The organism is Aldersonia kunmingensis (genome assembly GCF_001646865.1).
GTDB classification, from domain to species: domain Bacteria; phylum Actinomycetota; class Actinomycetes; order Mycobacteriales; family Mycobacteriaceae; genus Aldersonia; species Aldersonia kunmingensis.
In genome coordinates, this window is the sequence record NZ_LRRB01000112.1 from 1 (window position 1) to 43,303 (window position 43,303).

Genomic DNA, 43,303 nt, shown 5'->3' on the forward strand with positions numbered 1-43,303 from the left:
GCTGCTGGTGCTCTGGTTTGCGGTGATGCCGGCACCTGTGGTCAGGGCGAGGTCACGGCCGCAGTTGACACCGACGGTGTAGTTGAGGTTGTAGTCGATGTTCCGGTTGACGGCACTACGAACCCACGATCCCGTCATGGTCACCAACGTGGCGTTCGTGACGTTGGTGGTGACGGTGTTACCGGTGACTCGCGCCGAACCCGCGACGTAGGTCAGGCAGGCCGGGTGGTAGTCCTTGAAGGCGGTGATGGTCGGAGCCAGGCCACCGTTCCAACGAATGTTGTTGGTGACGGTGATCGTCTCGCCTGGGGCGGGCGTGCCATTGCTGATGGTCCGGTTGAACGTCCAGTCGCCGGAGTTCGTCGACTGACTCACGGGCGCAGCCGACGCCGCTCCCACGCCGAACGATGCGGCGAAACCCGCCGCGATCGCTGCCGTGCTCGCGCCGGCTAGTAGCCGACGCACTTTCTTGTTCTGCACTCTCTCGAACCTCTCATGTGGAACGCGCCTCCCCCCCAAGCGGTCACTTGTTCAAAATGGTCATGCTTCGGAAGTTGCACAGTACGGTATCGATCGACCCGGGCATGATTCGGGTCACAGTGCGGGGTCGGCTGTGACCGCACCGACGGTTTTGCTGGGCAGATTCGGACCCAGGGGGAGGTGTAGACGGCTCGATCGTCTTCCTCGGCTGCGGTCCCGCCTGCATCACTCCGGCGGCGAGGATCGAGGGTGAGGCGGAGTCCCTCGAGCTGCCACCCGGCGGTGTTCGACGCACTGGTGTCCGGCATGCCGGGCCGGCGGTTCGGGCATCGGGTAGTGGCCGTCGGTGCGGTTGCGCGGGGTGTGGACGCAACGGCACCGAGCTCGCCGCGCGCTGCCGGGGCCGGATCGCCGGATACAAGGTGCCGCGCACGCCGTCCGGAATGGCCGACTACTGCTGGACCCAAACCACTTTGGAGCTCAAACAGGAGGATTCATCCAACGTCTGTTGGGCTTATTCGACCGTGACATCGTGGGGCAGGGTGCGTCATCATCGTTGGGCTGCAGTGTGATTGGTCCGCTACACCACTTCTTTGCGGTTACCAGCACTCCGTTAGGCGGGGTGTCTCCGCCCGACTGCGGTTCGCTGAAATCATGAGCGAGGTGGTGTCGATTGCGATCGCCGAGATTCCTCCTGTACGCGTGGATTATGAGCGCTGGACCCGCTGCGGTGCGCAGATTCGATTCGCTCGATCGTGCTCGGGTGTGGACGATCGAGCAAAATAAAGCCGGTCTGATCGCTCAGGCCTTTGGCAAATTCCCGTGCGGCCGCCGGACCATCGCCGGGCCGGAGTTCGTTAGGTCGTCGCCGTTGGCGGCCAAGGCTCGTAGCGGTAATGGGATCTCTCCGCTCGGGCGGTGCGGTCCCACTTCCGCGCCGCTGGATGATAAAACACGTTGCGGTGCACCACCATTACGGGAATCAGCAGCGGTCCACAGCGAGTTTGCGCCGACCGCCGGAGCGCAAGCACGCCTGGTTTCGTACATCCGGCGCGGCCCACGTGATCGATGGCGAAACGACGGCCGGGCGGGAGGCGACGCGCGTTAGTATTGCGCTGACCTGAGTCGAGTCGGGCGGAGGCGGCATGCGCGTAGGCCTGCACGCGTTGGGAATCGGAACGGGAGCGCGACCGGACATCATCTCCGCGGTCGCGCGCCGAGCCGAGGAACGTGGGTTCGCGACGCTGTGGTCGGGTGAGCACGTCGTGATGGTCGACGACCCTGCCTCGCCGTATCCGTACACCGAGGACGGCAAGATAGCTGTGCCCGCAGCGGCGGACTGGCTCGATCCGATGATCACGCTTTCCTTCGCCGCGGCGGCCACGAGCACCATCCGGTTGGGGACGGGCGTGGTGCTTCTACCCGAGCACAACCCGGTCATCATGGCAAAGCAGGTCGCCTCCCTCGATAGGCTCAGCGGCGGTCGGTTGACGTTCGGGGTCGGCATTGGCTGGTCGCGAGAAGAGTTCGATGCGCTCGGGATTCCGTTCGAGCGCCGCGCCGCGCGCACCGTGCGATACCTCGACGCTATGCGCACGTTGTGGCGCGCCGACGGCGGACCGGCGTCGTATGAGTCCGAGTTTGTCGGTTTCGATCGGATCCGGGTGAATCCCTCACCGAGCCAAGATCCTTTGCCGATCGTGTTCGGCGGCAATAGTGACCAAGCACTGAAGCGGGTCGCCGAGCTGGGGGATGGCTGGTATGGATTCAACCTCGACGGCATCGCCGCAGTTGATGAGCGGATGCGGCGGCTCGGGCAGGCATGCACGGTGGCCGGGCGCGGGATCGACGAACTGCAGGTGGCGGTCGCGCTGCGCGAACCAAACGTTGACGACTTGCCGTCGCTGGCCGCGCTCGGGGTAACCGAGCTGGTGATCGTGGATTCTCCGCCGGCCTCGGTGTCGGAAGTGAGCCCGTGGGTCGATCAGCTTGCCGACACGTGGATTCCATAACGTCCGTTCCCGGCGATCGGAGGCGACGTGACCCACCCATGGTGCGGTCGCTCGCAGTTTCGACCCACGTCCGGTGAAAAGCGTTGCGGGGCAATTTCACCGAGTTTCTCCAACGTCCACGGCGCGACGTGAAGAGGGCGGAAGGATTTCCCATATTCTCGTCATCTATTCGTCGTTAGACTGCTCGGATGGCTCGAATTGACTCCGAGACACTCGATAACGGCCTCCCGCTGCACCGAATCCGCGTCGATGGCACGCGGGCAACCACCATCCTTATCGCCTTCGACGCAGGCGCGCGCGCCGAGCGGCGGGATGAGAATGGAACGGCACATTTCCTCGAGCATGTTGTGTTCAAAGGTGGCCAGATATACGGAGACCACGGCACCATCAACCGCACGGCGGAGCAGCTGGGTGCTTCGATGAACGCTGCGACCTCCCAAGATCTGGTCGAGTTTCATATCACTGTTCGCGCGGAGTCGGCGCCGCAGGCTATCGATCTGATGACCGATTTCGTCGCTCGACCTCGCCTCGACGAGGTCGAGCTCGAGAAGGAACGCGGTGTCGTCGCGCAGGAGATCGCGCGCTACCTCGACCAGCCCGCCTACGTAGCGAGCAGGTTGAGCGCTCTTGCGTCGTTCGGCGACCACCCGCTCGGCCGTCCCGTCCTCGGTCCCGTAGAACACCTGCCCACATTTACGCGTGAGGCGCTTCAGTCGTTCCGGCAACGCCGCTGGTCTGGGTGTCGCGGGGGCGCATACATCGTTGGAAATACCGACCACGTATCCGACGATGGCGAGGTATCCGCGCTGTTCGAGCGGTTCCCGAAGCTCGAAGAGCCGGAGCCATACGAATCGGCTCCCGAATTTCTGCCGCAGACGCTGGTCGAGCGGCGCGACACCAACCAGTCGCATTTGCGAATGGTTTATCCGCTCGACTACGACATCGCCGACGCCAAGGCGCGGGCCGCGGCGAGGATCTGCGCGATCATTCTCGGCGGGTCGCCGAGTTCGAGGTTGAACGACGAGATCCGTGACCAGCGAGGGCTGTGCTACTCGATTTCTGCGGGCGTTCGCGGATTTGCCGACGTCGCGACGCTGAACCTCGCCGCCGGTCTCGCGTCGAAGAATTGTGCCGAGGCGAATACACGGATGCGCGAGATCGTCGGTGAACTGCATGTCCACGGACCAACCGATGAGGAAGTCGCGCGAGCACGCGCTGTCGCTGCCGGGCACGGGGTTCTGGCGTTCGAGAACACCTTGAGGGTGGCGAACAACGCGGCACACCAGGGGATTGTCTATCGAGGCGACCTCGATCCGGACGCTCTCATCGCCGACTTGGACGCCGTCACCATCGATGACGTTCGAGATATCGCGAGTGGCATCGATCCGGACAAGCTTTCGATTGCCTGCCTCGGTCCGCACGACGCAGAGGAATTCTAAAGGCGCGCAGCCGCTGTGGAGATCGAGCCTCGGCCATCGCTGCAATGACGGTACAGGGGCTATGAGATAGCCACGACCAGAGTTGCAGCATGGCAACGGGATACGCGCAGGCGGCCTTCGGCGTCGGCGCGATCCGTCACTGCAGCTCATCCTCCGAACGGCGACCCGGATCAGGTCACCGTGGCGGCTTCGAGTGCGGCGTCGAGGGTGGTGTGGATGGTCAGCAGTTTGTCGAGGCCGACAAGGTGCATCGGGCGTGCGACCGAGGGTCCGTCGGCAACGACGGCGAACTGGGCGGATTCGCGGATCCGTTCGTGCACGGTGAGAAGTACGGTCATCCCGGCCGAGGCGAGGAATTCGACATCGGTGAGGTCGATGATGACGACGGCCGGCTCGTTAGTCAGTGAGTCCTCGATCGATTCGGTGAACTGGGGTGCCGTCGCCATGTCGAGTGTTCCGCTGGCAGCGAGGATTAGGACGGTGCCATGCCACGTGGCGGCGACGGCGAAGCCGGTCGCGCCGATCTCTGGATCGGGAATGCCGTGCGAGGGGTTTCCGGCTGTTGGTTCGGACACGGCTCACGCTCCTGCTCGAGGTGTATTACGCCGTTTTGGGAGACGGCCACGCTGAGGCTCAAACGAAAACACACTCTCGCGTCTCCCATCCGAGTGGTAACACGGAGGCGCAGATCCAGTGGGTTCGGATCGTCGGGTATTCGATTTGGGCGAAAGGGCCGGGTGAGCCCGGAAGGCCGACTCGCTGTCCGGGCCCACCCGTCACAGTCACGTGCGTGATGTTGCCGGTCAGACGTTGATCGCCTGATGTCGTTCGTGTTGGTGCCTGATCTCGATTTTGCGGGGCTTTGCCTTCTCCGCGACCGGGATCGCCAGGCGCAGCACCCCGTCGCGATAGTCGGCGCGGATTGCGTCGGTGTCGAGGCTTTCTCCCAGGATCAACTGACGGCTGAACACCCCGCGGGTGCGTTCCGCGGCGATCATCGACCGGTCGGAATCCAGCGGCGGGCGCGACGCCCGCACGGTCACCACATTGCGTTCGATGTCCAAGTCGAGTGACTCGGGGTCGACACCGGGCAGGTCGAGTTCGGCGTAGAACTCATCGCCTTCGCGCCAGGCGTCCATCGGCATCATCGCCGGGCGTGCCGACGTACCGAACACCTGCTGCGTAAATCGATCCAGATCCCGGAAAGGATCGGTGCGCATCAGCATGGTCGCCACCTCCATTTACTCCATTCTCGAATCGAAGGTCTCAGATAACCTCTGTCAGTTGACAGAGATTTATTTACCACTGGACTGAGGAGGGCGCAAGGTTCACACTGAGATAATCCGGACCCTGGGAGAGAGGAACAGAGTGGCGGCTGATCGACACGAGAACCGACCCGAATCTGGCAGCGATCGCCGGCCGGGTCCGGGGCGCGCGGTATATGGGATCTCGGTGGCCGCCGAGCTGACCGGAATGGGAGCGCACTCGCTGCGCCTCTACGAGCAGCACGGGCTCGTCACACCTGCGCGCAGCGCAGGCGGCACCCGGCGCTATAGCGACAACGACCTGGCCCGGCTGGAGCGCATCGGTGCTCTGACCGAGCAAGGGTTCAACCTCATCGCGATCTCCCGGATCCTGGAACTGGAAGACACCAACACCGAACTGCGCGACAGCAACGCAGCGCTAACCTCCGAACGGGATCGGCTACGCGACGACCAGAACTCGCAATGACGGAAGGGATGCTCGGCTGGAGTAGTGAACGAGCAATGTAGCGACCGATTCGGAGAATCAGTTGCGCTGCAGCCGTCGACGGCGAATTGGAACGTGTTCTAGCATGCGATGAACGACGATCAGGAGACGACGCGTGCGATTCACCTTTGCCGAAGCAATGACCGACCCGACGTACTACATCCCGCTGGCGAAGGCTGCAGAAGCGGCCGGGTATCACGCGATGACGATTCCCGACAGCGTCGCCTATCCGCTCGAGTCGGATTCCAAGTATCCCTACACTCCCGACGGAAATCGCGAGTTCCTCGACGGCAAGTCGTTCATCGAGCCGTTCGTGCTCACCGCCGCGTTGTGTGCGGTGACGACGAAGCTGCATTTCAACCACTTCGTGCTGAAGCTGCCGATCCGCCAGCCGGCGATGGTCGCCAAGCAAGCAGGCTCGCTGGCAGCACTGTTCGAGAACCGGCTTGGTCTCGGTGTCGGCACCAGCCCGTGGCCCGAGGACTACGAATTGCTGAACGTGCCTTTTGCCAAGCGTGGCAAGCGGATGGACGAGTGCATTGACATCATCAAGGGCCTCACGTCCGGTGAATACTTCGAATTCCACGGCGAGTTCTACGACATCCCGAAGACGAAGATGACGCCCGCGCCGTCGAAGCCGGTACCGATCTTGATCGGTGGCCATGCCGACGCCGCGTTGCGTCGTGCTGCCCGCAATGATGGCTGGATGCACGGCGGCGGAGACGCTGACGAGCTCGACGCACTTATTCGGAAGCTCAACACTTTCCGTGAGGAAGCCGGAACCGCTGGCAACGACAACTTTCAGGTCCATGTGATTTCGATCGATGCTTACACGGCTGACGGCATCAAGCGGCTCGAGGATAAGGGCGTCACTGATGTCATCGTCGGTTTCCGCATTCCATACATCACGGGCCAGGACACCGAGCCGTTGGACGCCAAGATCCGAAACCTGGAGAAATTTGCAGCGAACGTCATCGCGAAGGTCTGACGAGCTGGTCGGTATGAAGCGGTGCTCGTGAAATGCGTTGTTATGCAACGCCTTTGATGGACCTAGCACCCCAGTGAGCCAGTTGCGGATCACTGGGGGTGCTTCCTGTCCAGCCATGCCACGAAGCCGCGCAGCGAACGCGCACACCCGCGACATGCGAAACGGGCCTAGCGGCAGTACTGGACGCCGTTGATGTACATGTTGCAGTTGGGACTGCGAAGCAATCTGTCGATGAGGGCGGCAAGCCCAGTCAATTGAGTAGTGCCGCCAAGTGCCGTGGCCGTGTTGTCAGGCGCCACCTTCGATACGGGTGGGGGAGTGGGCGCGACGGGCTTTGCCGATGCGGCAGGTGTTGCACCCAATGCGATACCCATGGCAATCACAGTGACGGCTGTGGCGCGGATAAGTGGGGAGTTCTTCGACATCTTGCGCAGGTCCTCCTCTAGTGGGCAGCCGGGAGTTGCCGCCTCGCGGGAGGATTCGCACTCGGCGCAAGGCCGTTACATATTTGCGCGCGAGTGGAACCCATGGAGTCGAGTGCTACGACGCCGACGCAGATCGGGCCCGAGATATCAAGTACTTAACAATCGGTCGTCGGTGCGCTATGAACAGAAGGGCCAGCACGATGACGCTCGAACCGGCGTCCCCGAAACGGAGTCCGCTTTGCTCGATGGGCAGAAGATTCTGATTACCGGCGCGACCGGCAAGATTGGCTTTCCCATCGCGCGGGCCCTTGCCGCTGGCAACGAGGTCTGGGGTGCGGCCCGGCTGCGGGGTCCGGGCGACCGAGACAAGCTGACGGCCGTGGGCGTCCGGCCTGTCGTGCTGGACATGGCCGAGCCGGACTTCGCCGACCTCTCGAGCGACTTCGACTATGTCTTCCATGCGGCCGTTGATCCGGGGGTCGGGGACTGGGGCCGCTGCGTCGAGACCAACGCACAGCATTCCGGAGACCTGGTTGCCCATTGTCGCCCCGCCAAGGGGTTCGTATTCTGCTCCACCGGGTCGATATACGGGTATCAGGGGAGGCGGCCACTGCGGGAGAGCGACCCGCCGGGGGTGCCGCTGCGGCCCAACTACAGCTTCTCGAAGATCGCCGCCGAGGCGGTGTGCACCTGGGTCGCCGGCCACCTCGGTGTCCCGCTCACCATCATCCGCATCTGTTCGACATACGGACCCGAGGGTGGTGCGCCGGCAGATCGGCTCGAAGCGATGTTGGCGGGCAAGCCCATTCGGCTGCATCCCGACAAGCCCAACAACTACAACCCCATCTACGAGGACGACTACGTTGCACTCGGAATCCGCGCCATGGAGGTCGCCGACGATCCGCCGGTCGTCGTGAACTGGGCTGGTAGCGAGACCGTCAGCGGCGAGGACTATTGCAACTACATGGGTCGGCTCGTCGGTGTCGAGCCGATCTTCGAATACACGCCCGATGCCCACACGCCGCTGTGGCCCGACGTCACCCACATGCATGAGGTTCTCGGCCGAACGACAGTGCCGTGGCGCGAGGGCCTCCGTCGGATGATCCTGGCACGCCACCCGGAGCTCACCCTTGCCCAGCCCGTTTCGACACCCCAGGACATTCGATGACGCAACTCCCGGGTACTCCTTCCGACGAAGTCCCCGGTGTGCTCGGGGCGGGCCGCGGCGATATCGGCACCCTGTTCGTCTCGATGGCAAGGCGCCATCCCGAGGGCAAGGACGCGGAGTACCTGCGCTGGCACACCCTCGATCACCGGCCCGAGCAACATCGGCTGGCCGCGGTGCGGGCCTCGCTGAGACTGGTGTCGACGCCGGCCTGTCGGGCCGCGCGTGCGGCGGCCGACGCGCACTTCGACCCGATCGACCACGTGATGACGTACTTCTTCACCCATCAGTCCGGCCTGGTCCCGTTCAACGAATTGTCGACGGCGTTGGGCGGCGCAGGTCGCAAGCTGCCCCTGTTGCCACCGGTTCAGCGCGGCGTCTACTCCGTGTCCCACAAGATGGCCTCACCGCGGGTGAAGATCGGCGCGGATGTGTTGCCGTGGTGGCCGATTCGGGGGGTGTATCTGCTTCTGGAGTCGGGCACGCTGCCGCAGCCGGACTCGACTGCCGACCTCATGGGCGTGGAGGGCGTCGCCGGCGTCTGGTCGGCCGCGTCCCAGGGGGTCGACGCCAGCCTGGCGAGTGCGCCTGCGGGCCAGACGATTATTTACTGCTTCCTTGACGACGATCCGGTCGCGACGGCGAAGCGGTTACAACCGGTGGTGACCGCGCGGTGGCAACGCCCAGGCGCCGCAGGCCTTTTCGCCGCGCCGTTCCACCCCGTGGTCCCCCACGAGTGGGACCGTTATGTGCCCTGAGGAGTGGCTTCGATGCGCATCGGCTTGATGGTTGGTTCGGACAAGGTGCGTTCGCGCGCCGACAGACTTGCGGGGTTGCTCGACGACGGCCGCGCCGCCGACGCGGCAGGCTTCTCGTCCTTCTGGTTTCCGCAGGTACCCGGCTACCTCGATGCGATGACGGCAATTGCGTTGCTCGGCCAGACGACCGCTCGCATCGAACTCGGAACGGCGGTGGTACCTATCCAGACCCGCCATCCCTTGATCCTTGCTCAGCAGGCGTTGACCACGAACCTCGCCTGCGGAGGACGATTCGCACTCGGCATGGGTCTATCGCACGACTGGATCATCCAGGGCCAGTTGGGCATCGCCAACGACCGCCCTGTCAGTCTGGTGCGCAATTACCTCGACGTCGTGCGCGCGGCTTTCGCGGGCCCTGGCGCGGTCGACGTTGACAACGAAGCCTTCCGCGTGCACTCGCCAGTCGACGTCGCGGATTCGGGCACCGTACCGGTGCTGCTTGCCGCCCTGGGCCCCACGATGCTACGGATCGCAGGCGAGCGCGCCCAGGGAACGATCCTGTGGATGGCCGACGAACGAGCGATCGGTGAGCACGTAGTTCCACGGATCACCGCTGCAGCCGAACAAGCCGGCCGGCCCGCGCCGCGCATTGTCGCCGGAGTGCCGGTCGCACTGTGTTCGAACGGCGAAGTCGGTGCTGCGAGAGCGCACGCGAGCGAAGTACTCGGACACGCCCATTACTCGCCGAACTACGTCAAGCTTCTTGAACACGGCGATGCCGATGATGTCGGAGACACAATGGCGGCAGGCGATGAATCCGCGATTCTCGAGCGTCTGCAGCGCTACCGCGACGCGGGCGTCACCGATCTCGCCGCTCGCGTCGTGCCCCTTGGCGAGGACGCCGAGAGTCGGGCCGAATCGCGGCGGCGCACCCAGGACTTCCTCGCGTCGCTCTTACCCGACGGCGTGAACAAGGCCGTGAGCTAGGCGTCGTCTCGTCGGCCCACCTGCGGCCGTGTCAGAAACTGCGCTATGCCCGCACCGGGATCGGCGCACTGTGGCTCTCGGCGTTTTCCCAATGGGTGAATGCCAGTTCGGCTACCCGAGCCTGCTGGTAGTAGTCCAGCTTGGAGGGCACGAGGCGGCGTTCGGTGATGTGGGCCTCGGTCAGCTTGGCGCGGAACACGAGGTGGGTGCCCTGGAAGGTGATGAACCGGTGCAGCGGCTGCGAGTGCGCCAGCCCGGTCACCGGGTCGGCGTCCTCCTGACCGGCGTAGAGATACGTCATCGCGTCCGGGCTGTCGTCGGCGCGGGCGAACACTTGTCCGGGCCGTGCGAGAAAACTCATCGCGCTCCCCGCAGTACCAATTTGCGCATTCTGTCCACTTTCAATCCAGATCGAGCGGCGCGACGGTATCGCGAATTCGTCTAATTGGTCTTCGGTCCAATTCGTCTTATCGTTACGTGCTCGACCGGGGTATCCGGTGATGAGCCTGGTCGTCGTAGCGGTGTTCGTCAGTCGAAGACCTGCGCTGAATTCGGGGGCAGTTCGTCCGGACGTCGGTTTGACGGCACTGGTGGTCGCGACCCACAATCGGATATGGCGTTTCGCGAAGGTGAATACGACATCGCGGAATCGCGAATCCGGCACCAGCCCATGATCGACCGCGCCGCCGCTACTTACCTAACCGAGCACACGCGGGCTTTCCTCGACACCGGAATCGATCGGTTGACCGAACGAGAGTTCTGCTCGACGTGTCCCGCCGCACTGCTGTGTGCCGCCGCCGAATGCGAGCTGAACCGGTTGGCGCCGAACACGAGTCGGATGACGATGTGCGGCAGACCCACACCGGCTGCCGAGACATTGCAGCACCTGAGCATCACCACAGTCGACCGCCTCGACGGGCAGGACGTCTGCTTCGGCAAAGTGGTCCGTGCAATCTCGCAGGGCTTCTTGTTCGAACCGCTGAGTTGGCCCGATTGGACTGATCCACTCGACCCGTCGAGTTCGCAACTGCTGTGGCTTGCCGATCGAGTTCGGGCCTACACCCGGGACGTTGCCGCCCGGATCGCGAGCGGGCAGTACACCTGAGGGCTGCGTCTATTCCTCGTCGTAAGCGTCCGCTGCCGCGGTACGAGCCCGCGCGATCTCCGGCGCCCTGGCGGCTGTTGCTTCGTCGGGAAACGGCCCCAGCCGATCGGAAGTGCCGCATGGATTCCCGTGCTCGGGGCGCTGATGCTTGACGCAGAACCACCAGTGATCGAGATTCGAATCGTCCATAGTCCCGAACTTTCCGTGTGGATCGAGCGGCGCTTGACTCAAACGCCAACGTAGCAGCTCACGCCACATTCGACAGCTATCCGACTGTTCGGACCGGCCACCGCCCGCATATTTGTTTCAATCGAAGTATGTGCCGGTGGATGGCGTATTCCGGAGAGCCGATTTTGGCAGAGGACCTTCTCTTCCGGCCGAAACATTCCCTGATCGACCAGAGCCTGCACTCCCGGATGGGCGCAACTACGACGAACGGCGACGGCTTCGGCATCGGCTGGTACGGAGAAGGTATGCAGCCCGCCGTGTTCAAGAGCATCGAACCCGCCTGGAACGACCGCAACTTGCGTGAGGTCGCCAGTCAAATTCGCACTCCGCTGTTCTTCGCCCACATTCGCGCATCGACCGGGACACCGGTGCAACGCAGCAACTGCCATCCGTTCCGCAACGGCCGGTGGCTGTGGATGCACAATGGTGCACTCCGTGGATTCCACGAAACCAGGCGAGACCTCGTGACGGCGATCGACCCGGCGTTGTTTGCCGACCTCGAAGGCTCGACGGACTCGGAGACCCTGTTCTTCCTCGCGATGACGTTCGGCCTTAATGACGATCCCCTCGCGGCCGTTGCCCGCGCGGTGGGCTTCGTCGAGGAAGTTGGCCACGCACATGGGGTACAAGACCCGGTGCAGATGACCGTGGCAACCACAGATGGCGAGTCCATGTGGATCTTCCGGTACTCGAGCGAACGGCAATCGCGGTCGTTGTTTTACTCGACCGATGTAGACAAATTGGTGGCTTTGCACCCCGAGGTGGAGGTGCTCCGCACGCTGGGGCCGGAGACGCGGTTCGTCGTCTCGGAACCGCTGCGCGACCTTCCGGGAGCATGGAACGAGGTGCCGGAATCCTCGGCAAGTGTTGTCCGAGCCGGCGCCGACGACATCCGGGAGTTTCGCCCGATCCCGCCGGGCTGACCCGAACGTTGAGTTCGCTTGGACCTGATTGCGCCGCGGGGGAGAAGAGTTCGGTTCGCTAGCAACAAATCTGCACAACTCCTGCGGCTGCGTGTGCTTCCGTCGCGCGCACGCGGCGATGGCTCACCTCTCGCGATGGCGGAAAAGATGGCGTAAGGGCTCGCATTCTTCGGCAGCGGTCAACTCGTCGGTGGGTCCAGCTACTATGCAAAAAGGTGCTGACCAGCAGTATTAGTTGGGAGGCGCCGGCACGGCGAGGAAAAGGTCTACTGCGATGGCTGCAGGTTCCGGATGAGTAAGCGTTCATCCAGCGGATCCGGCGGTTTGGGTGCCTTGATTTTCTTCGTCATCCTCCTCATTGCGCTGGTCCCGAAGCCAGTCTGGATCGCGCTCGGTGTCACCGTTGCCGTGGTGGTTGTGGGCTTGATCGTCTACATCATCGTGACCGCCATTGAGGACTATCGCGTAGCCGCGGCGGAGCGGGCACGAGTTGAACGGGCCGAGCAGGCCGCCGCAGCCGAACTCGAGCGCGAGGAACGGCTCCGTCGGGGGAAGCAGCGGCGTCTCGACACGCTCGGCAAGGAGAATGCCGTACTTCTGGAGTCCGCATTGCGCGCCGTGGAGCAGGTGGCCGCGTCCGAAGCCGCTCGCGCCGGATGGCTTGGCGACATCGATTTCAGCATCGACATCAAAGGCATCACCGACAACTTCGAGAAGGTGCACTCGCTGCGCGGCGTAACCAACAAGCTGTCGGCGTTGGACAAACCCAGTGCCGCCGACCGCAAGTTGCTCGCCGAGGCGAAGGACACCACCGTGAATCTGGAACGCACAGCGATCGAACGGGTGGAACTGATCGGCAAGTGCGCCACCGAGGCGCAACTCATCGACGAATCGCTACAAACCGAGCGCGAGGACGCCCGGGTTGCCGAGCAGCGTGCCGAGTTGCACGCAAAGTTGAGCGCCATGCTCTACGGGATCGAGGCCATGCCTGACACCACGCCAGCCGATTCGGCAGTGGAAGCGGTGATGGCTCGTGTTCAGGCATATCGGGAAATCAAGGGCCAGATGCAACAACCATGGTGACCGCAGTTCTGCCCGCTGCGATGTCTGGTCGACCCAGCAGGCGCGGCAGGAGAGTCGAATTCGATTCATCCCCCAGTCGGATAAGCCGATCTGGTGAAATGCACTGTGGAGCAGCGTCATTGCGCGTTCTGCACGGACACCCGACCGGCGTCGGTGAGGCGCTGGTGGTAGACAGTACGGCCAGCATGTGTTTCGCCAGCCGAGCTCGAGGCTTCAACTCCTCCCGTCATGTGAATTGTGGCTACTCCTGCGCAATTGTTCAGATGTAGAATTTTGCGGTGCCCAGTGCGACTCCGTCGACACCGTGGGCCCGACTGGACCGCGGCCAGCGTCGCAGCATCGTAGGGATGGCGACGACGGTCGTTACGCTGCACGTGGTCGGTTGGTCAGTCCTACTATTCCTGGTGGTTCCCGGGGACTACGCCGTGCAGGGCTCGGTGTTCGGCGTTGGACTCGGTGTCACCGCCTACACCCTGGGTATGCGGCATGCGTTCGACGTCGACCATATTGCCGCGATCGACAATATGACCCGAAAGCTTATGGCAGAGAAGAAGAAACCTCTCTCGGTCGGTTTCTGGTTCTCACTCGGACACTCGACGATCGTCTTCGTTCTCGTTGTGTTTCTCGCACTTGGAGTTCGTGCGCTCGCGTCGAACCTCGAGAACGACGATTCCGCGCTGCAACGTTGGACCGGCGTGTTCGGCACGGGTGTGTCCGGAACGTTTCTGATCCTCATCGGAGTCGTGAACCTGGTGGCGCTCGTCGGTATCTGGCGCGTTTACACGCGCATGCGTGCGGGTAGTTATGACGAGGCGCAACTCGAACGCGAACTCGACTCGCGCGGTGTACTCAATCGGGTGCTCGCGCCGGTGGTGCGTGCCGTCCGCAAGCCGTGGCAGATGTATCCGGTCGGGCTGCTTTTCGGGATGGGATTCGACACCGTCACCGAGGTCGGGTTACTCGTCATCGCTGGCGGTGCTGCGGTGACCGGATTGCCGTGGTACGCGATACTTGTTCTGCCCGTGCTGTTTTCCGCCGGCATGGTGCTGTGCGACTCGCTCGACGGATCCTTCATGAATGTGGCCTACGGGTGGGCGTTTGCGCGTCCGATCCGCAAGATCTACTACAACCTGGTGGTCACGGGCCTGTCCGTCGCGGTCGCACTCCTGATCGGCACGCAGGAGGTGATCTCGATCTTCGTCGAGAAACTCGGCATCACCGACGGCGTCGTGGCCTGGATCGGCACGCTCGACCTGGGTGAGATGGGCTTCATCATCGTCGGGCTGTTCGTCGGGACGTGGGCGGCGGCCGTCGCGTTGTGGCGTTTTGGTGGCGTCGAGCGGCGCTGGCAGGAAGACCTCGCTGGGGAGTAGCGTCGACACCCGAGGCCTGCGATGCACGAGATGGCGATCACTCAAAGTGTTGTCGATGCCGTATGCGAGCATGCGGCCGGGCGAACGGTGCACCAGGTGACCGTCGCGGTCGGCGCACTCTGTGCCGTTGTTCCTGAAGCGATGCAGTTCTGTTTCGAGCTCGCAACAGAGGAAACCGTGGCCGAAGGCGCGCGTCTCGATATTGAACTGGTACCAGGCACGGCTGAGTGCAAGGCGTGCGGGAGCGCCTTCACCCTCGACAGCCTGATCCTGTTGTGCGACTGCGGTAGTGCCGACGTCGAAGTCACGTCGGGACGTGAACTACGAATCCGGTCAATGGAAGTGAGCGGACCATGTGCGCAACCTGCGGATGCGGTGACGATGCCGGCGCGGTGATCACCGTGCCGGAACCTCGACACGAACACGGCAACGTCCACCATCACACGCACCAACACGGCCATGACCATGACCACGACCACGTGCATCTGCCGGCGACGGAAACGATCACTCTCGAGCAGCGGGTGCTCGCAAAGAACGATGACCTCGCACAGCGGAATCGTGAATGGCTCGCCGCGCGCGAGATCGTGGCCTACAACATGACCAGCTCGCCGGGCGCGGGCAAGACGTCGCTGCTCGAGCGCACGATCTCCGAATACGCCGGCGCGCCGATGGCGGTTGTCGAAGGTGATCAGGAGACGTTGCTCGACGCCGAACGAATCAAGGCCACCGGCGCTCCGGTGGTCCAGGTGAACACAGGTGCAGGTTGCCACCTGGATGCCGAGATGATGCGCGGAGCGTTGGATACCCTCGACCCGCGCCGAGGCACGCTGCTCTTCGTCGAGAATGTCGGAAACCTGGTTTGCCCAGCGCTGTTCGACCTGGGTGAGCGCGCCAAGGTCGTGGTGATCTCGGTGACGGAGGGGTCCGACAAACCGCTGAAGTATCCACACATGTTCGCCGCTGCGGGCCTGGTCATCGTCAACAAAATCGACCTGATGCCTTATATCAATTTCGACATGGAAATGTTTCAAAAATATGCCAGTTCGGTGAATCCAAGTGTACCGATTCTGCCCATGTCGGTGACGAGCGGTGAAGGCGTAAAACGTTGGTACGATTGGCTTTCCGCGCAAGGCGCCGATCACCCGTTGACAAGTTGATTAGCTCGGCGTAAACCGAGATATTAGCGTCACACAAGTGTGCCGACGGTCGACTCCGGTGACGTCAGGGGCAATCCTGCCCACTGCCCCGGAAAGCGGCAACGCATGCCAACCCAGGCTGCAGTCAAAGCCGAAGAAACGTTGATTCACGTGCTGTGGATCAATGCCGGACTCAGTTGTGACGGTGACTCTGTGGCGTTGACTGCCGCCACGCAACCCAGCATCGAAGAGATCGCCCTAGGTGCACTTCCTGGACTCCCGAAGATTGCTGTCCATTGGCCGCTGATCGATTTCGAATGCGGTCCGAACGGGGGAGCCGACGACTTCCTGGAATGGTTCTTCAAGGCCGACCGCGGCGAACTCGAGCCGTTCGTCTTGGTCGTCGAGGGATCGATTCCCAACGAGGCCCTGCACGACGAAGGCTACTGGTGCGGATTCGGCAACAATCCCGCGACCGGTCAGCCGATGACGACGAGCGAGTGGCTGGACCGGTTGGCGCCCAAGGCAACCGCAGTGGTCGCGGTCGGCACGTGCGCCACCTACGGCGGCCTCCATGCGATGGCTGGAAACCCAACGGGCGCAATGGGTGTGCCGGACTACCTGGGGTGGGAGTGGAAGAGCAAGGCAGATATACCGATCGTCTGCGTGCCCGGCTGCCCGATCCACCCGGACAATCTGTCCGAGACCCTCACCTATCTGCTCTACATGGCGACCGGCCAGGCCCCGATGATTCCGCTCGACGAAGCTCTTCGGCCGAAGTGGCTGTTCGGCGCGACGGTCCACGAGGGCTGTGATCGTGCCGGCTACTACGAGCAGGGCGATTTCGCCGACGAGTACGGCTCGCCGAAGTGCATCGTCAAGCTCGGGTGCTGGGGTCCCGTCGTCAAGTGCAACGTGCCCAAGCGCGGCTGGATCAACGGTGTCGGTGGCTGCCCGAACGTCGGCGGGATCTGCATCGGCTGCACGATGCCCGGTTTCCCGGACAAGTTCATGCCGTTCATGGACGAGCCGCCGGGCGGAAAACTGTCGTCAACCGCGTCGGGCCTGTACGGCTCGGTGATTCGCAGTCTGCGCAACGTAACCGGTCGCACGGTCGACAAGGAGCCGCGATGGCGGCACAAGGGCAGCAAGCTCGAATCCGGCGCGACGCGAACCTGGTAGGTGAGCTTCGATGACAACTGAGATCATTCCCGATCCGTCCCACAAGAAGATCGATCCCGACAGTCTCGTCGAGATGGCGTGGGATCCGATCACGCGCATTGTCGGCAGCCTCGGTATCTACACCAAGATTGATTTCGACAACCGTGAGGTCGTCGAGTGTCACAGCACTTCGTCCATCTTCCGCGGCTACTCGATCTTCATGAAGGGCAAGGATCCGCGCGACGCGCATTTCATCACCAGCCGTATCTGCGGTATCTGCGGTGACAACCACGCGACGTGCTCGTGCTATTGCCAGAACATGGCCTACGGAGTGAAGCCACCACACCTGGGTGAGTGGATCGTCAATCTCGGCGAAGCGGCCGAGTACATGTTCGACCACAACATCTTCCAGGAGAATCTCGTCGGCGTGGACTTCTGCGAGAAGATGGTCTCCGAGACGAATCCGGGTGTCCTCGCGAAAGCCGAGAACACGGCGGCGCCGCGTGCGGGCGACCACGGATACCGCACCGTCGCCGACATCATGCGGGCGCTGAACCCGTTCACCGGCGAGTTCTACCGCGAAGCGCTGCAGGTCAGCCGCTACACGCGCGAGATGTTTTGCCTCATGGAAGGCCGGCATGTCCACCCGTCGACGCTCTATCCCGGCGGCGTCGGAACGGTCGCAACGATCCAGTTGATGACCGACTACATGTCGCGGCTGATGCGCTACGTCGAGTTCATGAAGAAGGTCGTGCCGATGCACGACGACCTGTTCGACTTCTTCTACGACGCGTTGCCGGGCTACGAGAAGGTGGGCCTGCGGCGCACACTGCTCGGCTGCTGGGGGTCATTCCAAGATCCCGAGTTCTGCAATTTCGCGTACAAGGACATGGAGAACTGGGGCCGCAAGATGTTCGTGACCCCAGGCATCGTCGTGGACGGCGAGCTGCTCACGACATCCCTGGTCGACATCAACCTCGGCATTCGGATTCTGTTGGGCAGCTCGTACTACGACGACTGGACCGATCAGGAAACGTTCGTGAAGCAGGACCCGCTCGGCAATCCGGTCGACCGCAGGCATCCGTGGAATCAGCACACGAATCCCAAGCCGCAGAAGCGCGACTTGGATGACAAGTACAGCTGGGTGATGTCGCCGCGTTGGTACGACGGCACAGACCACCTGGCGCTGGACACCGGCGGCGGACCGCTGGCACGTCTCTGGTCCACCGCGCTGGCCGGGCTCGTCGACATCGGCTACGTGAAGTCGACTGGTCGGAGTGTGCAGATCGAACTGCCGAAGACCGCGCTGAAGGGACCGGTCAGCTTGGAATGGAAGATCCCCGAGCACGGCAGCAACACGATCGAACGCAACCGTGCGCGCACGTATTTCCAGGCGTACGCGGCGGCGTGCGCGCTGCACTTCGCCGAGAAGGCAATCGAGGAAATCCGGGCAGGGCATACGAAGACATGGGAGAAGTTCGACGTTCCCGACGAGGGCATCGGCTGCGGCTTCACCGAGGCCGTGCGCGGAGTTCTCTCCCACCACATGGTGATTCGGGACGGCAAGATCGCGAACTACCACCCGTACCCGCCGACTCCGTGGAACGCGAATCCGCGGGACAGCTATGGCACGCCGGGGCCGTACGAGGATGCGGTGCAGGGCCAGCCGATCTTCGAGGAGAACGACCGCGAGCACTTCAAGGGCATCGACATCATGCGCACGGTGCGCAGTTTCGATCCCTGCCTGCCCTGCGGTGTGCACATGTATCTCGGCGAAGGCAAGACGTTGGAGAAGCTCCACTCGCCGACGCAGACGCTGACCGGAGAGTAGCTGCCCGACAATCGACGGGGGAGAGTGTGACAGTGGATCGCCCCGAAGACCAGGATGAGAACCGCTGGCGGGGCGCAGGTGATCGGATCGAGACGTTGCTCGAGGCAAGTTCCTCGGGTGGCCCCATCGCGCGCGAGCGTGCTGAGGATCTCGTGCGCGAGGTGTCGGACCTGTATGGCGCAGGACTGCAGCACATCCTGGGCCTAGTTGACGATCAGACCGTCGAGCGACTGGTTCGCGACGACCTCGTCGCCAGCCTGCTGCTCGTGCACAATCTGCACCCGCACGACGTCTACACGCGGGTGCAGACGGCGTTGGAGAGCGTCCGGCCCTATCTCGGTTCGCATGGTGGCGACGTGACCCTGCTCGGCGTCGACGACGGCGTTGTGCGGCTCGAGTTCGGTGGAAGCTGTACGACGTGTCCATCGTCCTCGGTGACGCTCGAATTCGCGGTCGAGGACGCAGTGCGTGCCGCCGCACCGGAGGTCGATTCGATCGAAGTGGTTGCAGCGGAGCAGCAGTCGTCGGCTGCGGTGATTCCGGCGGACTCGCTCTTCACCCGGGTGCACTCCCATCCCGGTAGTTGGGTTGCCGTGCCGGAGGTGGCGGAGCTCGGACCGGGCGAGATCGGTGGATTCGCGGTCGGGGAGCTGGTGATCCTGGCGTGCCGGGTGGGCGACACGCTGTATGCCTATCGCGACTGGTGCCCTACCTGCGAGAACTCGCTCGCGGGCGCGATACTGCATCGCAGCCCCGACCGCACGGTGCTGCTGCGCTGCCCGACCTGTCGTTCGCTGTTCGATGTTGTCCACGCGGGAGCGGAGGCCGGGGACGGCACAGCGCATCTCGATCCATTGCCGCTGCTCGACCGTGACGGCGTGCTGTCGGTGGCGGTGCCCGCGGAGGTGCGCGGATGAGCAGCTCGTTCGATGTGATCCGGCGAATCACCGCCAACCGGCCACCAAGGCAGGTGGCCGGAGAGCGGTGCGAGATGTGTGCCGAATCGATCGCCGACGAGCACCAGCACGTTGTCGACGTCGAGGGCCGGCAACTGATGTGCGTGTGCCGGGGCTGCTATCTGCTGTTCACCGAGCCGGGTGCGGCCCTGCGGTACCGGGCTGTGCCCGATCGCTACCTGTCGTTTCCGGACTTCACGATCAGCCAAGGAGAATGGGACGCGCTGGAAATCCCCGTTGGGCTCGCGTTCTTGTTCCGCAACTCCTCGCTGGGGCGAACCGTTGCGTTCTACCCGGGGCCTGCCGGCGCCACCGAATCCGAACTGGCACTGGATGCCTGGCAGACGGTGAGGGATCGGCACCCCGCACTGGACGTGCTCGAGCCGGACGTGGAAGCGCTTCTCATCCGCATTCCTGAACAGGGCACGGCGGAAGCCGCGTGCCTGCTATTGCCCATCGACGCTTGTTACGAGTTTGTCGGCCGGATGCGAATGCAATGGCGCGGTTTCGACGGTGGGCAGGACGTGCGCCGCTATATCGAGGAGTTCTTCACCGCGGTGTCGGCGCATGCGAAACCGGCCTCGAGCGGAGCCTGCGAAGCTCGCACAGACGCCTCGAGCGGAGCCTGCGATGCTCGCACAGACGCCTCGAGCGGAGCCCGCGAAGCTCGCACAGAGTCTGGTGCGCGATGAGTCCGGCGTACTCCACCACATTCGCGGTGCTCGGGATGAAGCCCGAGCCATACGCTGTCGCGCCGATCCTCTCGGCTCGCATCGGCATCGCCTCGGTCGGCGACGAACCTGTCCACGCGATTGCGCTGCGCGCCCAGGTGCGGATCGAGCCGTATCGCCGCACCTATACCGACGAGGAAGGCGCAGGCCTGCACGATCTGTTCGGTCCGCGTGAACGCTGGCGGGACACCCAGCGGTCGTTTCTCTGGATGCATTGCACCACAATGGTTCCCGGTTTCAATGGCGGTTCCGAGATCGATCTTCCGATGCCGTGTACGTACGACTTCGAGGTGAGCGCGACAAAGTATCTGCACGCACTGCGCGAGGGCACAGTGCCGCTCATCTTCCTGTTCAGCGGGACCGTGTTCATCCGGGGTGCGACGGGATTTGCGATCCAGCAGATCCCGTGGGACCGCGAGGACAAGTTCGACATGCCGGTGTCGGTGTGGGAGGAGCTCGTCGACGCCCACTTCCCGAACTCCGGTTGGGTGCGGTTGTCACACGAGACGCTGGATGCGCTCGCGGCCTACAAATCCGGCCACGGCATGTTGGGGTTCGACGACGCGGTGAATGCGTTACTGGCGCGGGAGGGTTCGCCATGACCGGCGCGCGGGCGCGCGCCGTCGCCGACGCCGTCCTGTACGAGGGATACCTGCTCTACCCCTACCGGGCGAGCTCGGGAAAGAACCAGTCCCGCTGGCAGTTCGGGGTACTGGGCCCGCCGGGCGCCGCCGATTCCGGATTGGGCGAGGACGCGACGATATCGGCGCAGTGCCTGGTGGAAGGCGGACCCGAGCCAACCGTGACGTTGACGGTCCGATTCCTGCAATTGCAGCACCGCGGTGTCCAGGATTCGCTGGGCAACCCCGTCGCGGAACTGATCGCGGACGCCGAATCGTGGATCAGTTGGGATGAGGCCGTCGAGTGCGAACAGGTCGTCGGACCGCTGCCGCTGCATGGCGCGCTCGTGCCGCTCGACATTCCCGGCGGTAGCGACATCGAGACGATCGAGGGTGCGGGACGGCTCGTCCGCACCCGCGAGCCCGTGGTGGCAGAACTGGAGCTGACAGCCGATCGCGAGGGTGATCTCACGCGACTCACTATCGCAGTGCGGAATACCGGCGCTGCGGCGACCGACAAACACGATGCGATCGCGCGATCCTGCATCGGGGCCCACGTCATCGCCGAAGTACACGGTGGCGCGTTCGTCTCACTGCTCGAACCACCCGACGATGCCGCACTTGCCGCGGCGAATTGTCGGCAGCACCGGTGCTTCCCGGTCCTTGCCGGCCCGCCGGGAGACAGCGATGTGCTGCTGATTTCGCCGATCATCCTCTATGACCACCCGGAGATCGCCGAACAGAGCGAAGGGGCACTGTTCGACTCCACCGAGATCGACGAGATCCTCACGTTGCGCGTGATGACGATGACCGATGAGGAGAAGGCTCAGGCCCGCGCGACCGATCCGCTCGCAGCGCAGCTCATCGATCGCTGCGATGCGATGACTCCCGAGTCGATGCAGCGCTTGCACGGTGTACTGCGTGACCCGCACCTGGGTGAGGAGCAGCCACGTCTGGTTCCGGAGATTCCGGACGGCGTCGACTGGTGGGATCCGTTCGCCGACAATGCCGTCGCCCCCGACACCGACGCCGTCCTTGTTGCGGGAGTGCGTGTGGCGAAGGGCAGCCACGTTCGTCTGCATCCGTCGCGGCGGGCAGACGCACAGGACTTGTTCTTCGACGGCAAGCTTGCCCGCGTCACGGCGGTGCATGAGGACGTCGATGGGCAGGCGCACGTTGCTGTGGTCATCGATGACGATCCCGCAGCAGATTTGCACGAGTGGTACGGCCGGTACCTGTACTTCGCGCCCGACGAAGTCGAGCCCGTCAGCAGCCCGCAGAAGTGAGAAAGGAAGGTCCGCCATGCAAACGGTAGGACTGGTCGCAACCGCAATCGGTGCGTTGGTTGTTGCGGTCGGCGTCGTGATCGGAGTGCGTTCGATTCCCGATGTCCGGCGCTATCTGAAGATTCGACAGATGTAAGTCAGCGATTGGGGCAGAGGTGGGTGGCGCGACAGCGCCCACCGACGACAAGGAGTGAGTTGAGCAACGGCGTGCTGGTCGCCGGGATCGGGAACATCTTCCTCGGCGACGACGGGTTCGGCCCCGAGGTGGTGCGGCGAATGGCGCACCTCCCCGAAACAGGCGCGCGTGTCGTCGATTACGGAATCCGGGGCATGCATCTCGCCTACGACCTGCTCGGCCCGTGGGACGGGCTCGTCCTCATCGACGCCGTGCCGAACCGTGGGCGGCCGGGCCGGGTCGTCGTCATGGAAGCCGCGCCCGCCGAAGGCCCGGCGAATCTCGATGCGCACGCGATGAATCCGGAGGCCGTATTCGCGAGCCTTCGGGCGCTGGGTGGCGCGTTGCCGCCGACGATTGTGGTCGGCTGCGAGGTCGAGTCCGTCGATGAAGGCATCGGGTTGTCCGCGCCGGTCTCCGCCGCGATCGATGAGGCGGCCGACGCGGTACGGGACGTCGTCGCCGATCTCTCGGCGCGTCAGGAGGTGTGAGCCATGTGTCTCGGCATCCCCGGACGGGTCGTCGAAGTGCTCGACGGTTACCACAACCAGATCGCGCTCGTCGATGTGCATGGCGAGAAGCGGAAGGTGAACATCGGTTTGCTGGAGGATGATTCGCCCGCCCACCCCGGCGACTGGGTGATCATCCACATGGGATTCGCAATGGAGAAGACGGACGAGGCGGGCGCAGCGAAGGCAATGGCCGGGCTCGAGTTGCTCGGACGTGGTGAGAGCCCATGACGGCGACGGCACTCGACGGCCGGGTCGAACGGGTCCGGCTGGTTGTTCGCGGAATCGTGCAGGGCGTTGGTTACCGTCCGTTCGTCGCGCGACTGGCGAACGAACTCGGCCTGTCCGGTCATTGCGGCAACGATGAATCGAGCGTCTTCATCGAGGTGGAGGGGAGCGAGCGTTCGATCGCGCAGTTCGTGCGCCGATTGCGCTCGGACTCGCCGCCGATGTCGGAGATCCTCGATGTCAGCAGCGTTCGGCTGGACCCGCGGGGGGACACCGAGTTTCATATCACCGCAAGCCGTCATCGGTGCGGCGCCCGGACGTTGATCCCACCCGACGTCGCGACGTGTGCCGACTGTTTGCGAGAGTTCCACGACCCGGCGAACCGCCGTTACCTGCATCCATTCATCAACTGCACCAACTGCGGGCCGCGGTTCACCGTGATCCGGGACCTGCCCTACGACCGTCCGGCAACGACCATGGCCGATTTCGAGATGTGCTCGCGATGCGCCGCCGAGTATTCCGACCCGACCGACCGCCGCTACCACGCTCAACCGATCTCCTGCCACGAATGCGGGCCACGCGTGCATCTCGAACAGGACGGGTCTGTTGTCACCGGTGACCAAGCTGTTTTCGAGGGCGCGCGACGTGCGCTCCTGGACGGAAAGATATTGGCGGTCAAGGGAATCGGTGGCTACCACTTGGTCTGCAACGCCACGGATCCAGCGGCAGTGGCCACGCTGCGCGAGCGCAAACACCGGCCCGCCAAACCATTTGCGGTCATGGCGGCCGACCTCGATTTCGCGTACGCGCTGTGTGTGATCGACGACGTGGAGCAGGGACTGTTGCAGCAGCCCGCACGCCCGATCGTGCTGCTGCGCAAACGATCCGCCTCGCAGGTGGCAGACGAGGTGGCGCCGGGTCTCGACGAACTCGGCGTGATGCTTCCCTACACGCCGGTGCATCAATTGCTGTTCGACGCGACAATGCCGCGCGTGCTCGTGATGACGTCCGGCAACCTGAGCGGTGAGCCACTGTGTTTCGCCGACGACGACGCGCGGATGCGGCTAGCCGGGATCGCCGACGTCTTCCTCGTACACGATCGAGAGATCGCCGTGCCCTGTGAGGACTCGGTCGTGACCGTGTCGCTCGGGTCCGAGGTACCCATCCGGCGCTCTCGAGGGTTCGCACCACTGCCCGTTCCATTGCCCGACACGGGACCAGTTGTGTTGGGCGTCGGAGCCGAACTGAAGAACACCTTCTGCCTCACGCGCGAAGACCTCGCGTTCTGCTCCGCGCATCTCGGCGACATGGGCACGCTGGAAAGCCAACGGGCGTTCGAGCGGTCGATCGACCAGCTCACCACCCTGCACGGCGTCACACCGAGCGTGGTTGTCGCAGACGACCATCCCGGCTACTCAACTCGACGATGGGCCGAACGGTACTGCGACGTCAACGATCTCGCGTTGCACACGGTGCAGCATCACCATGCGCACGTGGCGTCGCTCATCGCCGAACACGGCCGCTTGGGTACACCGCTGCTAGGAATCGCCTTCGACGGCACCGGATACGGGTGTGACCGGACAGTGTGGGGCGGCGAGCTGGTGGCGGTCGGAACCGAAGTCCTGGACTTCGAACGCGTCGGGCACCTGCAGTCATTCCAGCTGCCCGGTGGCGACACCGCGATTCGCAATCCGGTTCGAGTGGCGATGTCGCTGCTCCACGAGGCGGGAATCGAGGCATCCGACGCCCTGCCGTGCATCCGTGCCCTGCGAGATGGCGAACACGAACTGATCGCGTCGCAGCTGTCCACCGGTGCAGGTTGTGTCCGGACCACGAGTGCTGGCCGGCTTTTCGACGGAGTGTCGTCGCTGCTCGGCGTGCGGCACCGGGTGACCTACGAGGCTCAGGCTGCCATCGAGTTGGAGGCGCTGGCGCGTTCGGCTGCCCGACCGATTCCACTCGCCATAGATATCGACGTCGACCAGCTGACCCTTCGAGCGCTACTCGAGGAACTGGTGCCCGCCCTTCGGCGAGGAGACGATACGGCGTCGCTGGCGCTCGGATTCCACCACGCGCTCGCGCATGGGACCGCGGAACTCGCGGTTCGGCGCGCGAAGGACTTCGGGATCCGCGGCATCGGTTTGACCGGCGGCGTGTTCCAGAATCGTCTGCTGCTACAACTGCTTCGGGAAGAGTTGGAGTACAAAGGTTTCGACGTCCTGACGCACCGGCGTGTGCCCGCGAACGACGGTGGTCTTTCGCTCGGGCAGGCGGTCCTCGGTCGCGCGATCGCTGCGCGGCACGCACGAATGGGAGCACAGTCATGACAGCCACCGCACATTCGCCTACCGAACTGATCGACGGGGCCCTGTCCGAGGATCTTGCCGCGGCCGCGTTGGCGCTCGCACGACGCTTCTCCGCAGGCGCCACGTTATGGGCGGTGTCGCCGCAGTGGGAACCGCATGCTCACCACATCGCCGTGGAGTTCGTCCATCCGGTCATCATGGGCAAGCGAGCGCTTCCATCGGTTGCGCTCGTCGAGCCGGATCCGGTGGCGCAGTGCAGAGTTGCGACGAGACCGGGCGACGTCGTCATCGCCGTCGCCTCGGCTGACCAGCCACAGGTGCTCGACATCATGCGCCGTGCACCCGCGTGGGGTGCCGACACGATCTGGATCGGCTACGGCGAACGGCCGGATTCCGGCGCAGCCGACCACATCCTCTGGGTTTCGTCGGACGATCCGATGGTTCCTGCCACCGGGCGGTTCGTGCTGATGTACCACCTGCTGTGGGAACTGACTCACGTTTGCTTCGAGCATCCGGGATTGATGTCCGTCGATGAGCCCGAATGCGCCGATGAGGGCTGCATCACCTGCGGCGACCTGGGGACGCTTGCCGAAGTGGTTGTCCTGCCTGGTAATCCGAAGGAGCCGGCGCTCGTCCGCACCAGCGACGGTGAGGAGTACATCGACGTCATGCTCATCGAAAATGTCGCTGTGAACGATCTGGTGGTTGTACACGGCGGAGCGGCGATCACACGACTCGACGATCTGTTGGGAGATGGGTGATGGCCGAGACCGAAAGTACTAACTTCCTGTACCCGTTCATCGACGCCGAGGAGAACGACGCGGCCTCGTTGCTCACAGATCTGGCGTCCTCGGCCCGCGGAAAGGCCGACGTGAGTCTGCGTCTGCAACAGGCGTCGATGCAGGAATGGGGGGAGGGCATAGCCGAAGCCGGTCGGCAGATGGCCGAGCGCTTCGCACGCGGCGGCCGCCTGTACACCTTGGGGAATGGCGGAAGCTCTACGGACGCAGCCACATTGGCGACCCTGTTCAGTCGGCCGGCACTCGGTCGTCCCGTGGCCGCCTGGTCGCTTGCGGCCGACACGTCGGTCGTGACCGCGCTCGGCAACGACGTGGGGTTCGACCTGATCTTCTCGCGTCAGATCATCGCGCACGCCAAGGAGCGCGACATCGCGGTGGCGTTGTCGACGTCGGGCAACTCCGACGATCTGTTGGTGGCGCTGGCCGAGGCGAGGAAGCGCGGCCTGCTGACCATCGGTTTCGCCGGGCACGACGGCGGTCGCATGGCGACCTGCGACGACCTCGACTTCTGTTTCACGATCCGGTCGCAGAGCATTCACCGCATCCAGGAGACCCACGCCGTTGTCGGCTACCAACTCTGGTCCGCGATGCAGGACCGGATGGCCGAGCTCTCACGAAGTAGCGCGACGGGAGCGCACCGATGACGAATACCCGAACCGAACCGGCCACCGCGGTCGAACGCGAAGCTCGAATGCTCGAGCGGATCGACAAGTTCCGCAAACGTCGCCCACGGCTCCTCGACACCGTGGTGACACTCGCCCACGGAGCGGGCGGGAAATCGTCTGCGGCCCTGGTCGACGCGGTGTTCCTCGAAGCGTTCCGCAACCCGGAGCTCGAACAACTGGGAGACGCCGCGGTGGTCACACTCTCCTCGGACGAGCGGATGGCCTTCTCGACGGACTCGTATGTTGTTCAGCCCCTGCGATTTCCGGGTGGATCAATCGGGAATCTCGCCGTCCACGGCACGGTCAACGACCTGGCCGTGGCCGGCGCGCGGCCGCGGTGGCTTTCGGCTGCGTTCGTCATCGAAGAAGGATTCGCCATCGCCGACCTGAAGCAGATCGTCGCGGACATGCGCGAGTCCGCGCTGGCCGCCGGCGTCAAGATCGTCACCGGTGACACCAAGGTCGTAGGGAGGGGTGCCGCCGACGGCGTGTACATATCGACTGCCGGAATGGGTTTGATCCCGCAGGGCCGCAAACTCGGCGCCGAACTGGTGAAGCCGGGCGACCGGGTCGTCGTCTCCGGAACCATCGGTGAACACGGTATGGCGGTCATGCTCGCGCGAGGCGAACTCGCCATCGAGGCAGACATCGACTCCGACACGGCGCCGGTGAACGGACTCGTCGAGGCGATGCTGGCCGCGGCGCCGTCCACCCGCTGGATGCGCGACGCCACCCGCGGCGGCGTCGGAACCGTCTGTAACGAGCTGGCCCAGATTGCAGGGCTGGCGGTCGTTCTCGATGAAGACAAGCTGCCCGTGCAGCCGCAGGTGCTCGGCGCCTGCGACATGCTGGGCATCGATCCGCTCTACGTCGCCAACGAGGGCAAATTCATCGCCATCGTCGCACCGGAGGAAGCCGACGCGGCGGTCGCTGCGCTGCGCGCGCATCCGTTGGGCGCCAACGCAACTGTGATCGGTGAGGTGATGGCGGAGCCGGAAGGCATCGTCGCGCTCCGCACCGCATTCGGCGGCAGCCGCATCGTCGACATGCTCGTCGGCGACCCGCTGCCCAGGATCTGCTGAAGCGAGGAGGCAGTGACATGTGTTTGGGCATACCAGGACAAGTCGTGGACATCGTCGACGAGGAGCAGTACCTGGCCAAGGTCGCTGTCAACGGCGTGCGCCGCATCATCAGTGTGCGGCTCCTCGCCGACGAGGGATTGGTCGTAGGTGATTGGGTGCTGGTCCATGTCGGGTTCGCCATGTCGAAGATCGATGAGGTCGAGGCGCAACTGACGCTCGAGCAGGTGGCGAAGATGGGCGCCGACTACGTCAACGAGATCGACGCCTTCAACTCGTCACAGATCGCTTAGGAGGTGCCGGAATGAAGTTCGTCGACGAATTCCGCGACCCGGCCGCGGCACGCGCCTTGGTCAAGTCGATCACCGAGCTCGCCGGAACCGACGAGTTCAAATTCATGGAGGTGTGCGGCGGTCACACGCACACCATCTACCGGCACGGCATTGAGCATCTGCTCCCACAGCACGTGGAGTTGGTGCACGGCCCGGGGTGCCCTGTGTGTGTCATTCCGATGGGGCGTGTCGACGATGCGATGTCGCTCGCCGAGCATCCCGCAGTCATCTTCACGACGTTCGGCGACATGATGCGCGTGCCAGGGTCACGCGGCAACCTGATCGAGGCGAAGGCCAGAGGCGCAGACGTGCGGTTCGTCTACTCCCCGCTGGATGCCCTGAAGATCGCCGTCGACAACCCGTCGAAGGAGGTCGTCTTCTTCGCCGTCGGGTTCGAGACCACCGCACCCTCGACGGCCGTAACCCTGGTCCGTGCAAGGCAATTGGGCGTCAAGAACTTCACGGTCTTCTGCAACCATGTCACGATCGTTCCGCCGATCAAAGCGATTCTCGACTCGCCCGATCTGCGGTTGTCGGGATTCCTCGGGCCGGGCCACGTATCGACCGTCGTGGGAACCCGCCCCTACCGGTTCGTGTCCGAGGTCTACGGCAAGCCGATGGTGGTCGCAGGGTTCGAACCGCTGGACATTCTCGCGTCGGTGCACATGCTGCTCCAGCAGATCCGGGACGGCCGCTGCGAGATCGAGAACCAGTACACCCGCGTGGTCAAGGCGGAGGGAAACACTCAGGCGCTGAAGCTGATGGCCGAAACCTTCGAACTGCGACCACATTTCGAGTGGCGCGGGCTCGGATTCATTTCGCAGAGCGCGCTGAAGGTACATCGCGATTACGTCGACTTCGATGCCGAGGCTCGGTTCTCGATGCCGGGTGTACGGGTGGCGGATCCGAAGGCGTGTCAGTGTGGCGAGGTGCTCAAGGGCGTCATCAAGCCGTGGGAATGCAAGGTCTTCGGCACGGCCTGTACTCCCGAGACTCCGATCGGCACCTGCATGGTGTCACCCGAAGGCGCGTGCGCGGCGTACTACAACTTCGGACGGCTGCACCGCGAGACTTCCCTGCTGGTCGGCCGGCGCTCGGAGCTGTGAGTGGCGGCGCCGCCGGGGCACCGACTGTTCGCTCGGTACGTGCACACGCCGAACTCGCTCGGCTACTGCGGTCCCGCCGACGCCGCTGCCCTGGAAGCGGTCGCGTGCGGACATGATGCCGACGGCGGCATCGAAGGGCTGGCGCGGAAGTTCACCGGGGCGTGGCCGTATCAGCAGTTGATCGCCGAACTGTCGGGGGTCGCGGACCCCCTCGACGAGCGTGTCGGTCGTGCGTACTGGACAGGCAACGAGCTGACCGAGCAGATCGACGGTGTCGAGTTCGGTCGTCTGTTGCTTGCGCGGTTCGCGCCGCAGGCGGCGCACTACTGGAAATACCTGACCGACGGGTTGCTCGACGAAGCCGCACCGACCCACATCTTTCACGTCCTGGGGATCTATCCCTGGACGCGCTTGCTGAACTCCAGCACACCGGAAGCGGTTCATGTGCTCGATTCGTGCCGAATCGCACCGGCCACGGTCGTGGGGGTCGGACCCGACGAGGTCGTCGTTCGTGAGCAGCGACTCGAGTTCGACGGACGCCTGTCAATTGGGGCCGAACAGGACCGTTCCGTGCGTTATCGCGTGCCGGAAGGCAAATTCGTGGGCGAACTGGACCGCGGCGACCTCGTCGCCATCCATTGGGATTTTGTCTGCGACAGGCTGTCGGCCGAGCAAGGGGAGCGGCTGACCTACTGGACACGATGGCAGTGCGAGCGCACGAATCGCCGGTTGTGACGTCTGGACAGAAGCTGACGTCTCCGAGGGGACCTGGCAGCCGACCATGGAAACGCCGATACCCACTAGAACGTGTACTAGTTTTGGCGGGTACGGTCGACGCGACCGAGCGGTTTGTCGTGTCGTTGGACACACCCGCACAATACGACCCGCAGGGAGTTTCTCGTGGCAGACGCCGACCTCCGCCGACCCGTGCACTCCGGCCACCTGACGGTGGGTGCGCTTGCGCGCAACAAGGACAAGCCGGTTTTGTTTCTCGGCGACACCACGCTGACCGGCGGCGAGCTCGCCGAGCGCATCAGCCAGTACATCCAGGCCCTGGAGGCAGTGGGCGCAGGTACCGGTTCCGCCGTGGGACTGCTCTCGTTGAACCGTCCCGAGGTGCTCATGCTCATCGGCGCCGGCCAGACTCAGGGCTATCGCCGTACCGCCCTGCACCCGATGGGTTCGCTGGACGATCATGCCTATGTCTTGGCCGATGGCGGCATCACCACGTTGATCATCGACCCCACCCCGGCGTTCATCGAGCGGGCGCTGGGGCTGATCGAAAAGGTGAGCAGCCTGCAGCAGATCCTCACCCTCGGTCCGGTGCCCGATGCATTGGTAGGCAAGGGCGCTTCGGTCGTCGACCTGGTTGCCGAGGCCGCCAAATACGATCCGAAGCCGCTGGTGGCTGCCGACTTGGCGCCCGATCACATCGGTGGGCTGACCTACACGGGCGGGACGACCGGTAAGCCGAAGGGCGTCATCGGCACCGTTCAGTCGATCACCACGATGACGACGATCCAGCTCGCCGAGTGGGAATGGCCCGAACATCCGAAGTTCCTGATGTGCACCCCGCTGTCGCATGCGGGTGCGGCGTTCTTCGTGCCCACCATCATCAAGGGCGGCGAGCTGGTCGTGCTGAAGACCTTCGACCCCGCCGAGGTGCTCCGGGTGATCGAGGAGCAGAAGATCACGGCCACGATGCTGGTCCCGTCGATGATCTACGCGCTGATGGACCACCCGGATTCGCACACGCGCGACCTGTCGTCACTGGAGACCGTCTACTACGGCGCCTCGGCCATCAACCCGGTCCGGCTCGAGGAAGCGATCAACCGGTTCGGCCCGATCTTCGCGCAGTATTTCGGCCAGTCCGAGGCCCCGATGGTCATCACCTACCTCGCCAAGGGCGATCACGACAAGAAGCGGCTGACCTCGTGCGGCCGGCCGACGCTGCTCGCTCGGGTGGCGCTGCTCGGTGAAGACGGCAAGCCGGTGCCGCAGGGCGAGGTCGGCGAGATCTGCGTATCCGGGCCGCTCCTGTCGGGCGGGTACTGGAACCTTCCGGACGCGACCGCCGAGACCTTCAAGGACGGCTGGATGCACACCGGCGATCTCGCCCGCGAGGACGAGGACGGGTTCTATTTCATCGTCGACCGCACCAAGGACATGATCGTCACCGGCGGTTTCAACGTATTCCCCCGCGAGGTGGAGGACGTCATTGCCGAGCATCCGGCGATCGCGCAGGTATGCGTGGTCGGCACACCCGACGAGAAGTGGGGTGAGGCGGTCACCGCAGTGGTTGTGTTGCGTCCCGGCGTCGACAGCTCCGAGGAATCGGTCGCCACGATCACGGCCGAAATCAAGGCTGCGGTGAAGGAGCGTAAGGGTTCGGTGCAGTCGCCCAAGCAGGTCATCGTTTCCGAGTCGGTGCCGGTAACCGCGCTCGGCAAGCCGGACAAGAAGGCGGTGCGTGCCCAGTTCTGGGCTGACAGCGCACGTTCTATCGGCTGAGGCAGCACGCAGTAAGACCATGAAACGCAGCGCCCACTTTTCAACATCACGCGCGGGATTCCGTGCGTATGTGCGAAAAGTGGGCGCTGGCGTTCAGGAGGGCCTCGGTCAGGACACCCTGGCCCGCCTTTAGGCCGGCTCCCGCATCACGCCGGCATGGCGAACCTTCCCGGAGACGCCTGGAAGCTCTTGCCGCGGCGACCAGGTCTGCATCCCGTCGGTGCTATCGGAATAGAAGTACTTTCCTTCGACGTAGGCGTCGAAATACATCCGCCAGGCGCCGTTCGGCAACTGGACCACGGCGGGGCCCTCCACCAACGTGCCCCAATTTCCCGGGGGGACGAATGAGTAGGGTCCCGTCGCCGACGGCGCGACCGCATGCTCGATGATCTTCCTCGTCTCGTTCTTGGTGAACGCGTGATAAGTCGATCCCACCTTCACGACGGTGGTGTCGATGTGGTCCGCTCCGATCCCGCCGAGCGGAACGGGCAGGCTCCAGATTCTGAGTCCGGGGTCCAGCGCCGTCATCAGGTACGGAACGAATCCTCCACCGGTCGACATCGACAGGATGACGTTGACGCGGTCGCCGTCCACGAACCATTCGGGCGCCCAGGCTTTCGTGGTGAATGGCGACAGCGACGGTCCATCGCTGGACCCGGCCGAACCCGAGGAACCGGGTGGGCTCGCAGAACCCGTGCCGTCGCCCGTGCCTGGCAGGAAGGCGCAGCAAAGCGGGACTGGCCAGTTACCGAGGAACGTCCAGTTGATCCGGTCATTGCTGCGCGCGAAGCCGATATTCGCCCCGTCGACCGTGGTGTAGGTGAGGTAGTACAACCCGTCCGTGTGCCGGAAGATACTTGGGTCACGCACCAGCCCTGACGGAGGCCGATACGCCGACAGTCGGGCCGGTTGGAACTGCGTGGCGTCCCACGACTCGTACACATCCAGGTCGCGGTCGCTGATATTGCTGAATGCCACCATCGTGTACCGCCAGGCGGGCGGTGCGGCGCCGCTGCTCCCCGGTGCGGCGACCAGCAGTCCCGCGACAGCGAGCAGCACCATCGATATGACAGGAAACCAGGATCGCTTGGTCGGCGTCACCGGTGCAGTATCCATGAAAACAGGCGCACCATGCGTAAGTTTGGCCGCATGTGCATCGGATCGGTTACCGGCGCCTTCGGTGACGCCGTCCAGGACAGGTGTTGGTGAAACTCGTTGTGGCGCAATGTTTGTACCTGATACATAACCGGACCCCAGCAAGAGTTCGATCGCAACAGACGTGATCTGCACCGATCGGCGCGTCCGCCCGACGTATATTTGGGAGGATCTGGATCCTCGATCCGAGGTGATCGCAATGAGCGTGTTGTCGGCGGAACTGAAGACATCGACGCGGCCGGAGGTCGGTGCCGCTGCACTGTCGCATGGGTGGCGCGAGCGGCGTCGACTACGGAAACGCCTAGCCGAACAGGACCGGCGCAGTGCTCAGCTTGCCGAGTTGCGCGCTATCGGCGCCATGCTCGAGGACGCGGAGAGGATCGTGCGCGCGGGTTGGGTGCAGCACGCATGGTTCTCCTACCGCGACGAGCGGGACCGCATCGCCGTCGCGAGTGCGCACGACCTGCGCCGCATGTCCGGCCGGCCGGTCGTCGGAGCCTGCCTGGTTGGCGCGATCGTGCAGGCGGGCGGCGGTGTACCGGCCGTGTGGTCACAGCCGGTACAGCGCACACTTGACCTGCTCTGGCACACCCTGCGTGAGAACAACCGGCCGGTGCAGTGGTGTCCGGCACCGTCGATGCGGCTGGCTCGGTTGCGTGAATTGACCGGATGGAACGACCGTCAGGGACGCGACCGAGACGAGGTGCTCGCATTGCTGGGCGCGGCCCGGGTGGCAGCTGACCGACTGGGCGCCGACGTGGCGGAGGCGGCGCGCTAGTCCCGGTGGCGCGATCGATGACCACAAATATTCATACCAAGGTGGGGTCGGAGACGAGGGCGCTGCTGCCGGCGCTGATCAACGCCTGATCGATCAGATCCTCGAAATAGTTCGGATGAGTGACGGTCACGGTGACTGCTTGGGCTTAGCCGGGCCAGTCCTTGTCATGGCGAATTCCTCTCACGTCGATGAAATCGCTGTTGTAATGCTGCGGTTTCGACGGCTCCGCTGGCTTCCACCGTCGGGGTGGAACTGGCGCACCCACAGCTGTTTGCGGGCCGGCGCTTCACTTACAGGACCTCGAGCGACATTATGGCGATGAAATAACCGGGGGTGCATAGGTATTCACCCCGAAGGTGGAAGCGATCCGGTATGGCGGCGAAGGACAGTTATGGGGCGTTCCCGAACGGGGAAGGTCAATGTTCGTCCAGCACCTTCGCTGGCCGAGATCGAAAGGTTAAGAACATGAACAAGTTTGCGCTCCGTATCGCCACTGCATCTGCGGCCGCCGTTTCGCTGATTGCGCTCGCGGCGGGAACTGCGTTAGCCACGCCGTATGTGAGTCCGGGGGATCCAGCACCGATCGACAACGTGATCAACGGCGAGCAACTCGACGCGAATACGGGCACGCTGGCCTACCAGTGCATGTGGCTCGGTCCCGGTATCGGGTTCGGATCGAATCCTGCGGGTGGCGTTGGGCCGGTCAGCGGACTGTTCTTCGCGTCTGGAACCGTCCAAGGCGTGTGCATGGACACGACGAACGGCGGCCTCGCCACTGGCATCGGATGGGTCGAATAGCACCGTTTCATCCGTTGCCGCGCAGCACCCGACTCCAGTCTGGTGCTGCGCGGCTTTTCGGCGTATCGAACTGTGCGCATCTGGGTGCGCGTCCCCGACCTATGAGCGGACGCGGTGGGGGAGCACGGTGCTAACCACTCGGACGAGCGCGGCGATATCCGCGTCGACGATCCGGAATGCTACGAAGCCACCCACAACGACAATGGCTCCGACGACGCCCAACCCGATGATCGAGTCGATGACCAGGTGCAGATCTTGCGGGCCGAGGAACATGACTCCGGCAACGATCCCCAGCAGGGGTGTGAGGGCCGTGACGACGAGAACCTGCCCGCATCGGCGCGCCAGTCGGCGCAGTTGCTTCGCATCGTCGGGTGTCGTGGACCCGTACATCAACAGCGCGGGGTAATACCAGCGCACGACATGAGCGGTCACCAACAGGAAGGGAAATATTGCGGCGATGGTCGCAGTGACGACTTGCGAGGCGAAGAGGTTGGCGATCAACCCGATACGCAGATCGGCGATAACCAGAATCGTCCCACCGAGTACCACCAGTGAGCACAGCCATCCCGTGAACGCGATGAGCGCCAGTCGATCTGCGCATACCAGGGTGTCGTGACGAGCACGTGCGAGAGTCGTTGCGTTGTACCACTTTCCCGTCCGTACACCCCACGGAACGGTGATGACGTTGCGGCAGACATAGACCATCAAACCGCCGAACGCCGGGAAGAACGTGACTGCGACGACGATAACCATCGTCGTGTAGGCGGGGTGCGTCTCGGCAGGCAGGTGGCGGGTCAGCAGAGCTACGTTATGGCCGAATATGTAGGCCGTAGCTAGGATTTGGCCCATCACGAGCGCGCTCGTCGCCACGGGTATGGGGCGCAACGCGAGACGCTCGCGGAGGCTTCCATGCGGTGGGTCCACCAGGCTGCGGGCGCGGGCGTCGAGGCTAAGCGCGAGCTGCTGAGCGAGTTCGGCGCCCGACGACCATCGACGCTCGGGACGCGGAGCGAGACAGGTTAGCAGTACACGGCGCAGCGTGGCGGGGCAGTCGGCCGGCACGTCATCGAGCGCGGACGCCTCGATACCGCGCCTCCGCAGTGCGAGCATGCGTTCGAGCGAAGTCGGGGAATCGCCCGCGCAAGTCTCGTCGGCGAACGGCCGCGCGCAGGTGAGAAGTTCCCACAGCATGACGCCGAGGGCGTAGATATCACTGCGACCGTCGAGGCTCTCGGCCGTACCGGGAAGGCCCGGGTGGCACGCTTCCAGCTGTTCGGGGGACATATAGGGAAGCGAGCCGCCGAAATAGACCGCCGGGGTCGCGCCGGGGATGTGCTGGTTGAAACTGATGTTGAAGTCGGCGAGTTGCGGTGCGCCGTCCATGGTTAGCAGCACATTGGCCGGCTTGATATCTCGATGCAATACGCCGTGCTGGGCCGAGTAGTCGAGTGACTCGGCGAGTCGGCGTCCCAGCCACGCGACGGTTTCCGGCCAAGACAGCGATGAGAGCTCCGCTCGAATCCCGGACTCAACTGGGACCGAGCCCTTTTCGCCGAGCGCCTCGTCGACGGCCGCCAGCAGTAGCGCGCCATTTCGCTGGGCCGGTGCGGTGTCGGCGGCGCGCTGCAGCAAGTCGAGCAAGGTTCCGCCCGGTACATACTCCATGTACATGAGCTTCAGGTCTCGCTCGGCGAGGAGGCGCTGGTCGAAAACCCGCACAATGTAGGGATGATCCAGTTGGGCCAAGGTTTGCGGTTCTGTGCCGTGATTGTGTGAAACCTTCAGTGCCACAAGGCGATGCATGGATCGTTGACGTGCGAGGAACACCCGTGCGAATGCGCCGCGGCCGAGGTCGAGCAGCAGGTCGAAGTCGTCGATCTGGGAGCCGACTTCGAGCGTTTCGAGCGCATCGAGTGCTTCGACCGCGCGCGGGCGCACGATCAGGGTGCTGCGGTAATCACCCGAGGACAACCGCGGCCGTACGTCTTCGGAGTACTCCGCCGGGTCCACCGCCACGCCCGCGCGACGCAGACTGAAGAATTCCTCGTATAGCAGGTCGGGGGATAGTGGAACGGCTCGCAGTTCCGGAAACTCCGCAAGGTATTCGGCCAGCCGTTTGGGATTGGCGGCCCGGCCCGACCGGAACTTCATGTCGACTTTGATCAGTTCGACCAGGAAGACGTTGCGGATATCGGTCGCGTCGGGGATGAAGGCAGCCAAATCGGGCGGTACATCGTGCTGTGACCAGGCAGTGGAGAATCGCGCGAGCACTGCGGCCAGCGCCGTCTGCGTGTCGCACGAAGAATTGTCGTCGACGAGGCCGGTGGCCTCGGTCGGCGATCGAACGTCGCGCTCCATTGTCGGAGTCCTCGCCGCACGAGCGGTAGTGCAATCGTAGACCGTTGCCCGTTGCGGTGTCGGAGGCTTCGGATAGCCCCGAAGAGTGTGGATAGGCGCACACTAGGTTCGTGTCGGAGGCGCAAGAACCCGTTGGCGTCGGACAGGCCGAAGTAATCTTCGACGACAGCCAAGGCAGGCAGTGCAGCGTCGTGCTATCGGCGGATCGGGCGATAGTTGTCATCGGTCGTGGTTCCGAGGCTGACATCGCGCTGACCTGGGACCCTTCGGTCTCGAGGTTGCACGCTGCTCTGCGGTGGATGGGTGCGTACTGGACGCTCGAGGACAACGGTTTATCGAGCAACGGCACATTCGTGAACGGCAAGCGACTGGCCGGTCGGCATCAAATGCGCAACGGCGACATCGTGCTCGTCGGCGAGACGTCACTGCTGTACCGCGGCAATCGGGGAATCGGCCAACCGGCCACACGCGAATCCGGCCACGAACCGCTTGCGATGCGCCCCACCGACGCCCAACTGGACGTTCTTCGCGCGCTGTGCCGGCCGCTTGCACACGCGCCCTACGCCGTGCCGGCCTCCAACCGGCAGATCGCCGAGGAGCTTGGCATATCCGATGCCACCGTGAAGTCCCACATGCGTGAGCTCTTCCTCCGGTTCGGTATCGACAGCGCGCCGCGTGGACAGAAGCGGAGCCGCCTCGCCCAGCGCGCGCTCGATGACGGACTGGTGACGTCGCAACCCGACTGATCGGTCAGGCTGCAATTACCCCGCGGGGCGGCCACCCCATTGATTCGTGCGAGGTGCGCTGAACACGGGAGGTGCGCGCCGTGAAGATTTCGACTATTAATTTCCTGTGCACCTGCCGACTTCTGCTGTGACAACGCTCCTCTGGGGGAACCGATGACAACGCCCAACAACGACATCGCTCAGCTCGCGCGGCGGGTCGATGATGCGCGCGGTCGGATGGTCTATCAGTCGGATCCGGCCCTCACCGAAGTGCTGTCGGAGAACGAACTGCAAGCCGAACGGGACCTTGCCGAGCGGATTCGCGTCGAGGACCGAGCGCAGCGCTGGAAGCACGTGCAAGCGACCGCGGCTGCGGCCGATCGCGCGCGGGGCACCGCAGAAGAAATCGAGAGGGCCGACATGCGCGATCTCCTCATCGCTCGCAAGGCGATCGCGGCCCAGCGGCGTGAATCGAGCCCGCACGCGAAACTCGCATCGCTGTACCAGAATCGGACATGGTCGCTGCGAGCGCTTGCCGGAGTGGTCGTCGCCGGCATGCTGTGGTCGGCGGTCAACGTGCAACACAACATCGCCCCGGGCGGGGCATCTGATCCACTGTTCTGGTTCAGCTATCTGCTGGAAGCCATGATCAGCGTCTGCCTCATCATCATCATGATCGGAACCAACAAGGTTGCCGAATGGGGTGTGCTGGACAGCCGTTGGCAGGTCGCCACGGCAGAAGCCGCGCTGTTGTCGCTCACGATCGGTCTGAATGTCTACCCGTATGTCCGCACGGGCGACTGGTACGACGCGATGGTCCACGCGGTCGCGCCGGTGATGATCGGCGTCGCGTTGCTCATACACAACGCGGCAAGCCAGCGCTATGGCCTCGCGATCTACCGCGCGACGGATGCGATGCGCGATATGCCCGATCCCGCCGAGCAGATCCGGCAGAAGCTGCGTGTGCGACGGATGTCGACGATGTCGGACTACAACGACACGACCGCGCCGCAACAGCCGACGGATTCCGCGCCGCCGATTCGGGCGATCGTCGCTGTCGAACCGGCAACCGTAGCTGTAGACGCTGAGGTGCTGGACGACGACGCTGCTGTCGTAGCCACTCCGACGACACTGTCCGGCGCGAAGGAGAAGGCTGCTGCCGAGGTGGACGCGCTGTTCGAGGCGATCCTGACGCGGCCATCCGACGACAAGAAGAACGAGGGAAGCGCCGACGCTTCCGCGGCGGCACAGGAGGGCCCTGATCTAGTGCAGGAGCTCGCCGAATTGCAGGCCGCGAGGAAGCGGGCCCGCGGCGGGAAGCGCTCCTAGCCCACCTGCGGCACGGAAAAGCCGGTATCGGGTTCATCCGATACCGGGCTTTCGCGTTTTCTGGGTTGTGCTCGATCAGCCCGCGAAGTTGGGGCAAAGATTCGTGGTTGCTGCGCTGACGAACAGCGTGCCCTGATTGAAGTTGTAGGTCCGTTCGACGGCGCTCATCTCGTCGAGTACCGAGACGCCGGCGCGGAGGTGGTCGCATGTCGCGTTCCCGGCCGCCACCATCTCGTCGGGCGTCTTACCGGGCAGGGTGGCGTTGTTGATGGTGATCTCGTCGAGAAAGGACGCCGGCGTGGCCATTGCCATGCCGCCGCCGATGACGCCCGCGCCGACACCGGCGACGGTCAGGGCGAAGGTTGCGGCGACGGCGTTGCGGCGAATGCGGGTGGTGAACACTGTGTTGTCCTCTGCTCGGTCTGGATGATCGGGTTTGGGATTGCTCTGCACACCGTGTCTCGGTATGGGCAATACATTTCCTCGTGAATCGATGTCGAGATACCCACCCTTGGGGTGTGGATGGGTGCCCTCCGGGGTGGCGTGCTGACACCCTGGATCACCGTTTCGCTGTCCCGATCGTGGTCGTCATGGCCTACTGCAATCGAGATAGGTCATCCACGAGAACGCGGGCGTCCTGCAAGTCGGCGGTATCGAAACCCTCTGTGAACCAGCCATATACAGGCATCAGAAGCTCGCATGCCTGGTCGCGCTTGCCCTGCTGCTGCCACAGTCGAGCCAGGCTGGTGGCGGCGCGGAGCTCCCATGATTTCGCTTGTTGTTGGCGTGCGACCTCCAATGCCCGCTGGAAACACTGCTCCGCCTGGGTTGCGTTTTCTGCGCTCTGTTCGAGGAGCAACTCGCCATTGATGCGGTACACCTCGGACTCGTAGAGGTGCTCGTCGTTGCGCTCGACCCACTGCATTGCCTCATCGAGCGCGGCAAAGCCTTCGTCGAACTGTCCGGCCTTGCCCTTCGCCTCGGCAAACAGTGCAAAGAACCATGGCCAGACCGCGCCCATGTCGAAAGCGCGGCGGCGATCCATCGCCTCGCGGATGTCCGCGATGCCTGCGGCCACCTCACCCTGCTCGGCGAGCGCCCAACCTCGGGGCAGGAGACACCAGAGTGCGACCGCGTGTAGGTCACGCTCCCGGGAAATCGATAGTGCGGCTTCCGCTTGGGCCAGCGCGGACTCGGTATCCCGACGCAGTTGCGCCAACTGGGCAGACATCAAGAGCGTCAGCCCGACGCTGTACGGATGTTCGAACCCGCGCGCACGCGTCAACGTTTGCTCCATGACTTCCACAGCCCGCGTTGGGTAGCCCAGCACCCAGTGCGAAAGGGCGTTGAGGTATCCGCAGAGAACTCCCGAATCCTGGATGTAGCTCACGATGCAGGTCCGGTATTGATCCGGGCTGTACAGGGCGAGGCCTTTGGCCGTGTGGTCACGCACCCCGACGACATCTCCCTGCCACCACGCCGCATAGGCGAGCATTCGGTGTCCGACGGCCAGGATCAGCGGATCTTGTTGCGGTTCGGCCAGTTCCAGGAACTCCTCTGCCAAAGCGCGCGCCTTCTTCATATGGCCGCGCAGTATCTGCGCGTATTGCAGGCCGGACAGCGCGGGGAACAGTTCCGGGGTGCTCCCGACTTGTCGGGCCAGCTCGCACGCGCGGGCGTAGTTGTGCTCGCCGGCGTGTGGGCCACGCACACTCGCCACCGCGCCGCCGAGCAATATTTGCAGGGAGATTTCCTGCTTGGCGCGTTGAGGTGTGTCGGGCAGCGTGCTGAGCAGGTCGTAGCCGCGCATCGCGTGGGTGGCTGCTTCGTCGTTGGCATATCTCTGCAGGGCGCGTTGTGCGGCAGCCTGCCAGTAAGGGATAGCCTGCGCGGTCAGTCCGGCCTCGGTGTAGTGGTGTGCCAGCAGTTCCGGTTGAGTCGAAACGACTTCAGGGAAACGGGATTCGAGTGCTTCAGCGATGCGCTGGTGGTGCTGTTGGCGGGTGCTCCTGAGCAGTAAGGCGTAGGCCGCGTCCTGAATCAACGCATGCTTGAATCGGTAGGTCGACGTCGGCGGCTGGCCCTTTTCGTACAGGAGCTCCGCTTCGGTCAGCTGGCGCAGTCCGAGCTGCAGGTTGTCGTCGTCCCACAGTGAAACTGCCCGCAGCAACGCGTAACTGAATTCGCGCCCCAATGTTGCGGCCAGCTCGGCAAGCGGCTTCACTGCGGACAACTGGTCCAGGCGCGCGGTCAGCGAGTCGTGCAGTGTGCTGGGAATCGCCAACGCGGGCAATGGGCCGTTGAGCTCGTAGCGCTCGGCACGCTCGACGAGATGGCCCGACTCGAGCAGCATCTTGGTCAGTTCTTCGACGAACAGCGGCACACCATCGGTCTTGGCTATCACCTGTCCCATCAGGTCCATCGGCAATGTCTTGCCGCCGGTCACCCGGCTCGCCAGTTCGCCGGCCTCGTCGGGCGGCAGGCGACCGAGCGTGATTCTCGCGAGATCAGTGTGTGGCGCCCATGGTGGTTCGAACTCCGGTCGGTAGGTCAGAAGCATCATGATGCGAGCGTTCGGCACCAGTTCGATAAGGAGACTGAGGAATTCGATCGTTGTGGGATCGACCCAGTGCAGATCCTCCATAACGAACAGCAGGGGCTGGCGGTCCGATTGCTTCAGCGTCATCGCCGCGAGCGCGTCCAGGGTTTGTTTCTTGACCTGATCAGGAGGCGCAGTGATCGGGGCGTATTCCGGCGTCAGCGGGATCGACAACAAAGCCGCCCACAATGGGACCGCATCGGCCAACGGTTGCCCGTTCTGCACGAGCCAACCCTCGAGTTTGCGCATTTTCTGGGTGGCGGAGTCGTGGCGCTCGAAGCCCAACGCCACACGTTCGAGTCCGTCGATCAGCGGATGCAGAGCGGTGTGCTGGTAGAAGGGCGAACACTGCAGTGGGACGAGCCTCGCGTCGTCGTCGGTGGCATATTCGCCGATGTGCCGGATAACGCGGGACTTGCCGATCCCCGGCTCACCGCAAACCAGCACGACTTGACCATTTCCGCTGCGGGCTCGGTCCCAGCGTTCTTCGATCCGCGCCACCTCGGCTCGACGCCCGACCAGCGGGGTCAGGCCGGCATTGCCGATTGCTTCGAGCCTGGTCCGGGCGGTGCTTTCGGAGAGCACCTGAAAGGCCTCCATCGGCGCGGCCACGCCTTTGAGGTGTGGGCTTCCCAAAGACTCGCAGGTGAAGAGACCGCCTAGCAGTTGATGGGTAAAGGCACTGACTACCAAGGTGTTTGGTTCGGCGACACCCTGGAGCCGTGCCGCGATGTTGGGCGTCTCGCCGAGCGCCATATCGTCGTGACCGGTTCCGCTCAGCTCGCCGACTACCACCAGGCCGGTATGACACCCGATCCGCACAGCGAGCGTGACGCCATGCTTTTCGACGAGGCCGGCGTTGAGCTGACCGACGGTCTCCACGATGCCCAGCCCGGCCCGCACGGCTCGTTGCGCGTCGTCCTCGTGGGCGAGGGGATACCCGAAGTAGACGAGCAGGCCGTCGCCGAGATACAGCGCGATATGACCGTCGAAGCGGGCGATGACCTTGCCACACGCGTCGTAGTAGGTCCGCATGATCTCGCGCCACTCTTCGGGATCGAACTGGCTCGCGAGCGGGGTGGAGCCCACCAGGTCGCAGAACAACATCGTCAGATGCCGGCGTTCGGCCTCCGGAGATTGAGGGAGCGGCGCGGCGTCCGCGGGTTTGCCGACCCACACGAAGCCCGAACCCTCTTCGCGAATTGTTTCGCGGTGTGCGTAGTGGAGTTCTTCCCTGATTGCTTGGAAGTGTCCATCGTCCAGATCGAACTCGAGCCTCAGTGCTTGATGTGACACGCGGCCACGGCTACTGACCAGCTCGACGACCTGGTCGAGCATGGCGTAGAAGTCCACAGTCGACCCTCCACGCCCCCCAATTCGGCGTTAGCTGGAAGTCTTCCACGATTGCCGGTGA

At 64.0% G+C, this 43,303-nt stretch carries 41 protein-coding genes and 2 pseudogenes; 34 read left to right on the forward strand and 9 right to left on the reverse strand.

The annotated features are described in order from the left end of the window. Positions 1-480 (reverse strand): annotated as a pseudogene (locus tag A8G08_RS08815) (hypothetical protein); the annotation flags it as partial. A 1,145-nt stretch (positions 481-1,625) separates the two neighbouring features. Between A8G08_RS08815 and A8G08_RS08820 the strand changes: the two are divergent. Together A8G08_RS08820 and A8G08_RS08825 are read left to right on the forward strand one after the other, a co-directional pair. After that, positions 1,626-2,492 (forward strand): LLM class F420-dependent oxidoreductase, encoded by an 867-nt coding sequence (locus A8G08_RS08820; protein ID WP_068272909.1) that lies wholly within the window; start codon positions 1,626-1,628, stop codon positions 2,490-2,492. Positions 2,493-2,680: 188 nt separating this feature from the next. Next, positions 2,681-3,931 (forward strand): M16 family metallopeptidase, encoded by a 1,251-nt coding sequence (locus A8G08_RS08825; protein ID WP_068272912.1) that lies wholly within the window; start codon positions 2,681-2,683, stop codon positions 3,929-3,931. Between the two features lie 170 nt (positions 3,932-4,101). On the opposite strand, the gene A8G08_RS08830 is transcribed toward A8G08_RS08825, so the two are convergent. Both A8G08_RS08830 and A8G08_RS08835 read right to left on the reverse strand, forming a co-directional pair. Further along, positions 4,102-4,506 carry an STAS domain-containing protein gene (locus A8G08_RS08830; RefSeq protein WP_245672742.1) on the reverse strand — a complete coding sequence of 135 codons (405 nt, stop codon included), beginning with the start codon at positions 4,504-4,506 and terminating at the stop codon, positions 4,102-4,104. Between the two features lie 228 nt (positions 4,507-4,734). Next, positions 4,735-5,172: an Hsp20/alpha crystallin family protein gene (locus A8G08_RS08835; protein WP_157108472.1), complete on the reverse strand. Its 438-nt coding sequence runs from the start codon at positions 5,170-5,172 to the stop codon at positions 4,735-4,737. A 127-nt stretch (positions 5,173-5,299) separates the two neighbouring features. Here A8G08_RS08835 and A8G08_RS08840 point away from each other — a divergent pair, with 127 nt between their 5' ends. The 5 genes from A8G08_RS08840 to A8G08_RS08860 all read left to right on the forward strand — a co-directional run bounded on the left by A8G08_RS08840 (position 5,300) and on the right by A8G08_RS08860 (position 10,003). After that, the gene (locus A8G08_RS08840; RefSeq protein ID WP_425394541.1) at positions 5,300-5,662 is read left to right on the forward strand and encodes a MerR family transcriptional regulator; all 363 of its coding nucleotides are present in this window, start codon (positions 5,300-5,302) and stop codon (positions 5,660-5,662) included. Between the two features lie 133 nt (positions 5,663-5,795). Then, the gene (locus A8G08_RS08845; protein ID WP_068272916.1) at positions 5,796-6,668 is read left to right on the forward strand and encodes a TIGR03619 family F420-dependent LLM class oxidoreductase; all 873 of its coding nucleotides are present in this window, start codon (positions 5,796-5,798) and stop codon (positions 6,666-6,668) included. A gap of 663 nt (positions 6,669-7,331) precedes the next feature. Then, positions 7,332-8,261: an NAD-dependent epimerase/dehydratase family protein gene (locus tag A8G08_RS08850; RefSeq protein ID WP_068272983.1), complete on the forward strand. Its 930-nt coding sequence runs from the start codon at positions 7,332-7,334 to the stop codon at positions 8,259-8,261. Next, positions 8,258-9,016 (forward strand): hypothetical protein, encoded by a 759-nt coding sequence (locus A8G08_RS08855; RefSeq protein ID WP_068272919.1) that lies wholly within the window; start codon positions 8,258-8,260, stop codon positions 9,014-9,016. The genes A8G08_RS08850 and A8G08_RS08855 overlap by 4 nt, the downstream gene beginning before the upstream one ends. A gap of 12 nt (positions 9,017-9,028) precedes the next feature. After that, the gene (locus A8G08_RS08860) at positions 9,029-10,003 is read left to right on the forward strand and encodes a TIGR03564 family F420-dependent LLM class oxidoreductase (RefSeq protein ID WP_068272985.1); all 975 of its coding nucleotides are present in this window, start codon (positions 9,029-9,031) and stop codon (positions 10,001-10,003) included. A gap of 43 nt (positions 10,004-10,046) precedes the next feature. Here A8G08_RS08860 and A8G08_RS08865 read toward each other — a convergent pair whose 3' ends face one another. Further along, positions 10,047-10,364, reverse strand: a complete 318-nt coding sequence (locus A8G08_RS08865; RefSeq protein ID WP_157108473.1) for a hypothetical protein — start codon at positions 10,362-10,364, stop codon at positions 10,047-10,049. A gap of 252 nt (positions 10,365-10,616) precedes the next feature. Between A8G08_RS08865 and A8G08_RS08870 the strand changes: the two genes are divergently transcribed. After that, positions 10,617-11,108 (forward strand): hypothetical protein, encoded by a 492-nt coding sequence (locus tag A8G08_RS08870; RefSeq protein ID WP_068272924.1) that lies wholly within the window; start codon positions 10,617-10,619, stop codon positions 11,106-11,108. 9 nt (positions 11,109-11,117) lie between these two features. Here A8G08_RS08870 and A8G08_RS08875 read toward each other — a convergent pair whose 3' ends face one another. Continuing rightward, entirely contained in the window at positions 11,118-11,297 is a 180-nt protein-coding gene (locus tag A8G08_RS08875; protein ID WP_068272927.1) for a hypothetical protein, read from the reverse strand. A 140-nt stretch (positions 11,298-11,437) separates the two neighbouring features. Here A8G08_RS08875 and A8G08_RS08880 point away from each other — a divergent pair, with 140 nt between their 5' ends. From A8G08_RS08880 to fadD8, 22 genes and pseudogenes are all read left to right on the forward strand, one after another. Continuing rightward, positions 11,438-12,259, forward strand: coding sequence for a class II glutamine amidotransferase (locus A8G08_RS08880; RefSeq protein ID WP_068272930.1), 822 nt, complete (start codon positions 11,438-11,440; stop codon positions 12,257-12,259). Between the two features lie 291 nt (positions 12,260-12,550). Next, the gene (locus tag A8G08_RS08885) at positions 12,551-13,342 is read left to right on the forward strand and encodes a hypothetical protein (protein WP_068272933.1); all 792 of its coding nucleotides are present in this window, start codon (positions 12,551-12,553) and stop codon (positions 13,340-13,342) included. A 314-nt stretch (positions 13,343-13,656) separates the two neighbouring features. After that, positions 13,657-14,715, forward strand: a complete 1,059-nt coding sequence (gene nicT, locus A8G08_RS08890; protein ID WP_222844252.1) for a Nickel transporter NicT — start codon at positions 13,657-13,659, stop codon at positions 14,713-14,715. Positions 14,716-14,736: 21 nt separating this feature from the next. Further along, complete coding sequence (gene hypA, locus A8G08_RS08895; RefSeq protein WP_068272939.1) at positions 14,737-15,111, forward strand: hydrogenase maturation nickel metallochaperone HypA; 375 nt, start codon at positions 14,737-14,739, stop codon at positions 15,109-15,111. Then, positions 15,069-15,872: a hydrogenase nickel incorporation protein HypB gene (hypB, locus tag A8G08_RS08900; protein ID WP_068272940.1), complete on the forward strand. Its 804-nt coding sequence runs from the start codon at positions 15,069-15,071 to the stop codon at positions 15,870-15,872. The genes hypA and hypB overlap by 43 nt, the downstream gene beginning before the upstream one ends. Before the next feature lie 105 nt (positions 15,873-15,977). Then, a complete protein-coding gene (locus A8G08_RS08905; RefSeq protein ID WP_068272941.1) occupies positions 15,978-17,033 on the forward strand; it encodes an NADH-quinone oxidoreductase subunit B family protein in 1,056 nt (351 codons plus the stop codon). A 10-nt stretch (positions 17,034-17,043) separates the two neighbouring features. Beyond that, on the forward strand, positions 17,044-18,843 hold the full coding sequence (locus tag A8G08_RS08910; protein ID WP_068272943.1) for a nickel-dependent hydrogenase large subunit: 1,800 nt from the start codon (positions 17,044-17,046) through the stop codon (positions 18,841-18,843). Positions 18,844-18,869: 26 nt separating this feature from the next. Then, the gene (locus tag A8G08_RS08915) at positions 18,870-19,760 is read left to right on the forward strand and encodes a NifU family protein (protein ID WP_425394542.1); all 891 of its coding nucleotides are present in this window, start codon (positions 18,870-18,872) and stop codon (positions 19,758-19,760) included. Then, a pseudogene (locus tag A8G08_RS08920) lies at positions 19,757-20,374 on the forward strand (DUF5947 family protein); the annotation flags it as partial. The gene A8G08_RS08915 and the pseudogene A8G08_RS08920, both read left to right, overlap by 4 nt. Before the next feature lie 113 nt (positions 20,375-20,487). Beyond that, a complete protein-coding gene (locus A8G08_RS08925) occupies positions 20,488-21,132 on the forward strand; it encodes a DUF6084 family protein (protein WP_068272948.1) in 645 nt (214 codons plus the stop codon). Continuing rightward, positions 21,129-22,436 carry a hypothetical protein gene (locus A8G08_RS08930; protein WP_068272950.1) on the forward strand — a complete coding sequence of 436 codons (1,308 nt, stop codon included), beginning with the start codon at positions 21,129-21,131 and terminating at the stop codon, positions 22,434-22,436. The genes A8G08_RS08925 and A8G08_RS08930 overlap by 4 nt, the downstream gene beginning before the upstream one ends. A 16-nt stretch (positions 22,437-22,452) precedes the next feature. Beyond that, positions 22,453-22,572, forward strand: coding sequence for a DUF6893 family small protein (locus A8G08_RS28430; RefSeq protein WP_425394543.1), 120 nt, complete (start codon positions 22,453-22,455; stop codon positions 22,570-22,572). A 59-nt stretch (positions 22,573-22,631) separates the two neighbouring features. Continuing rightward, positions 22,632-23,102, forward strand: coding sequence for a hydrogenase maturation protease (locus A8G08_RS08935; RefSeq protein ID WP_068272952.1), 471 nt, complete (start codon positions 22,632-22,634; stop codon positions 23,100-23,102). Between the two features lie 3 nt (positions 23,103-23,105). Then, positions 23,106-23,351: a HypC/HybG/HupF family hydrogenase formation chaperone gene (locus A8G08_RS08940; protein WP_068272954.1), complete on the forward strand. Its 246-nt coding sequence runs from the start codon at positions 23,106-23,108 to the stop codon at positions 23,349-23,351. Then, a complete protein-coding gene (hypF, locus tag A8G08_RS08945; protein ID WP_068272956.1) occupies positions 23,348-25,675 on the forward strand; it encodes a carbamoyltransferase HypF in 2,328 nt (775 codons plus the stop codon). The genes A8G08_RS08940 and hypF overlap by 4 nt, the downstream gene beginning before the upstream one ends. After that, positions 25,672-26,415 carry a hydrogenase assembly protein HupF gene (locus tag A8G08_RS08950; protein ID WP_068272958.1) on the forward strand — a complete coding sequence of 248 codons (744 nt, stop codon included), beginning with the start codon at positions 25,672-25,674 and terminating at the stop codon, positions 26,413-26,415. Before hypF ends, A8G08_RS08950 begins: the two co-directional genes overlap by 4 nt. Then, positions 26,415-27,098 carry a D-sedoheptulose-7-phosphate isomerase gene (locus A8G08_RS08955; protein ID WP_068272959.1) on the forward strand — a complete coding sequence of 228 codons (684 nt, stop codon included), beginning with the start codon at positions 26,415-26,417 and terminating at the stop codon, positions 27,096-27,098. The genes A8G08_RS08950 and A8G08_RS08955 overlap by 1 nt, the downstream gene beginning before the upstream one ends. Then, positions 27,095-28,201, forward strand: a complete 1,107-nt coding sequence (gene hypE, locus A8G08_RS08960) for a hydrogenase expression/formation protein HypE (RefSeq protein WP_084436053.1) — start codon at positions 27,095-27,097, stop codon at positions 28,199-28,201. Before A8G08_RS08955 ends, hypE begins: the two co-directional genes overlap by 4 nt. A gap of 17 nt (positions 28,202-28,218) precedes the next feature. Continuing rightward, on the forward strand, positions 28,219-28,491 hold the full coding sequence (locus A8G08_RS08965) for a HypC/HybG/HupF family hydrogenase formation chaperone (protein WP_068272961.1): 273 nt from the start codon (positions 28,219-28,221) through the stop codon (positions 28,489-28,491). 11 nt (positions 28,492-28,502) lie between these two features. Further along, the gene (gene hypD, locus A8G08_RS08970; protein WP_068272963.1) at positions 28,503-29,636 is read left to right on the forward strand and encodes a hydrogenase formation protein HypD; all 1,134 of its coding nucleotides are present in this window, start codon (positions 28,503-28,505) and stop codon (positions 29,634-29,636) included. Beyond that, on the forward strand, positions 29,637-30,371 hold the full coding sequence (locus tag A8G08_RS08975) for a DUF6390 family protein (RefSeq protein WP_068272964.1): 735 nt from the start codon (positions 29,637-29,639) through the stop codon (positions 30,369-30,371). It begins immediately after the preceding gene. A 165-nt stretch (positions 30,372-30,536) separates the two neighbouring features. Further along, positions 30,537-32,147: a fatty-acid--CoA ligase FadD8 gene (gene fadD8, locus A8G08_RS08980; protein ID WP_068272966.1), complete on the forward strand. Its 1,611-nt coding sequence runs from the start codon at positions 30,537-30,539 to the stop codon at positions 32,145-32,147. A gap of 129 nt (positions 32,148-32,276) precedes the next feature. Here the strand turns inward: fadD8 and A8G08_RS08985 are convergent, their stop codons facing one another. Beyond that, positions 32,277-33,263 carry a glycoside hydrolase family 43 protein gene (locus A8G08_RS08985; protein WP_068272969.1) on the reverse strand — a complete coding sequence of 329 codons (987 nt, stop codon included), beginning with the start codon at positions 33,261-33,263 and terminating at the stop codon, positions 32,277-32,279. A gap of 238 nt (positions 33,264-33,501) precedes the next feature. On the opposite strand from A8G08_RS08985, the gene A8G08_RS08990 reads away from it, so the two are divergent. Beyond that, positions 33,502-34,080, forward strand: a complete 579-nt coding sequence (locus tag A8G08_RS08990) for a DUF6197 family protein (RefSeq protein WP_157108474.1) — start codon at positions 33,502-33,504, stop codon at positions 34,078-34,080. A gap of 465 nt (positions 34,081-34,545) precedes the next feature. After that, positions 34,546-34,878, forward strand: coding sequence for a hypothetical protein (locus A8G08_RS08995; protein WP_068272973.1), 333 nt, complete (start codon positions 34,546-34,548; stop codon positions 34,876-34,878). 99 nt (positions 34,879-34,977) lie between these two features. Here A8G08_RS08995 and A8G08_RS09000 read toward each other — a convergent pair whose 3' ends face one another. Further along, positions 34,978-37,236, reverse strand: a complete 2,259-nt coding sequence (locus tag A8G08_RS09000) for a serine/threonine-protein kinase (protein ID WP_084436054.1) — start codon at positions 37,234-37,236, stop codon at positions 34,978-34,980. A 110-nt stretch (positions 37,237-37,346) separates the two neighbouring features. Here A8G08_RS09000 and A8G08_RS09005 point away from each other — a divergent pair, with 110 nt between their 5' ends. Both A8G08_RS09005 and A8G08_RS09010 read left to right on the forward strand, forming a co-directional pair. Further along, entirely contained in the window at positions 37,347-37,982 is a 636-nt protein-coding gene (locus tag A8G08_RS09005) for an FHA domain-containing protein (RefSeq protein WP_084436055.1), read from the forward strand. Positions 37,983-38,135: 153 nt separating this feature from the next. Beyond that, complete coding sequence (locus tag A8G08_RS09010; RefSeq protein WP_084436056.1) at positions 38,136-39,290, forward strand: hypothetical protein; 1,155 nt, start codon at positions 38,136-38,138, stop codon at positions 39,288-39,290. A gap of 75 nt (positions 39,291-39,365) precedes the next feature. On the opposite strand, the gene A8G08_RS09015 is transcribed toward A8G08_RS09010, so the two are convergent. Further along, positions 39,366-39,692 carry a DUF732 domain-containing protein gene (locus A8G08_RS09015; protein ID WP_068272974.1) on the reverse strand — a complete coding sequence of 109 codons (327 nt, stop codon included), beginning with the start codon at positions 39,690-39,692 and terminating at the stop codon, positions 39,366-39,368. Between the two features lie 193 nt (positions 39,693-39,885). Next, positions 39,886-43,227, reverse strand: a complete 3,342-nt coding sequence (locus A8G08_RS09020; RefSeq protein ID WP_342669642.1) for an AAA family ATPase — start codon at positions 43,225-43,227, stop codon at positions 39,886-39,888. Between the last annotated feature and the right edge of the window lie 76 nt (positions 43,228-43,303).

Bases quoted from the DNA above. Each gene is read 5' to 3' on its own strand.
- A8G08_RS08990 (WP_157108474.1), top strand. From the start codon at position 33,502: ATGAGCGTGTTGTCGGCGGAACTGAAGACATCGACGCGGCCGGAGGTC.
- hypE (WP_084436053.1), top strand. From the start codon at position 27,095: ATGACGAATACCCGAACCGAACCGGCCACCGCGGTCGAACGCGAAGCT.
- A8G08_RS08820 (WP_068272909.1), top strand. From the start codon at position 1,626: ATGCGCGTAGGCCTGCACGCGTTGGGAATCGGAACGGGAGCGCGACCG.
- A8G08_RS08875 (WP_068272927.1), bottom strand. From the start codon at position 11,297: ATGGACGATTCGAATCTCGATCACTGGTGGTTCTGCGTCAAGCATCAG.
- A8G08_RS08905 (WP_068272941.1), top strand. From the start codon at position 15,978: ATGCCAACCCAGGCTGCAGTCAAAGCCGAAGAAACGTTGATTCACGTG.
- A8G08_RS08955 (WP_068272959.1), top strand. From the start codon at position 26,415: ATGGCCGAGACCGAAAGTACTAACTTCCTGTACCCGTTCATCGACGCC.
- A8G08_RS09000 (WP_084436054.1), bottom strand. From the start codon at position 37,236: ATGGAGCGCGACGTTCGATCGCCGACCGAGGCCACCGGCCTCGTCGAC.
- A8G08_RS08825 (WP_068272912.1), top strand. From the start codon at position 2,681: ATGGCTCGAATTGACTCCGAGACACTCGATAACGGCCTCCCGCTGCAC.
- hypA (WP_068272939.1), top strand. From the start codon at position 14,737: ATGCACGAGATGGCGATCACTCAAAGTGTTGTCGATGCCGTATGCGAG.
- A8G08_RS08885 (WP_068272933.1), top strand. From the start codon at position 12,551: ATGAGTAAGCGTTCATCCAGCGGATCCGGCGGTTTGGGTGCCTTGATT.
- A8G08_RS08985 (WP_068272969.1), bottom strand. From the start codon at position 33,263: ATGGATACTGCACCGGTGACGCCGACCAAGCGATCCTGGTTTCCTGTC.
- A8G08_RS08965 (WP_068272961.1), top strand. From the start codon at position 28,219: ATGTGTTTGGGCATACCAGGACAAGTCGTGGACATCGTCGACGAGGAG.
- A8G08_RS08950 (WP_068272958.1), top strand. From the start codon at position 25,672: ATGACAGCCACCGCACATTCGCCTACCGAACTGATCGACGGGGCCCTG.
- A8G08_RS08925 (WP_068272948.1), top strand. From the start codon at position 20,488: ATGAGTCCGGCGTACTCCACCACATTCGCGGTGCTCGGGATGAAGCCC.
- A8G08_RS08835 (WP_157108472.1), bottom strand. From the start codon at position 5,172: ATGGAGGTGGCGACCATGCTGATGCGCACCGATCCTTTCCGGGATCTG.
- A8G08_RS08940 (WP_068272954.1), top strand. From the start codon at position 23,106: ATGTGTCTCGGCATCCCCGGACGGGTCGTCGAAGTGCTCGACGGTTAC.
- A8G08_RS08995 (WP_068272973.1), top strand. From the start codon at position 34,546: ATGAACAAGTTTGCGCTCCGTATCGCCACTGCATCTGCGGCCGCCGTT.
- hypB (WP_068272940.1), top strand. From the start codon at position 15,069: ATGTGCGCAACCTGCGGATGCGGTGACGATGCCGGCGCGGTGATCACC.
- hypF (WP_068272956.1), top strand. From the start codon at position 23,348: ATGACGGCGACGGCACTCGACGGCCGGGTCGAACGGGTCCGGCTGGTT.
- A8G08_RS08880 (WP_068272930.1), top strand. From the start codon at position 11,438: ATGGCGTATTCCGGAGAGCCGATTTTGGCAGAGGACCTTCTCTTCCGG.
- A8G08_RS08860 (WP_068272985.1), top strand. From the start codon at position 9,029: ATGCGCATCGGCTTGATGGTTGGTTCGGACAAGGTGCGTTCGCGCGCC.
- A8G08_RS28430 (WP_425394543.1), top strand. From the start codon at position 22,453: ATGCAAACGGTAGGACTGGTCGCAACCGCAATCGGTGCGTTGGTTGTT.
- A8G08_RS08865 (WP_157108473.1), bottom strand. From the start codon at position 10,364: ATGAGTTTTCTCGCACGGCCCGGACAAGTGTTCGCCCGCGCCGACGAC.
- A8G08_RS08855 (WP_068272919.1), top strand. From the start codon at position 8,258: ATGACGCAACTCCCGGGTACTCCTTCCGACGAAGTCCCCGGTGTGCTC.
- A8G08_RS09020 (WP_342669642.1), bottom strand. From the start codon at position 43,227: ATGCTCGACCAGGTCGTCGAGCTGGTCAGTAGCCGTGGCCGCGTGTCA.
- A8G08_RS08930 (WP_068272950.1), top strand. From the start codon at position 21,129: ATGACCGGCGCGCGGGCGCGCGCCGTCGCCGACGCCGTCCTGTACGAG.
- A8G08_RS09010 (WP_084436056.1), top strand. From the start codon at position 38,136: ATGACAACGCCCAACAACGACATCGCTCAGCTCGCGCGGCGGGTCGAT.
- hypD (WP_068272963.1), top strand. From the start codon at position 28,503: ATGAAGTTCGTCGACGAATTCCGCGACCCGGCCGCGGCACGCGCCTTG.
- A8G08_RS08910 (WP_068272943.1), top strand. From the start codon at position 17,044: ATGACAACTGAGATCATTCCCGATCCGTCCCACAAGAAGATCGATCCC.
- A8G08_RS08870 (WP_068272924.1), top strand. From the start codon at position 10,617: ATGGCGTTTCGCGAAGGTGAATACGACATCGCGGAATCGCGAATCCGG.